This is a genomic window from Saonia flava (genome assembly GCF_011927795.1).
GTDB lineage: Bacteria > Bacteroidota > Bacteroidia > Flavobacteriales > Flavobacteriaceae > Saonia > Saonia flava.
In genome coordinates, this window is the sequence record NZ_JAATJJ010000001.1 from 2,300,789 (window position 1) to 2,358,459 (window position 57,671).

Sequence of the window (57,671 nt, forward strand, 5' to 3'; positions counted from 1 at the left end):
CAATTAAAGGTTATGGCAAAGGCTGTAAAGAAAAAAGAGAACCAAGGGTTCTTTAAATATATTAAGTGGTTTTGGATTTTGTTTGCAACGGGTATTTTTTCCTTTGCACTTTTGTTTTTATTGGCCTCATGGGGTGTTTTTGGTGGGATGCCTGCCTATGAACATTTAGAAAATCCCAAAACAAATTTGGCTTCGCAAATAATTTCTTCGGACGATGAATTGTTGGGAAAGTTTTATTTGGATGATAACAGAACCCCAATTTCTTATGAAGAATTACCACAAAATCTGGTTGATGCCCTAGTTGCCACAGAAGATGCCAGATATTTTAAACATGCTGGTATTGACGCCCGTGGAACATTAAGAGCATTTGCTTATTTGGGTAAAAAGGGGGGGGCAAGTACCATTACGCAACAGCTTTCCAGACAGTTATTTATTGGTGCTCGTGAAAAGAAGAAGACGCAAGCAATTCTTCAAAAAGCGAAAGAGTGGGTTTTAGCGACCCGCTTGGAAAAGCAGTATACCAAAGAAGAGATCATTGCCATGTACCTAAACATTTATGATTTTCTTAATAATGCTGATGGTATCCGTTCTGCAGCAAGAATATATTTTGGTAAAGAACCTATTGATTTAAAAACAGAAGAATCTGCCGTTTTGGTGGGCATGTTAAAAAATTCATCATACTACAATCCATTAAGAAGGGAAGAATTGGTTCTAAATCGTAGAAATACTGTTTTAGGACAAATGGCCAAGTATGACTATATCACTGAGCAAGAAAAGGATTCATTACAGGCCTTGGACATGGACATTAATTTTAATCCAGAAAACCATAGGGAAGGTCTGGCCACGTACTTTAGAATGAATCTTCAAAAATTCATGAACAAATGGATTAATGACAACCCTAAGCCGGCTTTAGAAGATGATCGAGACAGATATAATCTTTATTTGGATGGGTTAAAGATATACACCACAATAGATTCCAGGATGCAGGCAAATGCAGAGGAAGCAGTAAAAGAGCACATGAAAAAGCTACAGGCAGAGTTCTTTCACCAAAACACTCCGGATAGAAATAGAACTGCACCTTTTTTAGATTTGGAACAGTTTGAGATAGATGCTATTATGGAAAGGGCAATGAAAAACTCCCATAGATGGCGAGAAATGAAAAAACAGGGAAAATCTGAAAATGAGATTCGTGCTTCTTTTAAAAAAGAAACAGAAATGACCGTTTTTGATTGGAACAGCGATACCCAAGAAAAGGATACGGTAATGACTCCGTTAGATTCAATTAGATATTACAAAACCTTTTTAAGAACGGCCATGATGTCCATTGAACCACAAACAGGCCATGTAAAGGCATGGGTTGGTGGATTAAACTACAAACATTTTCAATACGACAATGTAATTCAAGGGGGTCGCCAGGCAGGTTCAATATTTAAACCTTTTGTCTATGCCGCGGCAATTGATCAATTAAGATTGTCACCATGTGATTCCTATCCAGATACGCAGTACTGTATTGAAGCGGAAAAACATGGAAATCCTGAACCTTGGTGCCCTAAAAATTCGGATGGCACATATTCTGGAAATATGTTTACATTAAAACATGCCTTGGCAAACTCTGTGAATACGGTCACAGCACGTTTGATAGACATGGTAGGGCCTAAATCAGTTGTTTCGATTGTCAAAAACATGGGAATTAAAAGTGAAGTTTTGGAAGTGCCTTCCATTGCTTTGGGTACACCAGATGTGAACGTATATGATATTGTAGGAGCGTATGGAGCTTTTGTTAATCAAGGGGTGTATGTAAAACCAGTAATGGTTACCCGGATTGAGGATAAAAATGGCCAGGTATTGTATGAGTATGTGCCAGAAACTAAAGATGTATTGAGCAAGGATGTGGCTTATGCCATGATTAATTTAATGGAGGGTGTTACACAGGGAGGCTCAGGGACCAGACTTAGGCACTCGTACAATAAAAACAATACCGTTTATAAAGAAATTATAACAGGCTATCCCTACAATCTAACAAACCCTATTGCAGGAAAGACAGGCACCACACAAAACCAGAGCTATGGTTGGTTTATGGGGATGGTTCCAAATTTAGTAACAGGAGTTTGGGTCGGTGGAGAAGACCGAGCAACCCATTTTTCATCTTTGGCATACGGTCAGGGGGCATCTATGGCATTGCCCATATGGGGACTTTATATGAAGAAAAATTATGCCAATGAGGAAATAGGTGTTTCCGCTGAAGAATTTCCAAAACCAGAAGATTTATCCATTGAGGTAGATTGCGTGAAGTATAAAGAGGAAATGCAACAGGATATTGATACTGAAGATGATTTGGACGATTTAGATTTTTAAAATGATAAGCAAGACCGTAGACAATGTGCAAGATGCACTTAAAGGGGTTAAAAATGACATGACATTTATGTTGGGTGGTTTTGGTCTGTGCGGAATTCCAGAAAACGCCATTGCCGAACTAGTGCAATTGGGAATTAAAGATATAACCTGTATATCCAATAATGCAGGAGTAGATGATTTTGGCTTGGGATTGCTCTTGCAAAAACATCAAATAAAGAAAATGATATCTTCCTATGTTGGCGAAAACGATGAGTTTGAACGTCAAATGCTGAGTGGTGAATTAGAGGTAGAGTTGACTCCACAAGGAACATTGGCTGAGAAATGCAGGGCAGCACAATCTGGTTTCCCGGCTTTTTATACTCCAGCAGGCTACGGAACTGAAGTTGCCGAAGGAAAAGAATCCAGAGAATTTAACGGTAAGATGTATGTATTGGAGGAAGCTTTCCAAGCAGATTTTTCTTTTGTAAAGGCATGGAAAGGAGATGAAGCAGGGAACCTTATTTTTAAGGGAACTGCCCGTAATTTTAATCCTTGTATGTGTGGTGCCGCCAAAATAACAGTTGCTGAGGTAGAAGAACTGGTTCCTGCAGGAGAATTGAACCCCAACGAAATTCATATTCCGGGAATATTTGTGCAACGTATTTTTCAAGGTGAGCATTATGAAAAGAGAATTGAACAACGAACTGTAAGACCAAAATAAAATGTTGGACAAGAATGGCATAGCAAAGCGTATTGCGCAGGAAGTAAAAGATGGCTTCTATGTAAATCTTGGTATTGGTATTCCAACTCTGGTAGCCAATTTTGTTCGAGATGACATCAATGTTGAGTTTCAAAGTGAAAATGGTGTTTTGGGAATGGGTCCTTTCCCTCTTGAGGGAGAAGAAGACGCAGATATAATAAATGCAGGTAAACAGACCATCACAACGCTTCCTGGAGCTTCTTTTTTTGATTCAGCACTTAGTTTTAGTATGATAAGAGGCAAACATGTGGACCTTACTATTTTAGGGGCCATGGAGGTAGCGGAGAATGGGGATATTGCCAATTGGAAAATTCCAGGTAAAATGGTAAAAGGTATGGGAGGCGCAATGGACTTGGTTGCCTCTGCAGACAATATAATTGTTGCCATGATGCATACCAATAGGGCAGGAGAGTCCAAATTATTAAAAAAATGCTCTTTACCATTGACAGGTGTTGGCTGTGTAACAAAGATAGTTACCAACTTGGCCGTATTGGAAATTGTACCTGGCGGCTTTCTTTTAAAAGAACGAGCACCTGGGGTTAGCATAGAAGATATTAAAAAAGCTACCGAAGGCACTTTAATTGTTACAGGGGACGTGCCAGAAATGTTAATATAGAAGTGTATTTCGTCGATGCCGCATTAACTATTATTTTTTTTGCAACATTTTGGAAATACTTCACAACATTAATTTAGTTGTTATGTTATTTCATGTTATATTTATAGGGCATTAAAGATTTTAACCTAAATCTTAGAATTAATTAAACCCAAACCCTATGGAATCCCAAATTAACCACGCACCTATTGAGGAAGAAATCTATGTTAAGAGAAATACTTTCTATAGAGGTGTCTTGATGTTGGCCAAAAAATTATTTATGCTATAATTAAGAGCCAAAAGAACTTCAAAAGGAGCAAAGCTATAAGTTTTGCTCCTTTTTTTGTCCTATAACACTTTATACCTGATCCATATATTGAGTCTTAAATTCATGCTAGTGGTTTCTATAGCCATAAATAGAACAAAACACGCATATAATCGATTTTAATGCACACTTTATCGGTAAATAACAATATTTGGTGGTTTTGCAACAAGTATGTGCAGCTTCTCAACATTATATAAATTGTAGGAAAAATATTACATATCTTCGGAAGGTAAACAATAGTGAGTCCCAAATCACTTTATAAACTTAACCTACAATGAAAAACGTTTTAAACTGCTTAACGTTGCTATTGGTTTTGAGCTCCTGCTCAAAAATTGATGTTAATAGTGATCCCATCCTTGGAATTTGGAGCCACAATGTAAAATCTGGATCTACTGCCATAACGGATAAGGTGGTGATAGATAGTCATGAATGGATTTTTAATGATGCTTACCTTGGGCGCTTTCATGCTTATAATGATGGGGAAGTCGTTTTTTTGACCGATTTTAAATGGACAGTTGAAGGTGAAATTTATACCCTTTCATATCCAGGAACGGATCTCCAGGCCAATCAGCTAAAAATGATTGTTAACGAAGAAGGGGATCAATTGGTAAAATTAAGCGGAAGCACATTCGCTATAAAACAAAATTAAAATGAATTACATAGTAAAAACCCAAGCATCGAGTACACCTAGACAAACAACAATTGAAAGAACTCCGTCTGACCTTAGAATGTTTCTGAAAGGAATTTTTAGTCTTACTAAGAAAATATTTATGTTTTAAAGGCTAAATTTACTCAAATCTTGGTTTAAAATAGGAGAATGGTAATTAGTTGTATTAAATGTACTGAAGAGCACCTTCAAAAATTAGTTGAAATTTCCAAAAGCACATTTTCTGAGGCATTTGAAGCTGAAAATGACCCTGAAGATTTTGAATCCTACATGGATTTTGCTTTTAAGGAAGATAAACTATTGGAAGAATTAAAGAATCTAAATTCACATTTCTATTTTGTTTATTCCGATGACACCTTAGCTGGGTATTTTAAATTGAATGAGCATGAGGCACAAACAGAAATTACAGATAAAGACTCAATGGAATTGGAGCGTATCTACGTTGTAAAAGAATTTCAAGGAAATAAAATTGGGGAATGGATGCTTGGACAAGCCATTAAGGTTACTATTGAAAAAGATAAAAAGTATATATGGCTAGGAGTTTGGGAACACAATGAGAAGGCCATTAAATTTTATCAAAGACATGGTTTTTCTAAGTTTGGAACACACCCCTATTTTATTGGAAAGGATGAACAAACGGATTGGTTAATGCGATACGATTTGAAAGAAGGTTAAATTCGGTTTAGAATGTCCATTGCCTTTTTCAAGGTTTTCTTCTTTTTCCCAAAACAGAAACGTAGCTGTTTGTTATCAATATCATCTGTATTAAAGACAGAGATTGGAATACAGGCCAACTTGTATTCAGAAATCAATCTTTCTGAAAACTTTATATCATTCTCATTTGAAATGGCGCTGTAATCCAAAAGCTGAAAATAAGTACCTGCACTGGGACTAAATTTAAACCTTGATTCTTTAATTCCTTCAAGAAAAAAATCGCGTTTGTCCTGAAAAAAATTACTAAGGCCTAAATAGTTTTTGGGATTTTTTAAATATTCTGCCAATGCAATTTGTGTTGGGTGATGTGCACTAAAAACATTAAACTGGTGTGTTTTCTGAAATTCTTTCATTAATTCTTTTGGTGCAGCACAATAACCCATTTTCCAACCAGTTGCATGGAATGTTTTTCCAAAAGAAGCGCAAATAAAACTTCTAGATGCCAAGTCATTGAATTTTGAAAAACTTTGATGCTCTTTTCCATCAAAAACAATATGTTCATACGCCTCATCACTAACTACTATGATATTAGTATCTTTTAGAATTTCTTGTAATTTTAGGACATCCATCTCAGAAAGAATGGTACCACTGGGATTATGTGGAGTATTTACAATTATCATTTTTGTTTTAGAAGAAATCTTGTTTTTTAAATCATCCCAATCTATTTTATAATCTTTGCTCTTAAGCTGAACAAAGACCGGGATACCACCATTTACTTCAATGGCGGGCTCATAACAATCATAGGCGGGTTTAAATACAATTACCTCATCGTTGGGTCTTATGAAAGCAGTAATGGTGGAAAAAATGGCTTGGGTTGCTCCAATGGTTATGGTGATTTCAGTTTCTGGGTGATATTTTTTTCCATATAGAGCTTCAATTTTTTCTGAAATAATTTCACGTAAAACAAAAGCACCCTGCATTGGTGCGTATTGGTTATAATTACCTTTCATTGCCTTCTCAACCAAATATATAAGCTCCTTATCCATTTCAAAGTCAGGGAACCCTTGAGAGAGATTTATGGCATTGTGTTTTTTTGCCAACGAATTTACTGTAGTAAAGATGGTTGTTTTTACGTTTGGTAATTTTGATGTAATGGTTTTGTAGTTGAGAGCCATAAACTATTTGGATAAGATGTAAATGTATTAAAATAGTCAAGAATCAACCATTTGCTTTTTTAAATGCGTTATAACCTCTTCCAAGCAACGTTCTAATTCTTTTTTGATTTCACTTTCCCAGTATCTAAATACGGTAAACCCCAATCTTTTCAGTTCTAAATTAACCTCTTGATCCCGTTGAATGTTTCTTTCTATTTTAGGAATCCAAAATTCTCTATTCGTTTTAATTTTTTGTTTTCGTTCCTGCCAGTTATGCCCATGCCAAAATTCTCCATCAATGAATATTACAGTTTTGTATTTATTAAGGACAATATCTGGCTTTCCAATCAATTTTTTGAAGTCTATCCTGTATCGATATCCCGCAGCCCATAGTGCCTTTCTAAAAGCCAATTCTGGTTTGGTGTTTTTTCCCCTTATCCTTCCCATGATTTTGGAGCGTTGGGGAGTGGTATAGAATCCACTTTCTTCATTGAAACGAGGTACTTTTATTTTCTCTTCAGAATAGTTTTTGGACATACCTCAATTTAATGAAAAAAACCGCCCTATTTGGGGCGGTCTTTTCATAAATTAAATATAAAATGTTTTTAGTAACCAGGATTCTGATCAGCAGATGTCATATTTTCATTAGCATCTATTTCACCTTGCGGTATTGGCAGTCTTTCATGTTTTCCTGCTTGGAAATTTGTTCCTGCCAATTCAGTAGAGGCTATGCCCCATCTAATGATATCATTAAACCTAGACTGTTCACCAGCCAATTCCACCTTACGTTCATGAACTAAGGCATCAAATATTTGCGCCTGTGAAAGACCCGTTCCTATACTTCCCAAACCAGCTCTATCCCTAACTTGGTCAATATAACCTGCCGCAACATCTTGGCTGCCGCCTGGTCTCATACTTTCACATTCTGCCATCATCAATAAAACATCTGCATATCTGATATATTTAAAATTTATACCAGATGTTTGATCTTCATTGGCATCCTTGTAATAATTGTTATACTTACTCCAACCGGCATTACCACCATTGTTACTTGGAAAATGGTCTACAAGCAAGGTTCCACCAGCAAACATCTCTCCATTGACCCAGAAGGTTTGATCATATCGAATATCTCCAGCCTCATATTCATTTAATAAATCATCTGAGGGAAATACATTGAACCAATCATTGAAACCGTATTCTTGGCCTCTAAATGTGGCTTCATTTGGACCTTGGCCACTTCTATCTGAATTCCATTGAGCACTTGTTCCCATGTCATCATCATATTCAATTTCAAAGATAGACTCTATACCGTGCTCGGTTTCTTCCATGAAATTATCAAAGTAGTTGTCCTCTAGGGCATAACCACTTAATGAATTAAACTGGGCCAAAGCATCATCATATCTTTCTAGGAAGAGATAAACTTTTCCTAGTAAGGCTTGTGCAGCTCCTTTCGTTGCTCTTCCATTATCTTCTGAACCTTTATCCAATAGTACAGGGATAGCAGCTTGTAAGTCACTTACAATCTGAGCATAAATATCTGCTTGGGGACTTTTTGTTAGACCTGTACCATCCACTGGAATGGTAGTAGTAAGTGGAGCATCTCCAAAACGTGTTGTTATCCAGAAATAGAACAAGGCTCTCAAGAATTTGGCTTCGCCCACATACTTAGCTTTCCTAGCAGGGCTTAAAAACGCATCTGGTATTTCATTTATGGTAGCTTCATTTTCTATTACATAATTTGCCTTATAGATACCTCTATAGCAACTTTCCCAATAGGCTCCAATAGCTCCGTGACTTGAGTCAAAAGAAAAGTCAAGATATTGTTTTTTATCTGCTTCCAACTGGGTATTTCCCCCATTTTCATGAGCCATATTGTCCAACATAAAGAACCAATGACGACTAAACAACCCTCTAGTTTGCATATTCGAGTAAACTGCATTAACTGCAGATTGTACCTGTGCTTCGGTTTTTAAAAACGTCTCTGGAGATAATTGATTAGGGTTAACAAGCTCCAAATCCTCCTCGTTACAAGAAACTGTAAAAGCAATTGAGAAAACAAATGCTAAAATTAGATTAAACTTTTTCATGATTTTTTTTTAAAATGTTAATTGAACTCCAAGTAATAATGATTTAGGCTGAGGATAATTTCCTCTATCAATTCCCAATTCAAAACTTCTAGCACCTCCTTGATTTGTCAATGGATTTCCTATTTCCGGATCCAAACCTGAGTAATCAGATATAGTGATTAAGTTTTGACCACTTATATAAATTCTAAACTTTGAGAAGTATTCATCTATTGCAGTATTGTTCAAGGTATAACCCAAGGTTATGTTTTTAAGCCTTGTGTAAGAACCATCTTCTACAAAACGATCAGATATGGCATCAAAATTTTGAGGGGCTCCACCTGCTCTAGGAACAGTGTTGGATGTTCCAGGACCTGTCCATCTGTTCAAAACATTTGTGCCGGCATTAAATAACCTTGGCATTCCCTCTAAATCATAAATATTGGTATTATATACATCAACCCCAGCTACACCAGATATAAACATATTAAGATCCCATTGCTTATAATTTCCATTTAAATTAAGGCCATATGTTACATCGGGGTAAGGGTTTCCAATTTTCACTCTATCATCTGCATTGATTTGGCCATCACCATTTTGATCAATGAATCTAATATCACCAGGACCGACAGTGGTTTGTCCAGGAGTCAATACCGCATCAACTTCGGCCTGTGTTTGATAAATGCCGTCTGTTACAAAACCATAAAAGAAAAATAAAGGCTCTCCAACTTCAATACGAGAAATTTGCTGAGCTTCAAAAGAACCACCAGCAAGGGATTCGTTTTGACCCAAAGACTTTACTTCATTACTTGAAGTGCCAAGGTTTAAATTGGCCGACCATGTGAAATCCCCTTCATAATCATTATAGCCCAAAGTCAATTCAAATCCTTGAGTGTCTACAGAGCCAACATTTTCCGTAATTGATCCAGCGGGTATTCCTAAGGCCGGAGGAAGTGGCCTACTCATTAACAAATCATCACTTGTATTATTATAATACTCTAGTGCTCCAGTAATTTTATTGTCTAACAAAGCAAAGTCAAGTCCAACATTAATCATGGTAGTTTCCTCCCATTTCAAATCAGGATTAGCCAATCCAAAAGGTGTTGTACCAACAGCTTCGACCCCTGCAATTGGATAAAAGAAGTCAGCCAAAAGAGTTGCGCTGTACTGGTAATCACCAATTCTATCGTTACCTGTAATACCCCAACTACCTCTTAGCTTCAAGGTGCTGAAGCTAGTGTCGGTCAAGAAATCTTCTTTGGCAATATTCCATCCTGCAGCAAGTGATGGGAAGGTACCCCATCTGTTATTGGAACCAAACCTTGAAGATGCATCGCGTCTTAGTGATGCGGCAAAAATATATTTTTCATCATAATTGTAGTTAACCCTTCCCAAATACCCGATTCTGTTATACTCATTAGTAGTGGACTGTAAAAAGGAAGCTGTATTGGAAACTTGATTTACATCATCGGTAATAGGATTTTGACTGTTAGAGTTTAAGATGTCATCTACTGTCTCTTGCTTTTCCGCAAGCACCAAAACCTCTAAATTGTGCAGGTTATTGAAAGTTGTGGAATAGTTTAAACTATTGGTCAAAATAATGGATTTCCTTAGCCCAGAATTTTTGGTAATAGCTGCAAAGGTGGAACTATGGGTTGCTCCTTCGCTATCATCATTATAAGATGGACGGAATGTATTATTATTAAAATTTCTATATTCCAAACCAACTTGGCTTTTGAATTTTAAACCATCAATGACTTCAAACTCTCCAAAAATGCTTCCAATGATAGATGAATTCTTATTAATTTGTTCCCCCAATGTTTGTACCCTAACTGGGTTCTCGGCATCCTGTCCATCCAAACCACTACTTGGCCCTTGAAAACCACCAAGGTTATTCTCGTTATAGATTGGTAAATAAGGAGGGATTTTAATTGCATGCTCCAATAAAGAACGTGCTCCTAAATTTCTCTCAGGGTTTTGTTTGTTAAAGGACACGGCCAGTGTTTCACCAAAATTGAACCTACCGACGGTGAAATTACTATTGGCCCTAAACGAAAATCTTTCAAATCCAGTTTCGATAATAGCACCTTCTTGATCTAAATACCCTGCTGAAAATCTAAAATTGCTATTTTCTCCACCGCCAGAAATTCCCAAATCTACTTTTTGCATAATACCGGTTTGAAACAAGGCATCTTGAAAATCTGTGTCGTTAGCAGATGATGAAAGGGGAGAGGTGGGCACCACTCCGAAAGCGTCGTTAGCAAATTGTAGATATTGTTGGGCGTTCAATAAATCGAATCTCTGATTGGAATATTGAATACCTGTATATGCATCGACATTAACGACTGTTTTTCCAGACCTGGTACCTTTTTTAGTGGTTACCATTACAACACCATTAGATCCTAAAGACCCATATATTGCTGTTGTTGAGGCGTCTTTTAAAATATTGATTGATTCAATATCACCTGGGTTTAAATCTCCAAGTCCACCGGCAATAACACCATCAATAACATATAAAGGGTCATTGTTGTTCATGGTTCCTAAACCTCTAATCCTTACTACGGGTGCAGTACCAGGAGAACCAGTATTTATAATAGATACACCTGCTGCACGACCTTGAAGCGCTTGCTCTGCCGATGCTACGGGGAGTGCGGATAGTTCTTCAGCTCCTACCGTTGCAATAGCACCTGTTACTTCAGCTCTAGACTGTGTACCATACCCAACAACAACAACTTCATCAAGTTGTTCTAAATCTTCAGTCATTGTAACATCCAAGGATGTTCTTCCATTTACGGGAACATCTTGAGCTAAATATCCAATGTAACTAAAACTTAGAGTTGCATTAGAAGCAACATTGGAAATAGTGTAGTTTCCATCGAAATCGGTTGCGGTGCCATTTGTAGTTCCACTTACAACAACACTAACCCCAGGAAGAGGCCCATTCGCATCAGATACATTTCCAGAAACGGTAATGTCTTGAGCGCTTAATGTTACTGTGCTTACACATAACAAAGCCAATAGCAGCTGTTTTTTCTTTACGAAAAGAACCTGCTTGATTAATAGTTCAATCATTTTGTTAGGTTTTTAATAGTTAGTTAATTTTTCAAGTAATAATGTTATATAGAGGGGATAAATATAGGTTTTTGCAAAAATTTACGCAAACGTTTACGTAATATAATCACAAAATAATGCATAAAAAGAGAATAATTTTTAAAATATCATCAATGATATGGGCAAATTGATGATAAAATGACATCTAAATTAAGGCCAAAAATGGGGCAGAAAAGTCAAATAGAAGAAAAAACTCAATTATTATATTGTAAATACTCATTATAACCACTGTTTTTGGCAACAATAAATATTTTTTTATGAGCCATCTCAATGGCAGCCATATCTTTGGCGTCTCCAAGGGTAAAAAATCCACTTTTATTGGCTGGAATGGTAGAAAAAGAGCCTTGGCCATCACCAATCATAAACAGACCTGTGCCAGCATCATTTCTAGGAGTTTCTACTTCTGACCAATATAGATTCCCAACAATCAATACATCCAAATTGCCATCACCAGTATAGTCTTGCACCATAATTTGATTGATACTGGATAATTGAGCCTGATCCGGTAATTGATGAACTATAAATTGACCATTTTTATTTTCCAAATAAACACTTGCAAATGATTTGACCTGGTAATGTAGAGAGTTTTCCAAATCGTTCTTTGTATATACATCCTCCAAAGTTGCATTGGAAAATGACTCATAGTCTGGGTACTTTATTTTAATGGCAGGAATTTGTTGTGATGAACACTCTCTTCCTCTAACAGGAAACTGTTTTCCTTCATTATAGTAACTTAAAATAATATCACCTTGGTTATTTTTGTCAAAATCATTGAAATAGATATCAAAAGTCTCTTCTTCTTTGGCCTTGTACTTGTAATTTAATCCTAAGTTCCCCACAATATAATCTGTATCCCCATCATTGTCAAAATCTCCCCCTTTTATACTCCACCACCAGCCGGTCGTATCATCATTTAGGCCAACATCATTAGTAACTTCCTTAAAGCCAGTTTTCATATTTTGAAAAACTCGGATAGGCATCCATTCACCAACCACAATTATATCCAACCAGCCATCATTGTTAAAGTCCGTAAGTTCTGCACTAGTTGCCATTCCCAAAGATTCAAATTCTGAAATTTGACTTTCTGTAACGTCTATGAACTTAGCATTCCCATTATCCCCTATGTTTTTTAATAAATAACTTTTAGCAGGTGAAGGGTAATTGCCAGGGACGAGCCTTCCTAAAACTAAAATATCCTCTTTTCCATCTTGATCAAAATCTGCATGATAGACACGAGACCCACTTGTTGTCATTTTGGGAAGCGCAGTATCGTTTTTTATTAAATTACCTTTTCCATCATTTAAGTAAAGTCTATCCTGAAGCATTTCTGAATCCTTAGAAAACTCATTGCCTCCACTTACCACATAAAGATCGTAATCGCCATCTGCATCTGCATCAAAAATGGTGGCCCCTAAGTCTTCGTAGTCTTTGTCTTTTTCCAAGAAGTCATTTTCTTGCGGTTGAAAACCATTTTCTGTTTGAAAATATAGACCTCCTTTATAAGACTTGGCACCACCTATAAAGTAATCCTCTTTCCCATCCATATTCAAATCTCCAACTGCTAGAGCAGGCCCAAACGTGGACGTTCTATGGGGCAGTAATATCTCATTCTCAAAATCATTATATATATTTTCTTTGTGCCTAAATGTTGGAAAGTTAACAGTATCCTTTATTGATGAAAAAAGAAGTGATTTTTCAACCATTGGAGTATTTATATCTAATGCATCCGCATAGGATATAGTTAGGGTTTCATTTGCTTTTATGTTGTTTATAAGCTGCTCTTTCTTATCTGGCCAAACAATTTTTAATTCATTTATAATTTCATTTTTTCCCAAACCAAAATGAAGCTCTGGAGCGACAGAAGATTGAAACCCCCTTGTCAATGTAAGTTCTTGCATTTGCACCCCATCATCGGTTTTTATATAGGCACGTACACCAAGGCCGTGGGTATTTTTGTCTTTTCCTTTAAAATGTAATTTAAGAAAATTATTTACCGAGGCTGAATTATTTTCAAACACAACTGCCTCATCATCAATATTGTTTAATACTATTTCCAAATCTCCATCATTGTCCAAATCAGCATAGACCACACCATTGGAAAACCCTTCATATTTAATCCCCCATTGATCATTAGCTTTTTTAAACTCATATCCTCCCATATTTTTATAGGCGAAGTTGTCTATTTTTTCGGAAGGGATTTGTTGGCTCAGCTTTAGAAACTCTTCTTTTCCCCGTCCTTTAATGGAATTAAAAAAATCATTGTTGTTGATTTCTCTTCTTGTACCATTTGAAATGAACAGGTCCTTTAATCCGTCATTGTCTAAATCTGCAAACAAGGGTCCCCAGCTCCAATCGGTTGAAGAAGTACCTGTCATTCTGGAAACGTTTACAAAATAGGGGTCATTCTCTTCATTGATTACTCCTGTATTTACCTGCATGACATTTTGCATGTTCTGGACATGGAATCCCGCATTAACTACATCCCAAAATAGTTGGGGGTTCATGCTTGCCATATTGGCTTTTTTTCGTCTATTTTTAGCTGGATCCATGTCTACCTGAAAAATATCCAAAAAACCATCGTTGTTGTAGTCAGCAATATCTAAACCCATGCCGTAATACGCGGTATTGGCAGTGGATTTTTTAATTACTTCCCTAAAAGTATTGTCTTTGTTGTTGATGAACATATAGTCAGGAGAACTAAAATCATTGGAAACATATAAATCTGGCCACGAATCATTGTTTAGGTCTGCCACCTCTATTCCGATTGAAAGACCAAATTTTTCAACCCCAGCCTCCTTGGTAACATCGGTAAAAATGCCTCCATCATTACGATATAGATGATCGGATTCTCCTTCCTCTAAATTGTTCATTTTAAATGTATAGTAAAAAACAGGGGAAGTAAAGGGAGTTGGAGGGTAATTTGCAACATATAAATCTAAATCGCCATCCTTATCATAATCAAAAAAAGTGCTTTGAATGCTATTTCCAGCATCGTTGATCCCATACTGCTCAGCTTTCTCCGTAAACGTACCATCACCATTGTTTATGAAGAACAAATTGTTTTTAGGACCAAACAACCCACTGACGGAACAATAAATATCCAAAAATCCATCACCATTTACATCGGCCATTGTTACTCCTGTGAACCACCTATCATCTCCTGCAACACCTGCTTTTTGGGTAATATCTTCAAATTGTAGATTACCCTTGTTCAAATAAAGCCTGTTGCTCACCTGATTTCCGGTAAAATATAAATCCAAAAGGCCATCATTGTTTATATCTCCAGTTGCTATGCCACCACCCATATATAAATAGGAATATGTAAAGTAGTTTAAGCTATCATTCTCTGTTAAAATATTCTTGAAATCAATAGTAGAGGAATTGGAACTTAATCTAGAGAAGATTTCAATATCATCTTCAGAATTTGTCTCAGTATCATTACAAGAAAAAAAAGCAAGTGATGATATTGCTGTCAAATAAATAATTGACTTGAAAGCTGATTTAGATATCATAGCAAATAACAAAAAGTTAGTTTAAAGAGGATACAATATATAGAATATAATAGAAACAAAGCATTTCTATTTGATCCTTAACTTTCTATTAATTAAAATTGAAAAAGGATTAATTTATCCTTTAACATTGGCTTTTAGGAACTCTCTATTCATACGGGCAATGTTCTCCAAAGAAATTCCCTTGGGGCATTCTACTTCACAAGCCCCTATATTGGTGCAATTTCCAAAACCTTCCAAATCCATTTGGGCAACCATGTTGTTTACCCGGTCCACGGCTTCAACCTGTCCCTGAGGCAATAAGGCATATTGAGAAATTTTAGCACCTACAAATAGCATGGCCGAGGAATTCTTACAGGTAGCAACGCATGCGCCACAACCAATACACGTTGCAGCATCCATGGCTTCATCGGCTGCATGCTTGGAAATAGGAATGGCATTGGCATCTTGTGTATTGCCAGAGGTATTCACAGAGATATACCCCCCAGCTTGTTGTATGCGCTCAAAGGAAGTTCTATCAACAACCAAATCTTTAATAACAGGAAATGCTTTTGCTCTAAAAGGTTCAATGGTAATTGTGTCACCATCTTTGAACATGCGCATGTGCAATTGGCAAGTCGTAATGCCCCTATCCGGACCGTGAGCTTCTCCATTTATGTACATAGAACACATACCACATATACCTTCTCTACAGTCATGATCAAAAGCAATAGGCTCTTCTCCAGAGTTTACGAGCTGTTCGTTCAAAACATCCATCATTTCCAAAAAGGACATATGCTCAGAAATCTCGGTTACTTTATAATCGACCATTTTGCCCTTGGATTGGGCATTTTTTTGTCTCCAAATTTTTAGTGTCAGATTCATATTGTCTTTTTACTTGTATGAACGTTGTTTCAACTCTATATCCTTAAATTCCAATTCTTCTTTGTGTAGAACAGCATCAGCAGGTTCCCCTTTGTATTCCCATGCAGCTACGTAGGCATAATCTTTATCATTACGCTTGGCCTCACCCTTTTGCTCACCATCTAACTCCACTGATTCTTCGCGGAAGTGCCCTCCACAAGACTCATTTCTGTTTAGTGCATCCTTGGCAAACAATTCACCCAACTCCAGGAAGTCTGCAACTCTACCTGCTTTTTCCAACTCAGGATTCATTTCTTCCGCGGTTCCAGGAACTTTAACTTCTTTCCAAAATTCTTCACGAATAGCTTTTATTTCTGCCATTGCCTCTTTTAAACCTTTTTCATTACGAGACATACCCACCTTATCCCACATTACTTTCCCAAGTCTCTTGTGGAAATAATCAACAGATTTAGTTCCTTTATTATTTATAAAGAAATCTATTTTTTCTTTTACTTCTTTTTCAGCTTCATCAAATTCAGGAGAATCCGTAGTTATTTTGCCGGTTCTGATATCATTGGATAAATAATCGCCAATTGTGTATGGTAATACAAAATAGCCGTCGGCTAAACCTTGCATTAATGCCGATGCTCCAAGTCTATTTGCACCGTGGTCTGAAAAATTGGCTTCGCCAATACAATACAATCCAGGAACGGTGGTCATTAAATTATAATCCACCCAAACACCTCCCATAGTATAGTGAGTTGCTGGATAAATCATCATTGGAGTTTCATACGGATTTTCGGCAATTATTTTTTCATACATCTGAAATAAGTTGCCGTATTTTTCTTCAATAATGCCTTGCCCTAATTTTATAATTTCTTCTTTGGAAGGATTTTTAATTCCATGTATTTTGGACTGTTCCGTACCATAGCGTACAAAAGCCGAGGCAAAATCCAAATATACCGCCTCACCGGTGGCATTAACACCATATCCAGCATCACAACGTTCTTTTGCAGCTCTAGATGCAACATCACGCGGGACTAGATTCCCAAAAGCAGGATATCTGCGTTCTAGATAGTAATCTCTATCTTCTTCAGCTATTTCGGTTGGTTTAAGCTTTCCTTGCTGAATAGCTTTTGCATCTTCAATTTTTGCAGGCACCCAAATTCTACCATCATTACGAAGCGACTCCGACATCAAAGTTAATTTGGACTGATAATCACCGGAACGAGGAATACATGTTGGGTGAATCTGCGTATAACAAGGATTTGCAAAATAGGCTCCTTTTTTATGTATTTTCCATGCAGCAGTTGCATTAGAGCCCATGGCGTTTGTAGACAGGAAATATACATTGCCATATCCTCCAGAAGCAATTACAACAGCGTGTGCCGAATGTCTTTCTAGTTCACCAGAAATTAAATTACGTGCTATTATTCCACGAGCTTTTCCATTAACCTTTACTACATCAAGCATTTCGTGACGGTTGTACATCTGTATTTTGCCACGAGCAATTTGCCTATTCATGGCCGAGTATGCACCTAGCAATAATTGTTGTCCGGTTTGCCCTTTGGCATAAAAAGTTCTAGAAACCAATACACCTCCAAAGGAGCGGTTGTCCAATAACCCACCATAGTCACGGGCAAAGGGAACGCCTTGGGCCACACATTGGTCAATAATATTAGCAGAAACTTCCGCCAATCTATATACATTAGCCTCACGAGAACGGTAATCACCACCTTTTACGGTATCGTAAAACAATCTGTAGGTGGAGTCACCATCACCTTGGTAATTTTTCGCAGCATTTATCCCCCCTTGTGCAGCAATGGAGTGTGCTCTGCGAGGGGAATCTTGGTAACAAAATGCTTTTACATTGTATCCTAGCTCTGCTAAAGTTGCGGCTGCAGAACCACCGGCTAAACCAGTTCCGACAACGACAACATCAATATTTCGTTTATTGGCTGGGTTTACTAAATCTATATGATTTTTATAATCGGTCCATTTATCCTTTATGGGGCCTTTGGGTACTTTTGAATCTAATTTAGACATCAGCTAGAAATATTAATGGTTAAAATGATGAAAAAGGGCTATTACTATAAAACCTAACGGAACTAAGATGGCATATGCCTTTCCAAATCCTTTTAAACCTTTTGTGTATTTATTATTTGCTCCAACAGATTGAAAAGCGGAGTTAAAACCGTGAAGTAAGTGCAAAGCCAAAAATATAAATCCGAGGCAATACAATGCTATACGCCATGGAGGCAAAAACTTATGTTGTAGCTCTTCATAATACCTATATCCTTCACCATCCGCTAGGAGACCAGACATATCTCCTTGGACATATTTGGTATTTAATTCTGGAATCCAAAAGTCTATAAAGTGAATTACCAAAAAAATAAGAATGAACAATCCACTATAGATCATATTTCTGCTCATCCATGTAGAATTGGCCGAACCATTGTTTTTTGCATATTTAACCACTCTAGAACTTCTATTTTTTATTTCCAAAATAAAGCCCATTACAAAATGGTAAACTACCCCAAAAAGTAATACAGGTTGAAGAACATATTGAATCAATGGATTGGTCCCCATAAAATGGGAAACTTCATTAAAGGCATCTGGATTTAAAACAGATAAAAAATTGATGGCGAAATGTTGAAGTAAAAAAAACATCAAGAAAAAAGCAGAAAGCGCCATTGTAAACTTTCTACCTATCGAAGATTTAAAAAATCCGCTCATGGGTTATGTTATTTCTAACAAAGTTACTGCACAGTGAGGTATTAACAAAAATTAGGGTGGTTTACTTTAGGTATTTAGAATTGTTTTAGTTAATGTTAAGTAAAAATTAAAGCACAACAGGTCAGTCACAGGTGAAGAACCAAAATATTTTATGCTAAAACCCTTGGATCAATTCCGGTTCCAGACAAAAACAAAATCACCTCTTAAATTGGTGGAATCGGGATCAAATCGAATAACATACCACTGCCCCCATATAGAAGCCCCATCGTCTTCAGCATACCTTAATGTACCTTCATAATATGCATGCTCATCATACAAGGGGATATCCAATGGATTTATATCGGCACAATAGGTGCACAATTGCATTTTAAAATTATTGCCTTCCAACGACCATACTCCTACCCCTTTGGAGTCTTCCTCTCCGTCGATTTCAATGGTCAAAGTACCGTCATTATATAGACTAAGGTTTCTGTCAATTAAAATATCAAACATTGAATCAGGGTTATTGTTCTGCCCACCTTTTAGAAAGGCATTCTTTAACGTGTAGTCTAATATGAAATTTGTAATCCATGTATCCTTATTGTCTATTGCATAAACAACGACCTCATGTTCGCCAACTGGCAGGCTTTTTTCAATGGTAATTGCACCTGTATTGGAATCTATAACCAATCCATTGATGGCATTTTTAAGCGCAAAGATTCCTTTTTCTACAGGCCAATCCATGGTTGGGGCAGGAATTGTGCCCTCAGATTGATAGCTTATTTCAAAAATATCGGTGCTATAATGAAAAGTTACTATTGGGGTGTTATCTTCTTTGCTACAAGAGGTTATCAAAGAAATGCATATTCCTACTATAAATAAGTAAGTGCCAAGCCATTTAAATACTTCTCTTCTCATATGTTATTGTATAATCAATTGTTAATACACCTGCATAAGAGGCCTTAAATGAGATGAGGTTTCCGTCTCCATCCCTCACCTTGTTGTCATATATATATGGAAATTCGTTAGTGTCAACACTCAGAATATCGTTTTGGCTAAAAAAATATAGTTCTGGACTGGCCAAATAAAATAACAGGCCATACCAAATATGTATAGCCGGTTGTACGGTTACATCATGGAAGACACCTTTGTTTGTGCCCAATAGTTCTAGAGTAAGGACACTTTCGCTTATACCCATTTGTAGAAGTTGTCCTGTAGAGTCAAAATTCCAAATCATAGGGAAATTAGCCAAATCCCCATCAACTGTGTATCGATAGTTCAAGGGGTTGTAATTTATGGAGGTTGATATATCGGAGCCATTTGCATTGAATTGAATGTCAGTAATAGTGTTAGATTGGTCATATGCATAGGAAACCTCATAACCAACACCATTAGATATATCTTCTGTCAATGCTGCTGTAACAAAAACTTTTTCGTTGTATTCAATGTTAGTCATAAAATGGGTAATGTTGTCATCGGTAGTTCGTATAATTTCTATTTGTTGTATATGGCCTGTCGCATTGTATTTAAGGTCATAACTAATTTTATCTCCAGAACTATATTGCAATGAAATCAACTTTGGAAAATAACGTTCTTCGCTTTCTGTTGTTTCATTATCGTTCCGATCCTTGGAACAGGATGCAAGAGTAAGTGCTATTGTGCAAAAAGTAAAAATTCTTATAATGGTATTCATTGGACTTATAGCTATTGTTTACTAAAACGAATTATATAACCTCAAAGACAATTTGAATGCTTAAAATATATTCTCCTGCGGGGCGATCATAGTAAATAGAGGTTTCAATTTTTTGACCTGTAAAAAGATTATCCTCCACCTGTAGAATTTTACCTAATTCCCTGTCCATTGCAAAGGCAATGGCTTGGGCTTTCATATGGGCATTTTCCAAAGCTTTTTTATAAAGTTCTTTGGCCTCTTCTGGATCAATTTCTATAATGGCAATAGTATTAAGTTTTTGCAGACCTAATGATTTTGTGGTCAAAAAACGTTTCATTTCTTTGACCGAAGAAGAGGTGTATTCCAATACCACTCCCTCTTTGTCATACCCCATGGTTTCAAACCCGAAACCATTTGGGGTTTCTTTTACGGTTTCCCATGGTATATTCTTTATTACTAGTGCCGCTTTATAATGTTCTTTAAGTTGCTTTAGATTCATTGTTTCTCCAGCATAACTAGAAAAAGAAGTACTTAGAGAAACCGTTGTTTTAAATATCGGAGAGGAATCTATATGTGTCGCCCTAGCACTCACTTTTATTGTTTGTTGTTGTGCTAATAGGGAGAGCGGAAACAGGATAAATAAAATTTTTGTCAAAAGAATTTTCATAATGGAATAATTATTATCTATTCAGGAATATTGAAAAGGATTAGAATTTCTTTATAGGACATTTTTAAATAATTAATTGTGCCTGATGATTTACCTCCAGTAAGAATTTCTCCGGGGATTATGATATAACGGTATTCAAAAAATAGAGGAGATCCTATAGGGCCGCCATCAATAGAATTTATTTTTATAAAAACACGCCCAGAATTAGAAGCTGGTGGTGTAGTATAGTTTAATGAATAGTGTTGGTTAATACTAAAAGAAATAAACGGTATTTGTTCTATTACCCCAATATCTGAATTAGAGAAATATCTGCCATAGGCAAGAACAACTCCATTTTCAACAACTTCTGCTGTTAAAGCAGGGGCGTCTATACTAGACACATAATTGTTTGCCTCAATGTCATCTGGGAACTGTAAAGTAAACCATTCCGAATAAATGACATTAGCCGTGCCTATTTCACCTTGCTCTCCTTGTAGACCTTGTTCACCATCTTCTCCATCTAATCCAGCAGGTCCTGGAATGCCTTGTTCTCCCTGCTCTCCTTTTAGTCCCATAGCTCCATCTTTTGAGCAACCTAAAAACAACAAAGCAAAAAGGGTTAGCAAACTGAAATATTTAAAATTGTTCATAGTAATGTTTTTTAAGTCATAAATTTTAATATAACGGGGGCTATTCGGGGATATTAAAATGGGTACAGATTTCTTTATAACTCATTTTGGCATAGTCCAGAGTAGACTTTACTGTTGTTGAAACAACCTCCCCAGGAATGATAATATATCTGTAATAATCAATGTAAGAAAATAAACTAGTTGACCCATCCAAAGTATTTACACGAACCTGCAGGCTTGTATCACCGTCTCCGTCACCAAATAGACCAAAGCCAAAAAACTCATTTTCATTTATTCTTGTATATGGAAGTTGAAAAACCTCAAAACTGCCACTGTTAATATTATTTCCGCCATATACAAGGATTACATCTGCAGTAATGTCGTATTCTTCTAATGAAAATGTACCCAGACCCATTACGTTTTGTGTGGAAGCATTTGGATTTAAAAAATTGGATTGAATCCAATCGGAGTAAATAACATTTGCTGTTCCTGGCTCGCCTTGTTCGCCATCTGATCCTGTTGGCCCAGCTATTCCTTGTTCTCCCTGAGGTCCTTGAGGGCCAATGGCCCCATCTTCGCCATCTTTAGAACAAGAAACAAAAAAGGTGCTAATAAATATAACCCCCAAAAGACATGTTTTAAATTTCATATTTGTTTTCATTTTTATGGATTTTAAATGTGTTGAAACAAAATTAGTAGGACACAGAAGTACAAGGGTGTGAATTCTTTCAATTTGAAAGAATCAGGACAAAATCAATTGGGATTGTTGGTAGGCACTGGGAGTAAGACCCGTATGTTTCTTAAAAGCGTTGTAGAATGCAGATTTTGAGTTAAAACCAGCTTCTAAACCTACTGAAACTATTGTATAATGGGCATAATGATTAGAATGTAGCTTACATTTTGCTTCAGATACCCTGTATTTATTTATATAATTTATAAAACTAGTGTTGCTAGCGGTATTGACCAAACTTGATAGATAACAAGCTGAAATCCCCAAAAGATTGGCTACAGAACTAAGACTTAGGTTTGGATTTTGATATATTTTTTGAAACTTCATTAGCCTTTCCAATTTCTTGAAATATTCATTTGCTTTAGTTAAAGGCTTTTTATTTTGGCCACGTAATTCCTTAACTTTTTGTGAGCAAAGAGCCGCAATAATAGTGAGCAAGTGGAGATGCCTTTCGTTGTAAAAATTGGAATTAGGGTGTTCAGAATCTATTACACCAAAAAGGCTGTCATTTATAATAATAGGGACGCATATCTCGGACAGTCTCTTACAATCATCTACTATATAACGTATATCATATTTGGTATTGGGTATAAGTTCTGGTTTTCTGTTTTTTGCAACACTTCCAACAATACCAATTCCAACTTCAATTGTAATTTGATTGTATATGGTTTTATGCTGAGGGTTTTTAGTTCCATAGGCCGCTCGTTGCACCAATATATTTTTTTCATGATCTAACTCGTAGATTACACAATCTACAAAACCCAGTTGATGTATTACATTTTTAGTGATATCCCATAGCACATCTTCTATTGATTCTTTGGAGCCTAAGGATGTTGCGAAATAGCTAATAGCCTTAATTTCATTCAGATTTTTTGGATTAACATTTTGTTTCATGTCATTTTTTCCCAAAACTAAAGGAGCTTTAAAGTGAACAGATGGTTATATGTAACAAAGTGCTGAACATATGTAACCTATGCCAACCCTTAATTAATTAAGGGAATTTAAGTACTCTGAAGGTGTTTTATGAAAAGTTTCCTTAAAACATTTCATAAAATAAGTTGGGGTGTTAAACCCTACTGTATATGCAATTTCACTTACAGTGAGGTTTTCTGAACTTTTAAGAATTTGTATTGCTTGTTTTAAGCGTTGTGAACGAATAAAAGCAGAGGTAGAAAGACCAGTATAGGCCTGTAATTTTCGATGCAATTGCATACGACTCATTTTTGCCTTTTCACTAAAAAGTGCGGCATTGAAGTTGGGATCCGATAGATTTTTGTCTAATATTTGTTGTATTCTTTTAAAGAAAGCCTCATCACTAGGAGTTATGGCAATATCTTTGGGTTTTAAGATTAGTTCTTCACTGTAACGTTTACGTAGTATTTTTCTTGTAGTAATCAAGTTTGCCATTCGTCGTTTCAATAAATTTATTTTGAAAGGCTTTGTTATAAAATCGTCCGCACCGGAGCCAAGTCCCTTTAGCTCATTTTTTTCGCCATCTCTGGCAGTTAATAGAATGACTGGAATATGACTTGTGCGTTCATCTGTTTTCAGGGTATTACACAATTCTATTCCATTTTTAACTGGCATCCGTACATCTGTCAGAACAATATCAGGGATTATTGAAAGGGCAATTTCTAACCCTTTCTTTCCATTTTCGGCCTCCAATATTTTGTATGTAGAGTCTAGCGCCAATTTAATAAAAGTACGTACTTCTTGATGGTCTTCCACAATAAGCAGAATAGGGAGGGCTGTATCTTTTTCTCTGGAAGGAGAACCGTTTGTCATATCATTGAGCAAAAATGTTGGGGTTTGGTCAGAACCATTGAGCTTTTTTATGGACTCAATGGAAAAGGAAGAATAGTCTATTGGAAGATCAACAATAAAACTAAGAACATTATATTTTTCAAGTGATACATCAATAGCGCCACCGTAAATTTTTACAAGCTCCCCAACAAGGGACAAACCAACACCTATGCCTTCTGAATAGTTGTCATATTGATAAAAACGGGTGAACAATTTGTCAAGGTTCAATTTGGAAGCATTTATTGCTGTATTGCTTACTTTGATGCGAGCAAAGTTTTCACTTTTTGTTACCGAAAACGTACAACTTCCATTTTTTGTAGAATATTTAAAAGCATTGGATAATAGATTTGTTGTTATTTTTTCAACTATGTCTGCATCATACCACACTTGTTCTAATGATTCTATTTCTACATAATACTTCATGTTTTTTATACTTGTCTGGTATTCAAAAGATTGGGCAATTGTATGTAAAAAAAGGGAAAGGTTTCCTTGCGTTACGTTTAGCTTTAATTTTCCATTTTCCAATTTAGCCAATTCGAGTAATTGGTCTACCAGTGAGGTTAAACGATTGGCGTTTCTTTTTATCATTGAGAAGTTTGTACGCTCAATAGTAGATAAATTTTCTTGAGAAAGTGTTTGCTCTATGGGCCCGGCTATAAGTGTCAAAGGAGTTTTAAATTCATGGGCGATGTCTGTATATAGATTTGATTTAAAATCGTTTAGTTTTTTTAGGCGCTGGCTTTCTTCTTCTTTCAGCCTTAAGTTTAAACGCATGCGCCATCGCCATTTCATATAAAAAAAGACTCCTGCAAGGGCAGAGATTGCGAGCAAAAAGTACACTAGTTTGGCAAACAGTGTTGCATACCATGGAGCTTTAATGGAAAAGATAAAGGTTTCTGGTGTTTCGTTCCAAAGACCATCATAATTACTGGATTTAACCTGAAACTTGTATTCTCCAGGTGGAAGTTGTGTATAGCGTACATAGTTGTTGTTTCCTGAAAACACCCAATCATTATCATAATTCATTAACCTGTATTGGAATAGATTTTTCTCAGGCATGGAAAATTGTAGGCTAGAGAATGTAAAAGCCAACGTATTCTGTTTACTCTCTAGCTCTATTCCCTCTCTTATGGGTTGTGTCATGCCAAGGACTTCAAACTTGGTAATATTAGTTTTTGGCAAAATGGTATTGTTTTTTATATTTTTTGGTTGAAACCAATAAAGACCATCTAGCCCACCAAAATAAAGAGTGCCATTGGAGCTTTTAAAATATGCACCAGTATTGAATTCAGTTGCTAACCCATCATAATTATTATAGTTAACTATTTGGAGGTTTTCTTTCAATAAATTCTTTGGTGTAAACTGTATGATTCCCTTATTGGAACTTAGCCATAGATTTCCATCAGAATCAGGCAAAATGGAATATATAACATTATTTGCTAGGCCATTGGATGTGTTGAATGAATGATACTTGCTATTGACCAAATCATAGGCAATAAGACCATGACCATAAGTGCCTATCCACAAAATATCATTATCAGCATACCATAGTGATTTTATAGAATTCACTTCTGTGGAATCTTGATCAAGTATTTTGTGTTTTTTGAATTTCTCCTCTTGAATGTTGAATTGAAATACACCTTCATTATCTGTTCCTAACCATAGATTTCCTTTTTTGTCATCTGTTATTACTCGAACATTGTTTCCAATAAAGGCGTTTTTTTGAGGTCCTTGTATGTATTTTTTTACTTCACCTAAATTTTTATCAAATTGGATAAGACCGTTTTCATTAGTAGCCAGCCAAAAACGGCCATCACTGTCATTAAAAATATCCCAAATAGTTTTGGAGGTTAATCGAGGAGAAGTATTATTGGAATAAACTGTGTAGGTGCCACTAGAATCTAAGATGGAAAGCCCATCCCCTTGGGTGCCAATCCATAAATCTTCGTTATCCAGTAAAAGGCTCATGATGCGATTAGAGGGAATATCAGAGTTTCCTGTAGAAAATGTTTTCCATTCATTCATTTTTGGGTCAAAACGACTCAATCCTTTACCCGATGTTCCTGCCCATATAGTTTCATTGTTATTGTCTACAGCTATGGAACGCACAACATCGATATTTATATTTTCAGGAGTCTGATCATTGGTATATGAATTAAATTTTTCGAGATACTCATCAAAATAGTTCAAACCCGCTCCATCTGTTCCAAACCAGAGAGTCCCTAAATAATCTTCATAAATACAAAGAATGTCATTGTATTGTATACTTCTAGGGTTATACTTCTTGTTTGTAAAATTATTTATTTCATGAGTTTTTAGATTTATCATATAAAGGCCATTACCATATGTAGCAACCCAAAGCCTATTTTTTGAGTCAATGAAAAGGTCTAAAACATTAATGTTTAATGGTAAATTGCCTTTGAAGCCTGTATTTGGAATACGCCTCAAGATATTACTTCCATTTTCCCTTGTATATAATCCATTACCAAACGTCCCGATCCATTGTTTTCCTTCGGAATCAACCACCATGACGCTAAAATTGTTTTTTATAGTGGTCCTATTAGGTGTTTTGGGAAGGATTAATTTAGTTTTTTTTGAGTGTATATCAATTTCAAGAAGTTCGTTCATTCCCAATAGAAGAAGAGTGTTTTGGTCTATTTCCGAAATCTCATTAATAGCCCCTATAGGGGGCTGGTCAAGAGTTAGTTTAGAAATATTCTGAGTTTTGCTCTCTATGAATAAAATCTCTTTTGAATAAGTTGTTGCCCAATAATTAAGATTTACATCTTGAAATATTGTATTGACATCTTTTACACCTTCAAGAGGCACAAAACTATTTGTTTTGGGGTTGAACCTTACCAATGTTCTATCTAGCGGAATGGCCAAAAGTTGGTTTTGCCGATCCAAGTAAAGCTTGCCCAGATTGCTAAAGTTAGGACGAGTAATATCAATAAATTGAAGTGGATATGTGGCAAATTGCCTCCCATCATACCTGTTGAGCCCATCTTGAGTGGCAATCCATAAATACCCAATACTGTCTTGTGTAATTGAGACGGCGCTGTTTTGCGATAGGCCATCTTTAACAGATAAACTCCTAAACGTTATCTGTTCTTGTGAGAAGAGATAAAAAAAAGAACCAAAGAAGAAAACAAAAAAACACAGGAAACAATTGTTGATTTCTTTTATAGAAATGATGTATGTTAGTTTAAGATTAGGCTGTTTCAAATAGAATGGGGCTTTAAAAAGAAAAGTAAGGGATTTTTAATAATTTATCATTGGTTTTTTTATAAATGTATTTTATTTATGTATAAGTGGTTAAATTACTTGTTAATAGTCGATATTGTATTTTAAATTCCTAAATAAAAATGGACATTGGATTGTTGTCAGTAAGCTTAAATGTATATTCTACCAAGAGAATTGCCGAAGAAGCGGAGAAACTAGGACATTATATAGAATTGATAGACCATACTAAATGCTCTGTAAAGTTAGGTTCCGGCAAACCCCAAATATATTTAAGGGATGAGAACATCACCAATGAGTTTGATGCAGTCATTCCAAGAATAGGCACCAAGGTAACCAGGCACGGGGCAGCCATTGTTAAACAATTTGAAATGAACGGTATTTTTAGCACTGCCCGTTCCCTTGCCATTACAAGAGCCAGAAATAAAGTGAGAACACTTCAAATAATGGCAAGAAAGGGTATTCCCATTCCTGAAACTTTATTCTCGATTAACCCAGATAATATAGAGGAGCAAATAAAAATATTGGGGGGCGCTCCCGTTATCATAAAATTACAAGAAGGTACCCAGGGGTTGGGAGTGATTTTGGCGGAAAGCAAAAAATCTGCTAAATCCATTATAGACACTTTTTATAAAATGGACACCAGTATCTTGATTCAAAAATTCATTGAGGAAGCCAATGGTGAGGATATTAGAATCTTTGTTGTGGGAAATAAAGTTGTGGCCAGTATGAAGCGAACAAGTGAGCCAGGCGAATTTAGGGCGAATGTACATCGTGGAGGAGAAACATTGGCAATAACACCTACAGATAAGGAGAAATATATAGCTTTGAACGCCGCTAAATATTTAGGTCTGGGAGTTGCTGGGGTGGATCTGCTTCGTTCTAAAAAAGGACCCTTGTTAATTGAGGTCAATGCTTCACCCGGGTTAAAAGGAATTGAAAAGGCAACAGAGGTTAATATTGCTAAAGAAATTATTCATTTTGTAGAAAAGAATGGGCGCCGTAGAAGAAAATAGAACTATTACGATAGGGGGGACAGAAGTGCCTCCAGGAACAAACAAACTGCTGCAAATTAATATTGCACGACTGCCCACGGGAACCCTAATTGATATTCCCGTACATGTATTTAATTCTAAAAATCCAGGCCCAACAGTTTTAGTTCAGGCGGGTTTGCATGGAGACGAAATAAATGGAATTGAAACGGTACGTAGAATGCTCCAGGGCAAGCAATTTAAAATTCAGAAAGGTGCTATAATTGCTGTGCCAATTCTCAATGTGTTTGGGTTTATTCACTTTTCTAGGGATGTACCCGACGGTAAAGATGTCAACCGGAGTTTTCCGGGCAGCAAAACAGGCTCTTTGGCAAGTAGAATAGCGTATCATTATACTTCGGAAATTCTTCCACAAATAGATTTTGGAATAGACTTGCATACTGGCGGTGCTCAACGTAGCAACTTTCCCCAAGTCCGGTATTCCGAAGGAGATGAAAACAGTAAAAAACTGGCGGAAATATTTAATGCCCCTTTTTCTTTTCCAGCAAAATCAATTAGTGGTTCTTTTAGAAAAGCGGCCTATAGAATGGGAAAACCTACTATAGTATATGAGGCAGGTGAAAGCATGCGCTTTGATAGCTATGCAATTGAACAAGGTTTAGAAGGAATTATCAATGTACTGAGTCATTTTGATATGATTCCCAGTGGACAAACAGTAAAAGGATCTGTGGATTTAAGTGAACGCAAATGGATTCGTGCTTCTAAAGCGGGGATGTTCATTTTAAAAGTGAACAACGGCAGTTTTGTTAAAGAAGGCCAAGTGATAGGATTGCTTACAGATACTTTTGCAAAAACAAATAAAAATGTAAAAGCCCCTTTTGATGGGCATGTTATTTGTGTAAACCACCAGGCTGTGGTTAATCAGGGCGATGCGTTATTTCATATTGGGAAGTAAATATGTATTGGCCAAATAAGATATTTCATTGGCTCTAAATACATAGATTGGTTTTTACAAAAGCTTTTTTAAAGCCATTTCTAGTTTGGTATATTTAAAAGAGAAACCGGTATCCAAAAGTTTTTTTGAAGAAACCCGGCTGCCAAAAAGAAATAATTTTGCCATTTCTCCAAAAAGTAGCCGCAACATAAAAGATGGAATGTTAGGTAGCCAAAGAGGTTTTTTTAATATGCTGGCAATTAGTTTTGTGAAATCCTTATTGTTAATATGCTGTGGAGCAACCAAGTTATAGGCGCCATTCATTTTCTCTTCTTTAATAGCATTTATATATGCAGAGCACACATCGTCAATATGTATCCATGGCATGTATTGTTTTCCACTCCCTAAGGCAGCTCCTACATTTAATTTTATGGGTTTTGTCATTTTGGCCAATGCCTCACTATTTTCTGCCAAAACAATACCTGTTCTTAATTTTAAGACTCTAATACCTAAGGAAATAAATTTGTCAGCGGCTTCTTCCCATTTTTGTGTGGTTCTTCCTAGAAAGTCATCATGGGCCTTATCACTTTCATTATAAATATGGTCGGATGTTATAGCGCCATAATATCCAACTGCAGAGGCCGATATAAATGCTTTTAGTTTTGGATTATGCTTTTTAACAGTATCAAAAAGTAGCTGGGTAGATTGTGTTCTACTGTTAATTATTTCTTCTTTTCTTTTTTGTGTCCATTTTTTTGCTGCTATGTTTGCTCCTGCCATATGGATAATATAATCGCAAGATTTTACAGCATTAATATCAACTTCACCTTTCCTAACATTCCATTGATAAAATTCAATATCTTCAATAGAAGATTTACTTCTACTGAGTACAGAAACACTATAGTTTTCAGCCAACAGTTTTTTTATAAGATGACCTCCTATTAATCCTGTACCTCCAGTAACTAAGATTTTTGGCATAAATAATTAAAGTTTTTATTTTTGTTCGTTTAGGGGTTTTTCCGAAAAATTTAATTATTTACTCTTTCAATTAGTAGCGCCTATCTCGCTGTCAATCAAAGAATTTATATCGTTTATTCTGCTTATTACATTTTCATAAGCTTCATTTTTATCCATCATTAAATCGGCCAATAGTGTAAATAGATTTTGAAATTCAAAAGAGTATATTTTTTCAATGTTTTCAACTTTCATGTTATTCACTTTTAATGAACTTATAATACTGGGTGCAACGAACCTAATCACAGCTTGGGAATGTGTTTCTTCTAACTTATTTATAAAAATATACTTCTCTTCCAATTGTTGTAATTTTTCAATAAGTTGTTGATTCTTTAACAGCTTAATTTCCCCACTATTAACCATAGCTTCATAAATATTACTTTGCCTGTGAAAATCTGAAAACTCTAATAAATTCACACTAATTTTAGCTAAAGTATCTATCAATGAGTTATCCTCTTTTTCTATTATATGTATTGCATATTCAAATTGTTTAAAAAAAAGATTGTTATAATCAATGTTTGCAATAATTGCTTTTTTGTCCTCGTTTAATTGTCTTTTTATATTCTTGTAATAGTTTAGTTCTTCTGATCTATGATTGTTTCGTTCATTCCAATTATTGATCTGCAATGCAATGAGAATACCAATAACCACAAGTACAATTTCCCCAATTGCATATTTTAGGTATGTGGTTGTTTTACCTTCATTGAGAAGATTTTGACGAATTTTTCGGAAGAATTTAATCATTTCGAGTTGGTTGATTTATGACTTGTCTTTCAATATATTAAATTGTTAGCACAACCGCCTTCTTTCATAATCTTTACGCCATGATTGGGTTATTCTATCTCAAACTCCTTTTTTTCTGCTCCACCATCCCCAGAGATTTCTATCATATATTTTCCTTTGGGTAAATAGGTTTTTCCGTTCTTGGCCTCAACTAGCTTCTTTTTATTCTTCTTTAAATAATTGCTTTTGCCTGTTTTGGTAAAGGCCAAGTCATAGGATAGAATGTTAAATCCTTTATCCGCATCAATGGCAGTTGAGCTTACCTCTGTTCCATTCATAGTTTTAATACTGGCTGTATAGGTTCTTTTTTCGGAAGTGTAAAAAATAACATCCAGACCTGGGGTATTGGGCTTAGCCCAAGCACTATAGGAATTGCCCCATCTGGTGGAATGTTTTATGTTCTCTAAATCAAAAACGAATAAATCTTTACCCATTACGTCCTTTGTAGCCTTTTGTAAGATAGCAATATCTGCCTTGTAAATGCTACGTCCGTGTGTGCCCACTATTAAATGTTTGGCTTCTGGTTGTATTACCAAATCGTGCACCGCCACATTTGGCATTCCGTTTTGGAAGAGTTCCCAAGAAGCTCCTTGGTTAAAGGAGGCATATAGGCCATTGTCGGTTCCCACAAACAAAAGATTTTCATTTTCTGGGTCTTCCAAGATTACGTTTACGGGAGAAGCAGGAATATTGTTTGCAATACTTTTCCATGTTTTCCCATGGTCATTGCTTACATAGATATAAGGGGTAAAATCATCGGAACGATAGCCATTCAAAGTAACATACACCCGTTCTTTTTTATGTTTGGAAGCAGCAACCCTGCTTACCCACAGGTTTTTTGGAAAAGAATTGGAAATCAGCTCCCAAGTGCCACCTCCGTTTTTGGTGACGTGTACCAATCCATCATCGCTGCCTGTATATATCAATCCGAACTTAAACTTGGATTCTGATAGTGTTGTCAATGTGCCATATGCCACATTTCCTTGCCTTCCACCCTGTGTTAACTCATCGGAAATGGTTTCCCAATCATCTCCCTGGTTAAGGGAGCGATGCAATTTGTTGCCTCCCAAATAGAGAATATCCTGGTTGTGTTCAGAAAGCAATATTGGCGCCTGCCAGTTGAATCTGTAGGGGGCTTCCCCTAATTCATGTTTGGGCTGTATACGAGTATTTTTGTTATTTTCTAAATCCAATCTAAAATAATTTCCGAACTGAAAACCTGTATAGACAATATTGGAATTTCTTTTATCAATTTGAATTTGCATGCCATCACCACCCATTATGGATACCCATGGATTCTCCCCACTACTATGCCACCTATCATTTATTGAGGCATTATGCCTTCCTTTCCATACACCGTTATCCTGTAGTCCACCATATACATTATAAGGTTTTTCATAGTCTATATTTATAGCGTAAAACTGGCCTACAGATGGGGAATTGTTCTTTACCCAAGTAGCCCCATCATCATAAGAGATATTAATCCCACCGTCGTTTCCGTTAATAAGATGCCCGGGCATTTTCGGATTGATCCATAACGCATGGTGATCTGCATGTACATTTTCACCGTTTATAGATTCGTAAGTTTTACCACTATCTTTTGATTTTATTAGGGGTACGCCTGCCAAGTAAATATTATCCTTATTGCTAGGATCTACCCTAATCTGTGCAAAATAATACCCATAGCTATAGAAAAGGTCATCTATATATTCCTGATTCATTTTTTTCCATGAGGTTCCTGCATCATCACTTCTATAGACTTCGGCCCCAATAACGGGAGTATCAAATAATGCGGAATTTGCATTTTCCAAGTACTTGGCCAAGTCCACAGGTTCTATGGCACCATCTCGGACCATGTTTTTTACATTGTCTGCCCTATATTTTTCCTGAAACCCATTTGTTTTCAGGAAATCATTCAATTTTTTATCATTCAAATTTAAAAGCGCATCCACGCTCATGGACTTAAAGTCGTCCTTTTTTAGTGCATCGGATTTTTTTTTAACATCCAGTTTTTTTTCTCTTCTAAACTGACTATCGTGGACAACATAAACCGTATTGTCATCAAAAACATCCAATCCAATTCTACCAACTCCTATTCCGGTAGGAAATCCACTTTCGGGGGTGGAAATTTTTGCCCACGTACTTCCGGCATCCGTGCTTTTATATATTCCGGAACCAGAACCGCTACCATCAAAGTCCCATGCTTTTCTATCTTTCTCCCATGCGGCCGCATATTGAATATTGAAATTGTTTGGTGAAAAGGCCATATCAATAATGCCCGCTTCATTACTTACAAAAAGAGTTTTGCTCCATGTGGCTCCGCCATCTGTTGTTTTATATACGCCACGCTCCTTATTTGGAGAGTACAAATGTCCTGTAACACCCACAACAACTTCATTTGGATTTTTAGGATTAATTAAAATACGACCAATATGATGGGAATCTTCCAAGCCCATATTTTGCCATGTATTACCTTTGTCATTAGATTTTAACATGCCTATGCCGGCATAAGAAGAACGAGAGGCATTATTTTCTCCAGTGCCTACCCATAGGGTTCCAGACTCCCAATGCACGGCAATATCGCCAACATTTTGTGTTTGCGAACTATCTAATACGGGTTCAAAAGAAGTGCCATTGTTGCTGGTATACCAAAGCCCTCCGGAAGCATAACCAACATAAAATTCTATCGGATTATTTGGATTTACATCCACATCTACAACACGACCACTCATTACAGTTGGGCCAATATTTTTTAAGGGGATGTTTTTCACTAGAGAAGAGGCTTCCATTTTTTTCTTTTGCCCAAGAGCCTTTAAAACAGTTTCTTTGTAAGTTGGTTGTTGTGCCCATACTAAGCACGTAAGGAAGTAACAAAGAATAAGAAGTGGTTTTTTCATTAGGATTTCATTAGAATTAGCTTCTGTGAAGTTAACAATTTGTTTGCCCTTTAACAAAACCTAAAGTCTGGGCTTCCTGACACTTTTAAAAATATAAAAACCACATTTTTAAACCCTTAAAATTGCACACTAAATTAAATTTTTGTTAATTTATTACCATATTAATAATTAAACTATAAAAAAATGGAAGAGTATTTACCGTTGATTATTCAGCTTGTTTCAGGTGCCGTAGGAGGTAACGTAGCAGGAAAACTATTAAAAAACCTATCTCTTGGTAGCCTTGGAAACTCCATTGCAGGAATTTTAGGAGGTGGTATTGGAGGTCAACTTTTAGGAATGTTAGGTATTGGTGCTGGAGCTGCAGCTGGTACGGATAGTATGGACATATCCAGTATCCTTGGTAGTGTAGCTGGCGGAGGTGTTGGCGGAGGTGTACTTATGGCCATTATTGGGGCAATAAAAAATGCAATGGCCAAATAAAAATAACAAACATTTATCAGGCTATCTAAATAACCTAGTATTCGTTTTTCCATCAAACGAATTGTTAAAGTTGTTTAGATAGCTTTTTTTGTGCCTTTAATTCTGAAATATAGTATGTAACCGATTTTTTTAACTCGTCTTGACTATTCAGAATTTGCTTTTCTAGAAAGTTTGATTTAGAAGTACCTACCATATCCAGGACAGATGAAAAGCCTTTTAAATACCAATCCTCCCATGCTTTCATGATTTTTATTTCTTCTTTTAGTGAAGCACCATGGTCTAATTCCGTTTTGCTTAAATTAAACTCTTCTTCTAGCCTCTCTATGGCTGATTCTTTTGTCTTTTGCAAAATTTGAAGAGCAGTACTCTCGTTGGAATTCAGAAGTTGTAGAGCACTCGCCAATGCAGCGGTCCCCACATTTTTTAAAGTCTCTTTTGAGACTTTATCTAATTTATCATTGTCTGTATGGTAAAACTGGTCCGTGAAATGCCATAATAGAAGCCCTGGAATGTTGGCTCTAAGAAAAGGGGTGTGGTCACTTCCTCCTTCAAAAGGGTTGGTGTTTACTTCCCAATGGGCGAACTCCCCTTGCTTTTTAAAATTGTCTATAATAAAATCGTTGAGGTAATGGGGTTTCATGTCTTTCAAAGACAGAACCCTTCCACCCCATTCGGAATGCTTGTCATTTCCACGTGTCCAAATAGCACTGGGATCGGGCATTTTTTCAATTAGGAAGGAACCTCCTGTAATAGCGGTATTTTCACCTACCATATCTAAACTTATACCCCATTTTATCTTTTCAGCTCTTTCTTCATCTTCCTCAATGTACCTTTGGGTAGAAACAATTTCATCCCCCCAGAGAAAGGTAAGAGTACGGTCCATATGGATTTCACCTTTTTTATGGAGATTGGCGGCAATTGTTGCCATTTCCAATTGGGTCCCTACACCAGTTGCATTGTCATTGGCTCCCGGCTCTTGGATATGTGCACTAAAGACCAGCCGTTCTTTTGGTATTTTGTCACCTTTTATATTGGCTACTACTGTAAGTTCTTCCGATGGATATATTTTGGTTTCTACGGCAACCTGGACTTTTGTTTTTCCTTTTATTAGATTGGCTTTTAGCCTTTCATTGGCTTCATAGGAAAGGGCTATGCCCCAAAAATGGGTTTCAACCTGGGGCGGAAGACTCCTAAACTGAATTGAAGTCTTATTTTTTTCTGGTTGAAGATATGAAGGGTTGTTATAGGTTATAATGCCCAATGCCATTTTATCAAGGGCTTTTTTATATACTTCTCTGGAAGACATTTCAGTAAAAATGATTTTATCCTTTATTGATTTCTTCTCTAAATCCAAAGTATCCAAAATGTGGACAATATCACCAACGACACCTTTTGATGGAGTGGAGGCAGAATTAAGGTAGGTCATGTTTCTATTGGTCTCGGATATCAATAAGGGTACGCTGTCTCCAACAATGGATAAATTGGCGTTCACCGGTTCCCATGTAGGGTATTTTAATGGCCTTTTTTCAATACGATATGTCAAACGATCCTTTGAAGTAGCTACACTTTCCAGTACATAACCAGCTTGTTCCAGATGGTTTGCTATCCAATGAACACTATTGTTGAAACCTGTATTGCCCGCAACCCTCCAATATTGGGAAACATAAGCTGTGGTCTCATAGGCCAAGTCACCCTTAAATTCAGCTCTTACCAAGTCAAAATAATCTTTCTCATTGGAAGGTTTCTCATTCTCACAACCCAGAGAGAAAAGAAACAACAGAGGAATCCATATTTTATTTAGCATATTTTATAGCTTTTAAAAAAAAAGGAAATTTTATTTTTCCCATTTCCAATCATTTCCTATTATAAGTTTTTCCTTAAGATTATTCTTGATCATGAATTCTTTGGTAGTCTCGCTGTCCATTTTCGTGGCGGGTAATTTTTCTGCATTGGCAAGTCCATATAGCATCATGGTGCCAAAACGTGCAGTATTGGTAATATGCTCTTTGTTTACCAAGTTAAAATCATCACAATCTGAGTGGTAGCACCCATAAATAGAACGGTCTAAATTGCTATTTACCGATAGAATAGGAACACCTTCCAGCATAAAAGGTTGATGATCGCTGTGCAGTCCAGATCGGTTGGTAAAGGAATTTTTATATATAGTATCTTGTGCTTGGATAACGGCGCCCAATGATTTAAAAAATGCCTCATCATCTAATTTTCCACCTGCATTCATACCTATTGGGTTTCCAGACATATCCAAGTTCATCATATATTTAATTTGATCTATTGTGTTGTTTTCAATAGCTTTTTCGACCATAAATTTAGACCCCAACAAGCCTTGTTCTTCTCCCATGAACATTACAAATTTTATAGTTCTTTTGGGTTTTAGGTCATTGGCTAGAAAAGCACGGGCAATGTCCAAAACAGCAAAGGAGCCTATCCCATTGTCTATTGCACCTGTAGCAAGGTCCCAAGAATCCAAATGACCACCAATCACAATTTCTTCTTCGGGAATTTTGGCCCCTTTTAAAGTGGCAACAACATTTCTGGCCTTGATAACATCACTATGGTTGGTCATATTAATAGTCGCTGTGGCAATTTTACTTTTTAAGGTCTCTTTTAATACCAGGCCATCTTCCTTGCCTATACAAACTGCAGGAATAGGAATTAATTCTCCTGTAACGGAGGCTGTGCCCGTTAACAACACACCATCATCTACTTGGTTGATTATAATAATACCTTTGGCACCATATTTAATGGCCAAAGCTGTTTTTTCACTTCTATGAAGGTTGGTAAGATTTTCTTCACTGTTTGGTAAAATACCTATGTACGCCAAAGAAATTTTATCCCTAACGGCATTAGGGCTTTTTAAGTAATCGGCTTCCAGACCGTTGCCCATATCTACGATTTCTCCAGTTACATTGGCCAGAATTGGTGAGTGGCCCAGGGTAACCACTTTTGTTTCCCCATTATTTATTTGCAGTGAAACATCTCCCCTTGACCAAGCTTCAACCTCAAATGTTTGATAGGCTACATCCTCAAAACCATATTCTTTAAACTTATTAAAAGTATATTCTTCTGCTTTAGCACCGTTTTTGGAGCCTGTTAATCTATGGCCGATTGTTTCCGTAGCTTCTTGCAGTGTACTGTACGCCTTGGAATTTTGCTTTATTTCTGCATCAATTCTGGCGAATAGCTCTGCTTGGGACTCTAGTTTTTTGCTTTCGGTGCAGGAAGCTAGTATTACAAATGCTAAAAGAGATAAAAATGTAGTTTTTTTCATGGTTTGGTGGTTGATTATCAATATCAGATTAATTAGTAGAATTTCTGAATTTAAGGTGGACTAAGTTAACCATTTTGAGAGGAAATAAAGCGTTCCATTTTGGTAATTAAAAGGGTCAATTTTTGGCAAAGTGAAAATTTGTATGGAACGGAATACATATAATTTCAAAGAGATATTTTTAAAATTCTTGGTCGGGATACCCAAATGGTTTTTGTAATGCTTAATTTTAGCTACTAATTTTTTTGTATGAAGTACCAACTTATTCCAAGCTCTCTTTTTAAGAAGAATCGCAAGAAATTTATGGGCCAAATGGCCCCCAAAAGTATTGCCGTATTTAATTCCAATGATATATATCCCATTAGTGCAGATAGTACCATGCCTTTTGAGCAGCACAGGGATATTTTCTATTTAAGCGGTGCGGACCAAGAAGAATCCATCTTATTACTTTTTCCTGATGCAATTGACAAAAAGCATAGGCAAATTCTCTTTGTAAGAGAGACCAATGAACATATTGCCGTTTGGGAAGGTGAAAAATTGACCAAAGAAAAGGCAACAGAAGTATCTGGCATAGATACCATTTATTGGTTGAGTGATTTTGACAAAATCTTTTTTGATTTGATGACTGAAGCAGATACTATTTATTTTAACACCAATGAGCATTATCGGCAATCGGTTACAACACAGACCCGGGAAGATAGGTTTATTCTGGAGTGTAAAACAAAATTCCCGGCCCATAAATGGGCAAAGAGCAATTCTATTCTGCAAAAAATTAGAGGAGTTAAAGAACCCGAAGAACTGGAATTGATGCAAAGGGCTTGTGATATTACCAACAAAGGTTTTAGGCGTATTTTGGAATTTGTAAAACCCAATGTTTGGGAGTATGAAATTGAGGCCGAGTACCTTCATGAATTTGTTAGAAACCGCTCTAAAGGATTTGCTTACACACCTATTATTGCATCTGGTAACAATGCTAATGTGCTACATTACATCCAGAACAACAACCAATGTAAAAATGGGGATTTGCTGTTGATGGATGTAGCGGCAGAATATGCCAATTACTCCAGTGACATGACCCGAACTATTCCGGTAAACGGGAAATTCACCAAACGGCAAAAGGATGTGTATGATGCGGTTCTTAGAGTAAAAGATGAAGCCACCAAAATGCTGGTTCCCGGTACAATTTGGGCAGAATACCATAAAGAAGTAGGTAAAATAATGACCTCGGAATTAATAGGATTAAACCTATTGGACAAGAACGATGTAAAAAATGAAAACCCTGATGCGCCAGCGTATAAAAAATACTTTATGCACGGTACAAGCCATCATATAGGGCTGGACACCCATGACTATGGAGAATTAAAAACACTCATGAAAGCGAATATGGTTTTCACGGTAGAACCGGGAATCTATATTCCTGAGGAGAAAATGGGCATTCGAATAGAAGATGATGTTGTTATTCAAGAAAAGGGAGTACCTTTTAATTTAATGCAAAATATTCCCATAGAAGTAGAAGAGATAGAAGAATTGATGCAATCTTAATTGCATTCGCTTATATCCAAAAATTGTAATTGTTTTGGGAGAATATATGTAGTAGGAAAGAATTGTTAAAGTTTAGCAAGATTCGGGTTTTTGTAATATTCAAAGCTATATACTTTTGTATTAAAGGGATAGAAGAAAATGACTCAGCAAGAACAGATTGATTATTATCGAATAGCAGAAGCAATAGAGTACATAAAAACTAATTTTAAAGAGCAGCCCTCTTTAAGTGAGATTGCAGAAAACGTACATTTAAGCTCTTTTCATTTTCAACGACTTTTTAAGGATTGGGCAGGGGTAAGTCCTAAAAAATTTATGCAGTACATTAGTATTGAACATGCCAAGCAACTTTTAAAAGAAGGACAGGCAACACTTTTTGATACTGCACATGAAACAGGATTGTCCAGTACAGGCCGACTTCATGACTTATTTGTCAATATTGAGGGGATGACCCCTGCCGAATATAAAAATAGGGGTAAAAGCTTAGCCATTAACTATAGTTTTGCAGAAAGCCTTTTTGGAAATCTTATTGTTGCTTCAACCTTAAAAGGTATTTGTTATATGGCGTTTTATGAGGATGAAGTTATTGCGTTAGAATTGCTTAAAAGTAAATTCTCCAACGCAATATTCCAGAGAAAGTTGGACACCATTCAACAAAATGCAATGCTATTGTTTAAAAAGGATTGGAGCAAGCTACACCAAGTGAAACTTCATTTAAAAGGAACCGATTTTCAATTAAAAGTTTGGGAGACTTTACTAAAAATTCCAATGGGACAATTAACAACCTATGGAAATATTGCCCATAACATTAACAACCCTAATGCCTCTAGAGCAGTGGGAACTGCTATTGGCAGTAATCCCGTTGCTTTTTTAATCCCATGCCATAGGGTGATACAGGCCACAGGGGAATTTGGAGGTTATATGTGGGGGAACATACGTAAGACTGCCATTATTGGTTGGGAAGGAGCTAAAAATTAATTGTTAGAGATAGAAAATGGAAATTACCAATTGCACTATACATGATATTGACAATGTTTTTAAACTGTATAAAATAGCATCCAACTATCAGAAATTAAAAAAAACAGTTGTTGTTTGGCCAGATTTTAAAAGAGAGCTTGTAGAAACAGAAATAAAAGAAAATAGGCAATGGAAAATATTGCTCAACAATAAAATAGCCTGTCTTTGGGCAATTACATTCAGTGACGAGCAAATTTGGGAAGAAAGAAACAAAGATTCAGCTATTTACATTCACCGCATTGCGACAGACCCAGATTTTAGGGGAAACAATTTTGTGGGGAAAATTGTGGAATGGGCAAAGGAATATGCCAAATCACAAAACATACAATATGTTAGACTAGATACTTTGGGCAATAATGTTAGATTAATAAAACACTATACAAACGCCGGGTTTGACTTTTTGGGGATATTTGCTTTGAAAAATACAGACGCACTGCCCGAACATTATCATAATGCACCTGCTTGTCTATTTGAAATAGACCTTCACAAAAAATAGAGAAGCTTTTTGGCAGAACAATAAGCATGGTGTTTGTATTACTTATTTTTTGTAGATATGTGGATTTCAGGAATTAAGTGGCACAGAATCCAAAGAATGAAGAGGGTTGGATTTCTCAATGGTTTTAAGTACTAGGAACTTATGTGGAATTGACTTTTGGAAATGAGTGTCATTTTGAAAGGAGTGAAAAAAACATAGAACAATTTGGTGTTAATCTTAATCTGACAAGTGAATGGCTAAAGGAATTTTTTAGTCGAATTAATAAAAACAAACACAATCAAAGTCGGTAAAATCCAACCCATTTGGAACTCACTTAATGGAAGCCAAGAAAAAAATTCTCCTTTGGAGAATAAGTTAAAACCTAAACTGGCCAAGAAATCTGGAACACTAAAAAGAATAACGGTTAGTATTACGGCCTTAAACACAATAGGGGCAGCATACTTTTTTGGAACTATGTTTAAAAGAATAAGCACAATGGTAATAGGGTAAATAAACATAAGTGCAGGTACGGCAACAGTGATGATATAGCCCACATTAAACTGACCCATTACAATACCCAGAATACAACCTAAAACTGCTGTAATTGTATAGGCCAGTTGGGATTCCAAAAATCGGGATTTTATAAAATCTGCCGCGCCCGTAACAATTCCCACCGCCGTGGTAAAACAAGCCAGACTAACCAAAATGCTTAGAAACAGGTTGGCTGTATTTCCGAGGGTATTGGCACTTATTCCTGTTAAAAGGGCTGTTCTAGAAATATCTGAATTAAAATTCGTGCCGTTCATAGCCCCAGTTAATATAAGTCCACCATAAATAAGAAAAAGGGCCAGGCCCGCCAGCCATGCAGCCCGCGAAATGAGGGTCTTTTTTTCTTTATAGGAAGCCCCTTTCTTTTTTAAGTTGATGGATACAATGATGACGCCACCAACAACTACTGCACCAATGGCATCAAAAGTTTGGTAGCCTTCTAGAATACCATGAGAAAACGGACTGTTGATTGTAGTTTCGCTAAAAATAAAATCATAAGAAAAAAAGGTGATACCAATAAGGGCAATTAAAACGAAAATAATAGCTGGGGTTAATATTTTTCCAAGAATATTTAGAAGTTTTGAGCGGTTCATGACAAAGAGAAAGACCAGGGCAAAATAAATGGAGCTAGTAAGGAGCGATGAGGTGTTAAAAAAAGGCTGTATGGCAATTTCATGGGTTAGCGATGCCGTTCTGGGCGATGGTAAGGAAATGGAAATGGCATATACCAGAAAGCAATAGACCAAACTGAAAGTGGGGGATACTTTTTCAGCAAAATTAAACATAGTACCCTGTAGTTTTGCATGTGCCAAAATACCAAGAATGGGAATTAATACTGCTGAAATACAAAACCCCAAAGCTACCAACCACCAAAGGTCACCAGATTTAAAACCTAGCAAGGGGGGCAATATTAAATTTCCAACTCCAAAAAAGAGAGAAAATAGTGCAAATGCCGTTACCAAAAGGTTATTTATCTTACCCACCTTAACATTTTTTTTGGAAAGATAAAACTATTTTCTATATTGTTGCCAGAGGTAAAACAACGAGTTTTTGAGGTATTTCATCGAAAAAACATATTTTTAACGAATAAATTAGAAAAAGTAAAAAGGCCACTCAATAAAATGTAGTTTCCCTGCGTTGATTATTTGTAGAGCATTCATTTGATTGTATTTACAGATTCAACCTAAAGTATAAATTGCATTTTTCGGTACCCAATCGTACGATGCCAACCAAAATTACCTACTTATGAATAAAGCTACAACCCCTAATGGCAACAAATTAAGTGCATTCTTCTGCAACATCTTTGGTCACAAGTATATTGTCTCCAAAAAAGTCACCCATCACATTAAGGAATATAAGTGTGCCCATTGTAAAATGCAGGTAACAACCGATGTCAATGGTAACCTTTCTAAATTGACACCAGAACTGCAAGAAATAAACGATACACTAGAAGACATCTTTAACAAAAGACATAGGGCACTAACTACCAGTCAGCATCAAAAAGTGGCATAAGAGCTTACCTAGGTAAGTGAGTTCCATCCCTGTGCGGTAATTGGAATTTTAGAGCTATTCCTGGAGATTAAGTGTGCACCTTCATTCTTGTCTGTCATATGCCCCATAACAGTTAAGTTGGGATTGCCCTTTATTTTCGGGAATTCTTTTTGGTCTATGGTAAACAACAATTCATAATCTTCACCACCACTTAAGGCCACCATAGTACTATCCATTTTAAATTCTTCACAAGTTGAAATCACTGTTGGATCCAGCGGTATTTTATCCTCGTACAAATTGCACCCAACATTACTTTGTTCGCACAGATGGAGAATTTCTGAAGAAAGTCCGTCGCTAATATCAATCATTGATGTAGGATGTACATTCAATTTTTCTAAAAGTTCAACAATATCCTTTCTTGCTTCTGGTTTTAATTGCCTTTCTACTAAATAAGAGTACAAGGATAGATCGGGTTGATTATTGGGATCTACTTTAAAGACTTCTTTTTCCCTTTCCAAAACCTGTAATCCTAAATAAGCCCCGCCCAAATCTCCAGATACCACTAAAAGGTCATTTGGTTGGGCACTGGTTCTATAAACAATATCTGCTTCTTTTGCTTCTCCAATGGCAGTAACACTGATCAGCATGCCCGTTGTAGATGATGTAGTGTCCCCACCAACTAAATCCACATTGTAAATTTTACATGCCAGCGCCACTCCTTCATAAAATTCTTCTAAAGCCTCTAAAGGAAATCTGTTGGAAACCGCCAATGAAACTGTTATTTGTGTGGCAATTGCGTTCATGGCATAAATGTCGGAGAGATTTACAATTACCGATTTATACCCCAGATGTTTTAAGGGCATATAGCTTAGGTCAAAATGGACACCCTCAATTAAAAGATCAGTGGAAATCACGGCTTTTTTATCTTTAAAATCCAATACTGCGGCATCATCACCTACACCCTTTATAGTAGATTTATGATGTGTGGCAAAATTTTTGGTGAGATGTTTTATGAGTCCAAACTCACCTAATTTTTCCAGTGAAGTCCTTTCAGGATTTTTGTTTTCTAACATGATGCAAAAATAAGTAGGAAAAATTTATGTTCTATCTTTAATGAAAAAGAAATTGAATTGCTTATGAAAACAATAATGAAACTTCTTTTTATTATCTCCGTACTATGTCTGGAAATAGCTTGTTCAAAGGATGATTCTGGTAATAACGTCTTAACCCCAATTAATGAAGACCCAATAAATGTCCCTTTGGATAATGGCTCCTTTCCGTGCGAAAATGGAATGGCAGGAATCTATCCATGTAGTGGCTATGATTTGTTAGGGCATATTGCTTTGAATGGATTTAATGCTGCTTCAGGGAATGATGTTTGGGGCTGGGCCGATACTACGACAAATAAGGAATATGCCTTGGTGGGATTGGATAATGGAACTGCATTTGTGGATATAAGTGATAGTGATAGTTTAATTTATTTGGGTAGGCTTCCAACTGCCACCTCGTCCAGTTCTTGGCGAGATATTAAAGTATACCAGGACCATGCATATATAGTTTCCGAGGCATCAGGCCATGGCATGCAGGTTTTTGATTTAACAAGATTGCGAAACGTTGGAAATCCACCTGAAGCTTTTAGCGCGGATGTAAATTATAATGCTTTTGGAAATGCGCATAACATAGTTATAAATGAAGAAACAGGATTTGCATATGTGGTGGGTACCGATAGGAATGATACTTTTAATGGGGGGGTTCATTTTATTGACATTAGCTCTCCTAAAGTCCCAATTGAAGCAGGCGGATATGGAAATAGTGGATACACGCACGATGCACAAGTAATAACATACAATGGGCCAGATGCTGATTATGCGGGTAGTGAAATTTTTATTGGGGCCAATGAGAGTCAGGTTGTTATAGTTGATGTTACAGATAAAGCAAATCCGGTTGAGATTACAACTGTTCAATATTCCAGTACAAGTTACAGTCACCAAGGGTGGTTTACAGATAACCATAAATATTTTATTTTGGGTGATGAGTTGGATGAGGTCAATTTCGGCTTCGACTCCCGTACTTTGGTTTTTGATTTTACAGATTTGGACAATCCAATATTACACACCACTTACTTGGGAGAAACAGCGGCAATAGACCATAATGGGTATGTAAAAGGAGATGAGTTTTTCTTGGCAAACTATACTGCTGGAGTTCGTGTTTTGGATATTTCTGGAATAGAAGCTGGTAATATCATTGAAGAAGGTTTTTTTGATACGTTTCCGAGCAATAATACAGCATCTTTTAATGGGGTTTGGAGTATATATCCATTCTTTGATAGTGGCAAGATTGTGATAGGGGATATAAATTCTGGGTTGTTTGTCATTCAAAAAACAAACTAAGAAATGAAAAAAGTATTTTTTTTGGCTTTAATATGCTTGTGGTCTTGTTCCAAAGACAATGAAGACGGTCATACGCAAGAACCCCCAGCTTTTCTTGGAGAGTTAGATTGGGTTAAAAATTTTGGTGGTTCTGGTGATGAAACGGCACATGCCATAATTCCAACTACCGATGGAGGGTTTGCAGTTTTTGGTTTTACCAATAGTATAAATGGTGATATAACTGACAAGACTTTGGCAGTGAATGATTATTGGTTGGTAAAGTTAGATGCGGAGGGAAATCTACAATGGAACAAAACATATGGGGGAAGTAAGGATGATAGGGGTCAAAGTATTGCCCAAACCTTAGATGGAGGTTATGTTATTGTGGGTTATGCCATGAGTGATGACGGAGATGGAAGCAACAATGAAGGGTTTCATGACAATTGGATCTTAAAATTGGACGCAGCTGGGGAAATGGAATGGGAGCAAAGTTTCGGCTTTTCGGGTCACGATCATTCCTACGACGTAATACAAACTATAGATGGGGGATTCTTTTTTGCGGGTTTTTTGGATGTGACACAATCTGGTGGAGAGGGTAATTTTGGAAAAGGAAATTATTGGACACGACATGGTGTGGGCGAGTTTTGGGGCACAAAATTGGATGCCCAAGGAAACTTGGTTTGGCGTAGATATTTTGGTGGTACAAATAATGACCGGGCACATTCTGTTGTCCAAGCCAATGATGGCGGATTTGTACTCTCGGGCTTTTCAGAAAGTGATGATTTTGATATTAGCAATAGCAAAGGAAGCTACGATTTTTGGGTAGTGAAGATTAATGAAGTAGGAGATTTAATTTGGGAAAATTCCTTTGGAGGTACTGGGATTGAAATTTCTTATGGGATGACAAAAACCAAAGATAATGGCTATGTCATAGTAGGCAATACATTTAGTAATGACACTGATGTTTCCAAAAACAATGGAGAGTCCGATGTTTGGCTTATCAAGATTGATGATACTGGCAATCTATCCTGGGAAAGAAACTTTGGGGGAACCCAATTTGATGCGGCAGAAAGTGTAAGCTTAGCTGCGGATGGAGGGTTCATTGTTACCGGAAACTCAAAAAGCTCAGATATAGATTTAGCTGAAAATGTTGGAGAGAATGATATTTGGGTTTTAAAAACCAATTCTGAGGGAGCATTAATTTGGCAAAAATCTTTCGGAGGGACCAATCTGGATTATGGTTTTGATGCTCTTGAAACAGGTGATGGAAATATAATGGTGGTAGGGGAAAGCCATAGTTTGGATTTTAATGAATCCCAACGTAAGGGATTGTCTGACATGGTTGTAATAAAAATAAAATAATCATTCTATTTTTGAACAGGTTTGAACAGGCGTATAGTATTCAGTCTTTTTTTCAATTCAGTATTTTTATGAAGACGAACCTAAATGGAAATTAACCAAGCACATATAAAAACCTGTATATCGCTAATTGAGAATAAACTCAATTGGGGGCCTGGCAAGAAATGGACCACAAAGGATTATCAAAACCTTAGCTCCAAGATTAATGAAGAAACCAAGGTTACTCTCAGTGTTGCAACCTTAAAAAGAATTTGGGGAAAAATTACATACAATAGTAGCCCCACAATAACCACAATGGATGCTTTGGTGCAATTCATTGGCTATGAAAACTGGCGCTCTTTTGAGCAAAGCCAATTAAAAAATGAAGAAGAAAATCCAAAAATTAAAAGCCACTTGCTTTCTTTTGCTCCCATTGGAAGCTTAACTAAAATTGGAGTCTTATCTCTTTTATTGGTTTTATTAGGTTGGACACAATTTAAAAAGAAAGAAAAACCATTAAAACCTTTGGTGAAATCAGATTACGAGTTTAGCAGTAAAAAAATGGTGACCGAAGGAGTCCCTAACTCCGTGATTTTTGATTATGATGCTTCGGCTGCAGATGATAGGGATACTATTATTATTCAACAGTCATGGGATGAAAGACTAAAAGCGCAGGTCTATAAGAATAATAATAAGCACAGCACCATATATTATCATCCAGGATATTTTAATGCCAAATTAATAGTTCGTGATACTGTTGTTAGTGAGCATGATTTATATATTAAAACAAAAGGCTGGCTTTCTTTGGCAGAGTATGGTGTTGAAACCCCAGTTTATTTTAGTGAAAAAGAAGTGATTAGAAATGATGGGAGCCTCTATATTTCAGAGAAGCAAATGAAGGACAAAAATATAGATATGCAACCTAAAGTACCTTGGGTTAATTATTTTTATATGACGGAAATAGATGAGATAAATATTCAAAATTTCATTTTTGAAACCCGTCTAAGGAATACCTATAGCGAAGGTTCTGGAGTTTGCCAGTTTGTGCATATAGATATGAGGTTTAATGGGTCCTATATTGGCATTCCACTTTCTATTAAAGGGTGTGTGGCGCAAATAGCACTTTATGATGGAAATGGAATAAATCCGGACCAATCAAAATTGGGAGTTGATTTTTCAGATTGGGTTACAATAAAATTAGTAATGAAAAACGGTTTGGGAGAGTTATATATCAACAACAAGCTTTCTTACAATATTGATTATTCCAATAGAGACGAAAAACTTAAGGGAATACAATTTGCCTTTCAGGGAGGTGGACAAGTGGATGAGGTTTACTTTAAAAAACTGGATGGTTCTGTTGTCTATGGCGAAACATTTTAGCCCAAAAAATTTAATACCCTCTCTTCTTCTTTATAACCCATATAATTTTACATAGAAAACCCTTATCAGTCTATTCGTTATAATAATGTTAGGTTATGTGGTAAAACCCTACTTATATACTATATTTGTAAACTATTTAGAATTAATCCATTTAGTATGATTAAAGTATCTGAAACAGCTAAAAGCAAAGTCATTATGATGATGACCGAAGAGGGCTTTGATGCTAACAAGGATTATGTCCGTGTTGGTGTTAAAAGCGGAGGTTGTAGTGGATTGTCCTATGAGTTAAAGTTTGATGACAAAATGGAGGAATCCGATAAGGTTTTTGAAGACAATGCCGTAAGAATTGTTGTGGACAAAAAAAGCTTCCTTTATCTAGTTGGTACAACTTTGGAATATTCTGGAGGACTTAATGGGAAGGGATTTGTTTTTAATAATCCCAATGCGCAGCGAACATGTGGTTGCGGCGAAAGTTTCTCACTCTAAAATTATAATTTATCTGTTAAATGATATGGCTCATTTAACGCATTGAAATAGTATGGCGTATACAGAAGAAGAATTAAAAAAAGAACTAGAAACCAAAGAATATGAATATGGTTTCTATACAGATATAGAATCGGACACTTTCCCGGAGGGATTAAGTGAAGAAATTGTTATTGCCATTTCCAAAAAGAAAGAAGAACCAGAATGGATGACATTATGGAGATTGGAATCTTTCAAAATTTGGAAAGAAATGGTAGAACCAGAATGGGCAAATGTTAATTATAAGAAACCTGATTTTCAGGCTATCAGTTATTATTCAGCACCAAAAAAATCAGACCCTAATAAGTCATTGGACGATGTAGATCCAGAGTTGTTGGAGATGTACAAGAAATTGGGTATTTCTGTGGATGAACAAAAAAAATTACAAAACGTCGCTGTTGATATTGTAATGGATTCTGTTTCTGTTGCAACAACGTTTAAAAAGACCTTGGCGGAAAAAGGCATTATTTTCTGTTCTATTTCGGAAGCAATTAAGGAACACCCGGAGTTGGTCAAAAAATATTTGGGTTCCGTAGTGCCCCAAAAAGATAACTTTTATGCGGCTTTAAATTCAGCTGTATTTTCTGATGGGTCTTTCTGTTATATTCCAAAAGGAGTTCGTTGCCCAATGGAACTATCAACCTATTTCAGAATTAACCAAGCGGGTACGGGTCAGTTTGAGCGTACTTTGGTAATTGCAGATGAAGGCAGTTACGTAAGTTACCTAGAAGGTTGTACTGCGCCATCTCGGGATGAAAATCAGTTGCATGCTGCCGTTGTAGAATTGATAGCGCTGGATGATGCTGAAATAAAATACTCAACAGTTCAAAATTGGTATCCTGGCAACAAAGAAGGAAAAGGAGGGGTTTACAATTTTGTGACCAAGAGAGGTTTGTGTGAGAAAAATGCAAAAATTTCATGGACCCAGGTAGAAACAGGTTCTGCTGTAACGTGGAAGTATCCTTCATGTATTTTAAAAGGAGATAATTCTATAGGTGAATTTTACTCCATTGCCGTAACCAATAATTTTCAACAAGCGGATACAGGAACTAAAATGATCCACTTGGGCAAGAATACTCGAAGCACTATTATATCCAAGGGAATTTCTGCAGGTAAATCCCAAAACAGCTACCGAGGATTGGTGCATGTTGGAAGTAGGGCAAAAAATGCTAGGAATTTTTCTCAATGTGATTCCCTTTTAATGGGTAATGAATGTGGGGCGCATACCTTTCCATACATAGAAGCCAAAAATAAAACGGCACAAATAGAACATGAGGCCACAACCAGTAAAATAGGTGAGGACCAAATTTTCTATTGCAATCAACGAGGAATAGATACCGAAAAGGCAATTGCTTTGATTGTTAATGGTTTTAGTAAAGAGGTACTTAATAAACTACCCATGGAGTTTGCCGTTGAAGCGCAAAAACTATTGGAAATTAGTTTAGAAGGTTCCGTAGGATAAAAATTAAAATAATATTGAATTTATAGATAATGTTGAAAATTAACAACTTACATGCTCGTGTAGAGGATAAAGAAATATTAAAAGGAATTAATCTAGAGATTAATGCTGGGGAGGTACATGCCATAATGGGACCAAATGGATCTGGGAAAAGTACCTTGGCCGCTGTTATTGCTGGTAAAGAAGAATTTGAGGTTACGGAAGGTTCTGTTGAATTGGATGGTGAAAATTTGGAGGACGATGCACCAGAAGAAAGAGCTCATAAAGGAATCTTTTTATCATTTCAATATCCAGTGGAGATACCGGGAGTTTCAGTGACAAACTTCATGAAGACAGCTATTAATGAATCTCGAAAAGCCAAAGGTTTGGAAGATATGCCAGCCAACCAAATGCTAAAATTGATTCGTGAAAAGGCGGAATTATTAGAGATTGACAGAAAATTTTTATCTCGATCTTTAAACGAAGGATTTTCGGGAGGTGAGAAAAAAAGAAATGAAATATTCCAAATGGCAATGTTGGAGCCTAAGTTGGCTATATTGGACGAAACTGACTCTGGTTTGGATATTGACGCTTTACGAATTGTTGCCAATGGTGTAAACAAGTTAAAAAGTAAAGACAATGCAGTGCTTGTAATTACGCACTACCAAAGATTGTTGGATTATATTGTCCCTGATTTTGTACATGTATTGCACAATGGTAAGATTGTAAAATCTGGAGGCAAAGAATTAGCCTTGGAACTGGAAGAAAAAGGATATGATTGGCTTAAGCAGGAAACTGTAGCTTAAAAAGAAAAAGATGGATTTAAAAGAAAAATTGGTTTCTTCTTTTTTGGCGTTCGAAAACGATATGGATGTTGAAAGCCCTGTTCATGATATTCGGTCAGAGGCCATGAAGAATTTTGAACTTAAGGGATTTCCCTCAAAGAAGGAAGAAGCTTGGAAATATACATCACTCAATAGCCTTCAAAAAATAGACTTTAGCATTTTTCCAAAAGAGATTAGTGCTTTGGAATATAAGAATGTTAAAAAATATTTCATCCATGAGATAGATACTTATAAAATTGTATTTGTTGATGGAATTTATAGCTCGTACCTTTCAGAAACCACTCATGATGGGGTAGATATCTGTTTAATGAGCTCTGCTTTGACAAAACCTATGTACAAGCAGGTTATTGATGTTTATTTTAACAAGGTGGCTTCCAAGGACGAAACATTGACCACATTAAATACCGCCTTTAGTAAAGAAGGAGCCTTTATTTACATCCCAAAGAATAAAATGCCCAAGAAACCTGTTGAAATCATACATTTTTCTACGGGCAACGAAGCGTCATTAATGTTACAGCCACGTAGCTTAATTGTAGCAGAGGAAAATTCAGAACTTCAAGTGATAGAGCGTCATCAGAGTTTAACTTCCAATGAGGTGTTTACTAATTCTGTTACTGAGATTTTTGCGGCAAAGAGCGCTATAATTGACTATTATAAGGTTCAGAACGATGCTGCTTCTGCTTCTTTAGTAGACAATACCTATATTTCACAAAAAGACCACAGCCATGTTAAAGTGCATACTTTTTCTTTTGGGGGCAAATTAACACGGAACAATCTTAATTTTTATCAGAATGGGGAGCATATAGATTCCACAATGAAAGGGGTTACCATTTTGGGGGATAAACAGCATGTGGACCATCATACTTTAGTACACCACATTGAGCCCAATTGTGAAAGCCATCAGGACTATAAAGGGATATATGGCGAAAACTCCACGGGTGTTTTCAATGGTAAAATCATTGTAGACAAAATTGCCCAGAAGACCAATGCTTTTCAGCAGAACAATAATATTTTGGTTAGCGACAAAGCGACCATCAATACAAAACCGCAGTTGGAAATTTTTGCAGATGATGTAAAATGTTCTCATGGTTGTACCATTGGTCAGTTAGATGAGGATGCGTTGTTCTATCTGCAATCAAGAGGTATTCCAAAGAAGGAAGCAAGGGCCTTGTTAATGTATGCCTTTGCAAACAATGTCTTGGAAAGTGTTAAGATTCCGGAGCTTAAGACCAGAATCAATAAATTAATTGCAAACAAGCTAGGTGTTCGCTTGGGGTTTGATCTATAATTAGTTGTCATCCCGCTAAGACGGGAATCCAAAAATGATACAAACAGTATTGGACATACAAGCCATTCGCAAAGACTTTCCAATCCTAAACCGAAAGGTCAATGGGAAACCTTTGGTGTATTTGGACAATGCGGCAACATCTCAGACACCGCAACAGGTTATAGATGTAATTGTAGATTATTACAGTAATTACAACGCCAATATACATAGAGGAGTTCATACGCTGTCACAACAGGCCACGGACGCATATGAACAGGCAAGAATCAAAATTCAGAAGCATTTTAATATTGCCAAACCCTATGAAGTTATTTTTACTTCGGGGACAACCCATGGTATTAATTTGGTTGCAAATGGGTTCTCATCCATCTTAAAAAAAGGGGATGAAATTTTGGTTTCTGCCATGGAACATCATTCTAATATTGTCCCTTGGCAAATGTTGTGTGAAAGGACAGGAGCTATATTAAAAGTGATTCCCATGAACCAAGATGGGGAATTGGTGATGGAGGAATATAGCCAGTTACTTTCAAGCAAAACCAAATTGGTTTTTTGTAACCATGTGTCTAATGCACTGGGAACTATTAACCCTATAAAGAAAATAATAGAAAAGGCCCATGGCCTTGGCGCGGCAGTTTTAGTAGATGGAGCCCAGGCATCTCCCCACATAAAAGCTGACCTACAGGAGTTGGATGTAGATTTTTATACCGTTTCAGCCCATAAAATGTGTGGACCAACTGGAGTGGGAATGTTGTACGGCAAGGAAGAATGGCTTAAAAAACTACCCCCTTACCAAGGTGGTGGGGAAATGATTGCAGAGGTTACTTTTGAAAAAACCACCTATGCCGATCTTCCTCATAAATTTGAAGCGGGAACACCTAACATTTGCGGTGGAATTGCTTTTGGGGCGGCATTGGACTATATGAATTTGATTGGTTTTGACGCTATTTCCCAATATGAAAATGAGCTACTGGAATATGCTACAGAACAATTACTTACTATAGATGGGCTTAAAATTTATGGTACAGCCGCTAAAAAAACTTCGGTAATTTCTTTTAATATAGAAGGAATACATCCCTATGATATTGGAAGTATTTTGGATAAATTGGGTGTTGCAGTGAGGACAGGACACCATTGTGCGCAACCTATCATGGATTTCTTTAAAATTCCTGGAACAGTAAGGGCAAGTTTTAGCTTTTACAATACCAAAGAGGAAATAGATGTTCTTGTTTCTGGGGTAAAAAGAGCTAAGGCTATGTTGGAATAGTCTTTGTTATCATTCTCATAAACTATTGAATTCCACTTATACTTATCGTATTTTTGTTTCAAATTCAAATAATGAGCATTAAAGAAATTCAGGAAGAAATAGTGGACGAATTTTCCATGTTTGAGGATTGGATGCAACGCTATGAGTATATGATAGAGTTGGGAAAATCACTTCCCTTGATTGATGAGAAGTATAAAACGGATGACAATATAATTAAGGGTTGTCAAAGTAAGGTTTGGGTACATGCAGAATTGGAGGATGACAAGCTGGTTTTCACGGCCGATAGTGATGCTATTATTACAAAAGGAATTATTGCCATACTTATTCGGGTATTTAGCAACCAATGCCCCAAGGATATTATTGAAGCGGATACTGATTTCATTGATGAAATTGGATTAAAAGAACATTTGTCGCCTACTAGGGCCAATGGTCTGGTTAGTATGATAAAGCAGTTAAAATTGTATGCAATTGCATACCAAACGCAATTAAAATGAGTGAAGAAATAAAGACACAAGATTTGGGAGAGAAGATTGTAAATGTTCTCAAAACCATATATGACCCTGAAATTCCCGTAGACATCTATGAATTGGGATTAATTTATGACGTTTTTGTGAACGAGGACAATGATGTAAAAATATTGATGACCTTAACATCACCCAATTGTCCAGTTGCCGAAAGTCTGCCCGCTGAGGTTGAGGAAAAGGTAAAATCCATAGATGAGATTAAGGACGCCGAAGTAGAAATCACATTTGATCCCCCATGGACACAAGATCTAATGAGTGAGGAAGCTAAGTTGGAATTGGGAATGCTTTGATTTTTTATTGAAAAGCCCAAAATGATGTCAGAAGAAATCAAAAACCGCGTTGCGGAAAGTAAATTAATGGTTTTTGACCTTGAGGATTATTACCCTGAGGGAAAAAGAATGGTGTTGGATATTAAGGATTGGTTGTATGAGGGCATTATTCTTAAAGAAAAAGATTTCAGAAAATTTATTGGCGAGCATAACTGGAGTCAATATGAGAATCAATATGTAGCGCTCACCTGTTCCACGGATGCAATTGTTCCTGGATGGGCCTATATGCTTGTTACGGCCAACCTACAGCCCTACGTTAAAAAAGTAATTGTTGGCGATTTAGAACAATTGGAGACTGCAATTTATCAATCTATCATAGAAAGTATAAATTTTTCTGATTTTAAAGACAAACCAGTTATAATTAAAGGGTGTAGCCGTAAGCCTGTTCCACAAAATGCCTATATCATGGCCATCTCTAAAGTACAGGAAATAGCAAAGAGCATTATGTACGGAGAAGCTTGCTCATCAGTACCACTTTATAAAAGAAAGAAATAATTCTTCAGAAAATAAGTGACTATTCTTACATTTGCGGGTCTAAAAATAAAAACACTAACATTATGAGAAATTTTTTATGTGCATTGGCAGGTATTTTTGTCTTTGCAATAGGTAGTGCCCAAACAGAGGAGGAATTAAAAGCTTTACAAGGCCCCAAAAAAGATTCTATTGCGGCAATTCAAGGTAGGGTAGATGCCCTACAGGCGCAGATAGATGCCCTTCCAGGATGGAAAAAAGGTGCATTTGGTACAATTGGAGGAAGTCTTTCCAGCTTTAGTAACTGGTACTCACAAGGATTTCCAAATAATTCATCTGGAAATATTGGTTTCACGGTAAATGCTTTTGCAAATTTAAATCAGGATAAGTTTTTCTGGAGAAATTCTGGAAATGTAAATTTAAGCTGGGTTAAATTGGACGATGAAGACGATCCTACAGATAGTGAGGATTTTAGGGAGGCGACGGATGTTTTTAACATATCTTCTTTATATGGCAGAAAACTAAGTGAAAAGTTCGCTATTTCGGCTTTGGGAGAATATAGGACTACCATTTTGAACAATTTTAATGACCCTGGTTATCTTGATTTAGGTGTTGGTGGAACATGGACGCCAATTGCTGATTTGGTTGTAGTAATACACCCGTTGAACTATAACTTTGTATTCAGTAGTGAAGATGATATTTTTGAGTCTTCTATGGGTGCTAAAATTGTAGCAGATTATACTAGAAAAATAGGGGCTGTAAACTTTAAGACTAATCTTTCTGCTTTCCAAAGTTATAAAAGTTCCAACCTTTCTAATTGGACATGGACCAATTCCTTTGGGTATACTTTGTGGAAAATGATCGGTGTTGGGTTTGATTTTGGCTTAAGAAACAACAAACAAGAAGCATTAAACTATGCTTTGAACGGGCCAACTCCTGTTCCTACTACAACTTTTGACAACCTAGATAATAAATTACAAACTTATTGGATGGTTGGTTTAAACTATGCTTTCTAATATGAAATAAGAAAAGCACAACTAAAAAAGGCCTCCAATTTGGAGGCCTTTTTTTTAGCACGTAGGCTTGAGTGATTTGAGTTATTTTACTTTTAAGTGCCGGCTTTGGGGAAACCATTACTTTGTTATTCTGATGTAAAACTAATACTAGAATATTGAAGTTGAAAAAATATGTTGCGAACCACCTTTAAAATGTGGTAAAAAAATTAACGGTACAATTTCATGGATGAACTACACTCTTCGAAGTGTTTTTTGTCTAATATTCATCCAAATTTTCAGGATATAGGAAGTTATTATAAGGAAAACGAGTTACGTGAATGTCTCTTACTTCATTATAGACCCTTTTTCTAAACTCATCTAGGTTTTCTTTGTTCAAGGCAGAAATAAAAAGGGCATTGTCGCCGACTCTGTCCATCCATGTTTTTTTCCATTCATCAATGGTGAAGTGTTTTTCGGTTCTTTCGGTAACCAAATCATCTTCATCTATGGTTTCCGCTTTGTATTGGTCAATTTTGTTAAAGACCATAATGGTACGTTTATCCGCACTATCAATTTCATCCAAAATTAAATTCACAGAATTTATATGCTCTTCAAAATTTGGGTGGGAAATGTCAACAACGTGCAATAGCAAATCAGCCTCCCTAACTTCATCTAATGTACTTTTAAAGCTTTCTACTAATTGGGTAGGCAATTTTCTAATAAAGCCAACCGTGTCACTCAGAAGAAAGGGCAAATTACCAATAACGACCTTCCTTACTGTGGTATCCAGTGTGGCAAAAAGCTTGTTCTCTGCAAAGACCTCACTTTTGCTGATCACATTCATGAGGGTAGACTTGCCAACATTGGTATAGCCTACCAGAGCGACCCTTACAAGAGCGCCACGGTTACCTCGCTGGGTTTCCATTTGCCTGTCTATTTTGGATAGCTTCTTTTTTAACAAAGAAATCCTGTCCCTAACAATACGTCTATCAGTCTCTATTTCTGTTTCCCCTGGGCCACGCATACCAATACCCCCTTTTTGTCTTTCAAGGTGGGTCCATAAGCCAGTTAACCGTGGCAATAGATATTCATATTGCGCCAACTCTACTTGGGTCCTGGCGTAACTGGTCTGTGCGCGTTGCGCAAAAATATCCAATATCAGGGTTGTTCGGTCCAATATTTTACATCGTAGCTGCTTTTCTATATTTCGTTGTTGGGCCGGCGAAAGTTCATCATCAAAGATAACAGAGCCTATATCATGCTCTTCAACATACTTTTGAACCTCCTCCATTTTACCACTGCCAATATAGGTTTTGGGGTTGGGCAGATCTACCCTTTGTATAAAGCGCTTGTATACTTCACCACCAGCAGTATAGGTTAAGAATTCCAACTCATCTAAATATTCCGTTACCTTATCTTCGTTTTGCTCACGGTTAATTACACCAATGAGTACGGCTCTTTCATAAGTAATGGTTTTCTTTTCTAACATCTACATTGTATTAATGTGCAAATCTAAGCAATAGTTGGAAAGCTATTTTTGTATTTTTAGCAGCTTATCAAAATAAAAATAAATGTTCAAGTCGTTTTTTAAGAAGAAGAAGGATAAAAAGTTATTTACCATTGCTTTTTACAATGTTGAAAATTTATTTGATACGACGAATGATTTCTACAAGTTGGACGATGATTTTACCCCTAATGGGTTTAAGAATTGGACTCCAAAACGTTATCGCAAAAAGTTAATTAAACTGGGCAAGGTAATTTCTCAAATTGGACATACAGAAAATTCAAAACCACCAGTCCTAATTGGCCTGGCCGAAATAGAAAATGGTAAGGTGGTGAAAGACCTTATCTCTGTGGATACATTAAAGGAAATAGATTATGATTATGTTCACTATGAGTCCCCTGATGAAAGAGGAATAGATACGGGTTTGATCTATAACACCAAATATTTTGAATTGATACAATCAGAGACTCTTACTGTTTGGATTAATAATCCAAATGGGGAAA

49 protein-coding genes (2 of these 49 running past the window's edge) are annotated in these 57,671 nt (G+C 36.5%); 26 read left to right on the forward strand and 23 right to left on the reverse strand.

Annotated features, from left to right (window positions below):
- From GGR42_RS10045 to GGR42_RS10070, 6 genes are all read left to right on the forward strand, one after another.
- Window positions 1-7, forward strand: the 3' portion of a protein-coding gene (locus tag GGR42_RS10045; RefSeq protein ID WP_167963433.1) for a gliding motility lipoprotein GldH. It extends 482 nt beyond the left edge of the window; the window shows 7 of its 489 coding nt (coding positions 483-489); the start codon falls outside the window, past its left edge; it ends in the stop codon at window positions 5-7.
- Window positions 8-12: 5 nt separating this feature from the next.
- Window positions 13-2,355 carry a penicillin-binding protein 1A gene (locus GGR42_RS10050; protein WP_167963435.1) on the forward strand — a complete coding sequence of 781 codons (2,343 nt, stop codon included), beginning with the start codon at window positions 13-15 and terminating at the stop codon, window positions 2,353-2,355.
- A 1-nt stretch (window position 2,356) separates the two neighbouring features.
- Complete coding sequence (locus GGR42_RS10055) at window positions 2,357-3,055, forward strand: CoA transferase subunit A (protein WP_167963437.1); 699 nt, start codon at window positions 2,357-2,359, stop codon at window positions 3,053-3,055.
- 1 nt (window position 3,056) lies between these two features.
- The gene (locus GGR42_RS10060; protein WP_167963439.1) at window positions 3,057-3,710 is read left to right on the forward strand and encodes a CoA transferase subunit B; all 654 of its coding nucleotides are present in this window, start codon (window positions 3,057-3,059) and stop codon (window positions 3,708-3,710) included.
- Between the two features lie 575 nt (window positions 3,711-4,285).
- Window positions 4,286-4,660: a hypothetical protein gene (locus tag GGR42_RS10065; protein WP_167963441.1), complete on the forward strand. Its 375-nt coding sequence runs from the start codon at window positions 4,286-4,288 to the stop codon at window positions 4,658-4,660.
- 168 nt (window positions 4,661-4,828) lie between these two features.
- Window positions 4,829-5,353 (forward strand): GNAT family N-acetyltransferase, encoded by a 525-nt coding sequence (locus GGR42_RS10070; protein ID WP_167963443.1) that lies wholly within the window; start codon window positions 4,829-4,831, stop codon window positions 5,351-5,353.
- Here GGR42_RS10070 and GGR42_RS10075 read toward each other — a convergent pair.
- The 15 genes from GGR42_RS10075 to GGR42_RS10145 all read right to left on the reverse strand — a co-directional run bounded on the left by GGR42_RS10075 (window position 5,350) and on the right by GGR42_RS10145 (window position 27,432).
- The gene (locus GGR42_RS10075) at window positions 5,350-6,507 is read right to left on the reverse strand and encodes a methionine aminotransferase (protein WP_167963445.1); all 1,158 of its coding nucleotides are present in this window, start codon (window positions 6,505-6,507) and stop codon (window positions 5,350-5,352) included. The genes GGR42_RS10070 and GGR42_RS10075 overlap by 4 nt on opposite strands.
- A gap of 36 nt (window positions 6,508-6,543) precedes the next feature.
- On the reverse strand, window positions 6,544-7,023 hold the full coding sequence (locus GGR42_RS10080; RefSeq protein ID WP_167963447.1) for a very short patch repair endonuclease: 480 nt from the start codon (window positions 7,021-7,023) through the stop codon (window positions 6,544-6,546).
- A 68-nt stretch (window positions 7,024-7,091) separates the two neighbouring features.
- Window positions 7,092-8,573 (reverse strand): RagB/SusD family nutrient uptake outer membrane protein, encoded by a 1,482-nt coding sequence (locus GGR42_RS10085; protein ID WP_167963449.1) that lies wholly within the window; start codon window positions 8,571-8,573, stop codon window positions 7,092-7,094.
- 9 nt (window positions 8,574-8,582) lie between these two features.
- Window positions 8,583-11,621 (reverse strand): SusC/RagA family TonB-linked outer membrane protein, encoded by a 3,039-nt coding sequence (locus tag GGR42_RS10090; RefSeq protein WP_167963451.1) that lies wholly within the window; start codon window positions 11,619-11,621, stop codon window positions 8,583-8,585.
- A 233-nt stretch (window positions 11,622-11,854) separates the two neighbouring features.
- Window positions 11,855-15,136: a VCBS repeat-containing protein gene (locus GGR42_RS10095; protein WP_245201428.1), complete on the reverse strand. Its 3,282-nt coding sequence runs from the start codon at window positions 15,134-15,136 to the stop codon at window positions 11,855-11,857.
- A gap of 150 nt (window positions 15,137-15,286) precedes the next feature.
- Window positions 15,287-16,033 (reverse strand): succinate dehydrogenase/fumarate reductase iron-sulfur subunit, encoded by a 747-nt coding sequence (locus GGR42_RS10100; RefSeq protein WP_167963455.1) that lies wholly within the window; start codon window positions 16,031-16,033, stop codon window positions 15,287-15,289.
- Between the two features lie 9 nt (window positions 16,034-16,042).
- The gene (locus tag GGR42_RS10105; protein ID WP_167963457.1) at window positions 16,043-18,058 is read right to left on the reverse strand and encodes a fumarate reductase/succinate dehydrogenase flavoprotein subunit; all 2,016 of its coding nucleotides are present in this window, start codon (window positions 18,056-18,058) and stop codon (window positions 16,043-16,045) included.
- A gap of 12 nt (window positions 18,059-18,070) precedes the next feature.
- Window positions 18,071-18,748 carry a succinate dehydrogenase cytochrome b subunit gene (locus tag GGR42_RS10110; protein ID WP_167963459.1) on the reverse strand — a complete coding sequence of 226 codons (678 nt, stop codon included), beginning with the start codon at window positions 18,746-18,748 and terminating at the stop codon, window positions 18,071-18,073.
- A 168-nt stretch (window positions 18,749-18,916) separates the two neighbouring features.
- Complete coding sequence (locus GGR42_RS10115) at window positions 18,917-19,645, reverse strand: hypothetical protein (protein ID WP_167963461.1); 729 nt, start codon at window positions 19,643-19,645, stop codon at window positions 18,917-18,919.
- On the reverse strand, window positions 19,626-20,420 hold the full coding sequence (locus tag GGR42_RS10120) for a hypothetical protein (protein WP_167963463.1): 795 nt from the start codon (window positions 20,418-20,420) through the stop codon (window positions 19,626-19,628). Before GGR42_RS10120 ends, GGR42_RS10115 begins: the two co-directional genes overlap by 20 nt.
- A 31-nt stretch (window positions 20,421-20,451) precedes the next feature.
- Complete coding sequence (locus GGR42_RS10125; protein WP_167963465.1) at window positions 20,452-21,066, reverse strand: SIMPL domain-containing protein; 615 nt, start codon at window positions 21,064-21,066, stop codon at window positions 20,452-20,454.
- A gap of 17 nt (window positions 21,067-21,083) precedes the next feature.
- Complete coding sequence (locus GGR42_RS10130; RefSeq protein WP_167963467.1) at window positions 21,084-21,695, reverse strand: collagen-like protein; 612 nt, start codon at window positions 21,693-21,695, stop codon at window positions 21,084-21,086.
- 40 nt (window positions 21,696-21,735) lie between these two features.
- On the reverse strand, window positions 21,736-22,335 hold the full coding sequence (locus GGR42_RS10135; RefSeq protein WP_167963469.1) for a collagen-like protein: 600 nt from the start codon (window positions 22,333-22,335) through the stop codon (window positions 21,736-21,738).
- 81 nt (window positions 22,336-22,416) lie between these two features.
- On the reverse strand, window positions 22,417-23,298 hold the full coding sequence (locus GGR42_RS10140) for a helix-turn-helix domain-containing protein (RefSeq protein ID WP_167963471.1): 882 nt from the start codon (window positions 23,296-23,298) through the stop codon (window positions 22,417-22,419).
- A gap of 93 nt (window positions 23,299-23,391) precedes the next feature.
- Window positions 23,392-27,432, reverse strand: coding sequence for a hybrid sensor histidine kinase/response regulator transcription factor (locus tag GGR42_RS10145; protein ID WP_167963473.1), 4,041 nt, complete (start codon window positions 27,430-27,432; stop codon window positions 23,392-23,394).
- Between the two features lie 140 nt (window positions 27,433-27,572).
- Here GGR42_RS10145 and GGR42_RS10150 point away from each other — a divergent pair, with 140 nt between their 5' ends.
- Together GGR42_RS10150 and GGR42_RS10155 are read left to right on the forward strand one after the other, a co-directional pair.
- Window positions 27,573-28,463, forward strand: coding sequence for a RimK family alpha-L-glutamate ligase (locus GGR42_RS10150; protein ID WP_167963475.1), 891 nt, complete (start codon window positions 27,573-27,575; stop codon window positions 28,461-28,463).
- Complete coding sequence (locus GGR42_RS10155) at window positions 28,441-29,394, forward strand: succinylglutamate desuccinylase/aspartoacylase family protein (protein WP_167963477.1); 954 nt, start codon at window positions 28,441-28,443, stop codon at window positions 29,392-29,394. The genes GGR42_RS10150 and GGR42_RS10155 overlap by 23 nt, the downstream gene beginning before the upstream one ends.
- Before the next feature lie 54 nt (window positions 29,395-29,448).
- On the opposite strand, the gene GGR42_RS10160 is transcribed toward GGR42_RS10155, so the two are convergent.
- From GGR42_RS10160 to GGR42_RS10170, 3 genes are all read right to left on the reverse strand, one after another.
- Window positions 29,449-30,351 (reverse strand): TIGR01777 family oxidoreductase, encoded by a 903-nt coding sequence (locus tag GGR42_RS10160; RefSeq protein ID WP_167963479.1) that lies wholly within the window; start codon window positions 30,349-30,351, stop codon window positions 29,449-29,451.
- A gap of 66 nt (window positions 30,352-30,417) precedes the next feature.
- Window positions 30,418-31,131, reverse strand: a complete 714-nt coding sequence (locus GGR42_RS10165) for a DUF6090 family protein (RefSeq protein ID WP_167959101.1) — start codon at window positions 31,129-31,131, stop codon at window positions 30,418-30,420.
- 89 nt (window positions 31,132-31,220) lie between these two features.
- On the reverse strand, window positions 31,221-34,067 hold the full coding sequence (locus GGR42_RS10170) for a VPS10 domain-containing protein (protein WP_167963481.1): 2,847 nt from the start codon (window positions 34,065-34,067) through the stop codon (window positions 31,221-31,223).
- Window positions 34,068-34,250: 183 nt separating this feature from the next.
- Between GGR42_RS10170 and GGR42_RS10175 the strand changes: the two genes are divergently transcribed.
- On the forward strand, window positions 34,251-34,547 hold the full coding sequence (locus tag GGR42_RS10175; protein WP_167963483.1) for a hypothetical protein: 297 nt from the start codon (window positions 34,251-34,253) through the stop codon (window positions 34,545-34,547).
- A gap of 64 nt (window positions 34,548-34,611) precedes the next feature.
- Here GGR42_RS10175 and GGR42_RS10180 read toward each other — a convergent pair whose 3' ends face one another.
- Together GGR42_RS10180 and GGR42_RS10185 are read right to left on the reverse strand one after the other, a co-directional pair.
- A complete protein-coding gene (locus GGR42_RS10180; RefSeq protein WP_167963485.1) occupies window positions 34,612-36,351 on the reverse strand; it encodes a M28 family peptidase in 1,740 nt (579 codons plus the stop codon).
- A gap of 30 nt (window positions 36,352-36,381) precedes the next feature.
- A complete protein-coding gene (locus GGR42_RS10185; protein WP_167963487.1) occupies window positions 36,382-37,836 on the reverse strand; it encodes a M20/M25/M40 family metallo-hydrolase in 1,455 nt (484 codons plus the stop codon).
- A gap of 246 nt (window positions 37,837-38,082) precedes the next feature.
- Here GGR42_RS10185 and GGR42_RS10190 point away from each other — a divergent pair, with 246 nt between their 5' ends.
- The 3 genes from GGR42_RS10190 to GGR42_RS10200 all read left to right on the forward strand — a co-directional run bounded on the left by GGR42_RS10190 (window position 38,083) and on the right by GGR42_RS10200 (window position 40,885).
- Window positions 38,083-39,375 carry an aminopeptidase P family protein gene (locus GGR42_RS10190; protein WP_167963489.1) on the forward strand — a complete coding sequence of 431 codons (1,293 nt, stop codon included), beginning with the start codon at window positions 38,083-38,085 and terminating at the stop codon, window positions 39,373-39,375.
- Between the two features lie 138 nt (window positions 39,376-39,513).
- A complete protein-coding gene (locus GGR42_RS10195; RefSeq protein ID WP_167963491.1) occupies window positions 39,514-40,350 on the forward strand; it encodes a bifunctional helix-turn-helix domain-containing protein/methylated-DNA--[protein]-cysteine S-methyltransferase in 837 nt (278 codons plus the stop codon).
- Window positions 40,351-40,366: 16 nt separating this feature from the next.
- Window positions 40,367-40,885: a GNAT family N-acetyltransferase gene (locus GGR42_RS10200; protein WP_167963493.1), complete on the forward strand. Its 519-nt coding sequence runs from the start codon at window positions 40,367-40,369 to the stop codon at window positions 40,883-40,885.
- A 236-nt stretch (window positions 40,886-41,121) separates the two neighbouring features.
- Here GGR42_RS10200 and brnQ read toward each other — a convergent pair whose 3' ends face one another.
- The gene (gene brnQ / locus GGR42_RS10205) at window positions 41,122-42,396 is read right to left on the reverse strand and encodes a branched-chain amino acid transport system II carrier protein (protein ID WP_167963510.1); all 1,275 of its coding nucleotides are present in this window, start codon (window positions 42,394-42,396) and stop codon (window positions 41,122-41,124) included.
- A 262-nt stretch (window positions 42,397-42,658) separates the two neighbouring features.
- On the opposite strand from brnQ, the gene GGR42_RS10210 reads away from it, so the two are divergent.
- Window positions 42,659-42,925: a hypothetical protein gene (locus GGR42_RS10210; protein ID WP_167963517.1), complete on the forward strand. Its 267-nt coding sequence runs from the start codon at window positions 42,659-42,661 to the stop codon at window positions 42,923-42,925.
- 8 nt (window positions 42,926-42,933) lie between these two features.
- Here GGR42_RS10210 and thiL read toward each other — a convergent pair whose 3' ends face one another.
- A complete protein-coding gene (gene thiL, locus GGR42_RS10215) occupies window positions 42,934-43,977 on the reverse strand; it encodes a thiamine-phosphate kinase (RefSeq protein ID WP_167963519.1) in 1,044 nt (347 codons plus the stop codon).
- Window positions 43,978-44,040: 63 nt separating this feature from the next.
- On the opposite strand from thiL, the gene GGR42_RS10220 reads away from it, so the two are divergent.
- From GGR42_RS10220 to GGR42_RS10275, 12 genes are all read left to right on the forward strand, one after another.
- Window positions 44,041-45,294, forward strand: a complete 1,254-nt coding sequence (locus GGR42_RS10220) for a choice-of-anchor B family protein (RefSeq protein ID WP_167963521.1) — start codon at window positions 44,041-44,043, stop codon at window positions 45,292-45,294.
- 3 nt (window positions 45,295-45,297) lie between these two features.
- On the forward strand, window positions 45,298-46,635 hold the full coding sequence (locus tag GGR42_RS10225; protein ID WP_167963523.1) for a hypothetical protein: 1,338 nt from the start codon (window positions 45,298-45,300) through the stop codon (window positions 46,633-46,635).
- 84 nt (window positions 46,636-46,719) lie between these two features.
- The gene (locus GGR42_RS10230; protein ID WP_167963525.1) at window positions 46,720-47,991 is read left to right on the forward strand and encodes a hypothetical protein; all 1,272 of its coding nucleotides are present in this window, start codon (window positions 46,720-46,722) and stop codon (window positions 47,989-47,991) included.
- 156 nt (window positions 47,992-48,147) lie between these two features.
- Complete coding sequence (locus GGR42_RS10235) at window positions 48,148-48,477, forward strand: HesB/IscA family protein (RefSeq protein WP_167963527.1); 330 nt, start codon at window positions 48,148-48,150, stop codon at window positions 48,475-48,477.
- A gap of 52 nt (window positions 48,478-48,529) precedes the next feature.
- On the forward strand, window positions 48,530-49,975 hold the full coding sequence (gene sufB / locus GGR42_RS10240) for a Fe-S cluster assembly protein SufB (protein WP_167963529.1): 1,446 nt from the start codon (window positions 48,530-48,532) through the stop codon (window positions 49,973-49,975).
- Window positions 49,976-50,004: 29 nt separating this feature from the next.
- Window positions 50,005-50,757: a Fe-S cluster assembly ATPase SufC gene (sufC, locus tag GGR42_RS10245; protein WP_167963531.1), complete on the forward strand. Its 753-nt coding sequence runs from the start codon at window positions 50,005-50,007 to the stop codon at window positions 50,755-50,757.
- A gap of 10 nt (window positions 50,758-50,767) precedes the next feature.
- Complete coding sequence (gene sufD / locus GGR42_RS10250) at window positions 50,768-52,084, forward strand: Fe-S cluster assembly protein SufD (protein WP_167963533.1); 1,317 nt, start codon at window positions 50,768-50,770, stop codon at window positions 52,082-52,084.
- Between the two features lie 34 nt (window positions 52,085-52,118).
- Entirely contained in the window at window positions 52,119-53,345 is a 1,227-nt protein-coding gene (locus tag GGR42_RS10255; RefSeq protein WP_317169679.1) for an aminotransferase class V-fold PLP-dependent enzyme, read from the forward strand.
- 71 nt (window positions 53,346-53,416) lie between these two features.
- Complete coding sequence (locus GGR42_RS10260; protein ID WP_167963535.1) at window positions 53,417-53,839, forward strand: SufE family protein; 423 nt, start codon at window positions 53,417-53,419, stop codon at window positions 53,837-53,839.
- Complete coding sequence (locus tag GGR42_RS10265; RefSeq protein ID WP_167963537.1) at window positions 53,836-54,159, forward strand: SUF system Fe-S cluster assembly protein; 324 nt, start codon at window positions 53,836-53,838, stop codon at window positions 54,157-54,159. Before GGR42_RS10260 ends, GGR42_RS10265 begins: the two co-directional genes overlap by 4 nt.
- 24 nt (window positions 54,160-54,183) lie before the next feature.
- A complete protein-coding gene (locus GGR42_RS10270; protein ID WP_167964467.1) occupies window positions 54,184-54,693 on the forward strand; it encodes a DUF2480 family protein in 510 nt (169 codons plus the stop codon).
- 62 nt (window positions 54,694-54,755) lie between these two features.
- Window positions 54,756-55,685 (forward strand): DUF3078 domain-containing protein, encoded by a 930-nt coding sequence (locus GGR42_RS10275; RefSeq protein WP_167963539.1) that lies wholly within the window; start codon window positions 54,756-54,758, stop codon window positions 55,683-55,685.
- Window positions 55,686-55,941: 256 nt separating this feature from the next.
- Here GGR42_RS10275 and hflX read toward each other — a convergent pair whose 3' ends face one another.
- Entirely contained in the window at window positions 55,942-57,153 is a 1,212-nt protein-coding gene (gene hflX, locus GGR42_RS10280) for a GTPase HflX (RefSeq protein WP_167963541.1), read from the reverse strand.
- Between the two features lie 82 nt (window positions 57,154-57,235).
- Here hflX and GGR42_RS10285 point away from each other — a divergent pair, with 82 nt between their 5' ends.
- Window positions 57,236-57,671 carry the beginning of an endonuclease/exonuclease/phosphatase family protein gene (locus GGR42_RS10285; protein WP_167963543.1) on the forward strand. The gene runs 539 nt beyond the window's last position, so only the first 436 of its 975 coding nucleotides appear in the window; its start codon is at window positions 57,236-57,238; the stop codon falls past the right edge of the window.

Excerpts from the sequence above, each read along its gene's own strand:
- GGR42_RS10270 (WP_167964467.1), top strand. The coding sequence starts at position 54,184 with ATGTCAGAAGAAATCAAAAACCGCGTTGCGGAAAGTAAATTAATGGTT.
- GGR42_RS10075 (WP_167963445.1), bottom strand. The coding sequence starts at position 6,507 with ATGGCTCTCAACTACAAAACCATTACATCAAAATTACCAAACGTAAAA.
- GGR42_RS10180 (WP_167963485.1), bottom strand. The coding sequence starts at position 36,351 with ATGCTAAATAAAATATGGATTCCTCTGTTGTTTCTTTTCTCTCTGGGT.
- GGR42_RS10130 (WP_167963467.1), bottom strand. The coding sequence starts at position 21,695 with ATGAACAATTTTAAATATTTCAGTTTGCTAACCCTTTTTGCTTTGTTG.
- GGR42_RS10265 (WP_167963537.1), top strand. The coding sequence starts at position 53,836 with ATGAGTGAAGAAATAAAGACACAAGATTTGGGAGAGAAGATTGTAAAT.
- GGR42_RS10125 (WP_167963465.1), bottom strand. The coding sequence starts at position 21,066 with ATGAAAATTCTTTTGACAAAAATTTTATTTATCCTGTTTCCGCTCTCC.
- GGR42_RS10055 (WP_167963437.1), top strand. The coding sequence starts at position 2,357 with ATGATAAGCAAGACCGTAGACAATGTGCAAGATGCACTTAAAGGGGTT.
- GGR42_RS10110 (WP_167963459.1), bottom strand. The coding sequence starts at position 18,748 with ATGAGCGGATTTTTTAAATCTTCGATAGGTAGAAAGTTTACAATGGCG.
- GGR42_RS10155 (WP_167963477.1), top strand. The coding sequence starts at position 28,441 with ATGGGCGCCGTAGAAGAAAATAGAACTATTACGATAGGGGGGACAGAA.
- GGR42_RS10105 (WP_167963457.1), bottom strand. The coding sequence starts at position 18,058 with ATGTCTAAATTAGATTCAAAAGTACCCAAAGGCCCCATAAAGGATAAA.
- sufD (WP_167963533.1), top strand. The coding sequence starts at position 50,768 with ATGGATTTAAAAGAAAAATTGGTTTCTTCTTTTTTGGCGTTCGAAAAC.
- GGR42_RS10150 (WP_167963475.1), top strand. The coding sequence starts at position 27,573 with ATGGACATTGGATTGTTGTCAGTAAGCTTAAATGTATATTCTACCAAG.
- GGR42_RS10275 (WP_167963539.1), top strand. The coding sequence starts at position 54,756 with ATGAGAAATTTTTTATGTGCATTGGCAGGTATTTTTGTCTTTGCAATA.
- GGR42_RS10080 (WP_167963447.1), bottom strand. The coding sequence starts at position 7,023 with ATGTCCAAAAACTATTCTGAAGAGAAAATAAAAGTACCTCGTTTCAAT.
- GGR42_RS10065 (WP_167963441.1), top strand. The coding sequence starts at position 4,286 with ATGAAAAACGTTTTAAACTGCTTAACGTTGCTATTGGTTTTGAGCTCC.
- GGR42_RS10185 (WP_167963487.1), bottom strand. The coding sequence starts at position 37,836 with ATGAAAAAAACTACATTTTTATCTCTTTTAGCATTTGTAATACTAGCT.
- GGR42_RS10140 (WP_167963471.1), bottom strand. The coding sequence starts at position 23,298 with ATGAAACAAAATGTTAATCCAAAAAATCTGAATGAAATTAAGGCTATT.
- GGR42_RS10235 (WP_167963527.1), top strand. The coding sequence starts at position 48,148 with ATGATTAAAGTATCTGAAACAGCTAAAAGCAAAGTCATTATGATGATG.
- GGR42_RS10260 (WP_167963535.1), top strand. The coding sequence starts at position 53,417 with ATGAGCATTAAAGAAATTCAGGAAGAAATAGTGGACGAATTTTCCATG.
- GGR42_RS10255 (WP_317169679.1), top strand. The coding sequence starts at position 52,119 with ATGATACAAACAGTATTGGACATACAAGCCATTCGCAAAGACTTTCCA.
- GGR42_RS10120 (WP_167963463.1), bottom strand. The coding sequence starts at position 20,420 with ATGAATACCATTATAAGAATTTTTACTTTTTGCACAATAGCACTTACT.
- thiL (WP_167963519.1), bottom strand. The coding sequence starts at position 43,977 with ATGTTAGAAAACAAAAATCCTGAAAGGACTTCACTGGAAAAATTAGGT.
- GGR42_RS10195 (WP_167963491.1), top strand. The coding sequence starts at position 39,514 with ATGACTCAGCAAGAACAGATTGATTATTATCGAATAGCAGAAGCAATA.
- GGR42_RS10100 (WP_167963455.1), bottom strand. The coding sequence starts at position 16,033 with ATGAATCTGACACTAAAAATTTGGAGACAAAAAAATGCCCAATCCAAG.
- GGR42_RS10210 (WP_167963517.1), top strand. The coding sequence starts at position 42,659 with ATGAATAAAGCTACAACCCCTAATGGCAACAAATTAAGTGCATTCTTC.
- GGR42_RS10175 (WP_167963483.1), top strand. The coding sequence starts at position 34,251 with ATGGAAGAGTATTTACCGTTGATTATTCAGCTTGTTTCAGGTGCCGTA.
- GGR42_RS10070 (WP_167963443.1), top strand. The coding sequence starts at position 4,829 with ATGGTAATTAGTTGTATTAAATGTACTGAAGAGCACCTTCAAAAATTA.
- GGR42_RS10230 (WP_167963525.1), top strand. The coding sequence starts at position 46,720 with ATGGAAATTAACCAAGCACATATAAAAACCTGTATATCGCTAATTGAG.
- GGR42_RS10220 (WP_167963521.1), top strand. The coding sequence starts at position 44,041 with ATGAAAACAATAATGAAACTTCTTTTTATTATCTCCGTACTATGTCTG.
- GGR42_RS10160 (WP_167963479.1), bottom strand. The coding sequence starts at position 30,351 with ATGCCAAAAATCTTAGTTACTGGAGGTACAGGATTAATAGGAGGTCAT.
- hflX (WP_167963541.1), bottom strand. The coding sequence starts at position 57,153 with ATGTTAGAAAAGAAAACCATTACTTATGAAAGAGCCGTACTCATTGGT.
- GGR42_RS10200 (WP_167963493.1), top strand. The coding sequence starts at position 40,367 with ATGGAAATTACCAATTGCACTATACATGATATTGACAATGTTTTTAAA.
- GGR42_RS10085 (WP_167963449.1), bottom strand. The coding sequence starts at position 8,573 with ATGAAAAAGTTTAATCTAATTTTAGCATTTGTTTTCTCAATTGCTTTT.
- GGR42_RS10090 (WP_167963451.1), bottom strand. The coding sequence starts at position 11,621 with ATGATTGAACTATTAATCAAGCAGGTTCTTTTCGTAAAGAAAAAACAG.
- GGR42_RS10135 (WP_167963469.1), bottom strand. The coding sequence starts at position 22,335 with ATGAAAACAAATATGAAATTTAAAACATGTCTTTTGGGGGTTATATTT.
- GGR42_RS10060 (WP_167963439.1), top strand. The coding sequence starts at position 3,057 with ATGTTGGACAAGAATGGCATAGCAAAGCGTATTGCGCAGGAAGTAAAA.
- GGR42_RS10190 (WP_167963489.1), top strand. The coding sequence starts at position 38,083 with ATGAAGTACCAACTTATTCCAAGCTCTCTTTTTAAGAAGAATCGCAAG.
- GGR42_RS10225 (WP_167963523.1), top strand. The coding sequence starts at position 45,298 with ATGAAAAAAGTATTTTTTTTGGCTTTAATATGCTTGTGGTCTTGTTCC.
- GGR42_RS10115 (WP_167963461.1), bottom strand. The coding sequence starts at position 19,645 with ATGAGAAGAGAAGTATTTAAATGGCTTGGCACTTACTTATTTATAGTA.
- GGR42_RS10050 (WP_167963435.1), top strand. The coding sequence starts at position 13 with ATGGCAAAGGCTGTAAAGAAAAAAGAGAACCAAGGGTTCTTTAAATAT.
- GGR42_RS10170 (WP_167963481.1), bottom strand. The coding sequence starts at position 34,067 with ATGAAAAAACCACTTCTTATTCTTTGTTACTTCCTTACGTGCTTAGTA.
- sufC (WP_167963531.1), top strand. The coding sequence starts at position 50,005 with ATGTTGAAAATTAACAACTTACATGCTCGTGTAGAGGATAAAGAAATA.
- sufB (WP_167963529.1), top strand. The coding sequence starts at position 48,530 with ATGGCGTATACAGAAGAAGAATTAAAAAAAGAACTAGAAACCAAAGAA.
- GGR42_RS10165 (WP_167959101.1), bottom strand. The coding sequence starts at position 31,131 with ATGATTAAATTCTTCCGAAAAATTCGTCAAAATCTTCTCAATGAAGGT.